Source organism: Escherichia sp. WS338 (assembly GCF_046486405.1).
GTDB lineage: Bacteria > Pseudomonadota > Gammaproteobacteria > Enterobacterales > Enterobacteriaceae > Escherichia > Escherichia coli.
Window position 1 is genome coordinate 1 of sequence record NZ_JBJQLL010000023.1, and the last position, 57,671, is coordinate 57,671.

The following is a 57,671-nucleotide window of genomic DNA, read 5'->3' on the forward strand; positions in this document are numbered from 1 at the left end:
GATGTCGATACCGGTGTCGGCCTGGAATTTATCCAGCGCATCGTGCAGCGGCTGCGGGAACTCATAGTTACCGGTGTAGGTCACGCCGAAAGTCGGCACCACGCCGATGGTGTTTTCGTCGCAGGCTTCAATCATGCGTTTCGGGTCCATAAACAACTGACCGGGGCGCATAGGGATCTCACGCAGCTCCACATCCCAGTAGCGGGCGAATTTATGCCAGCAGATTTGCACCGGACCGCACACCAGGTTTGGTTTATCCGTTGGTTTGCCTGCAGCTTCCATACGCTTGCGCCAACGCCATTTCATCGCCATCCCGCCGAGCATACAGGCCTCGGAAGAACCAATGGTGTTGGTGCCAACGGCCTGACCATTTTTCGGCGCAGGCGCATGCCACAGATCTGCAACCATGTTTACGCAACGCAGGTCGATGGCTGCAGATTGCGGATATTCTTCTTTGTCGATCCAGTTTTTGTTAATGGATAAATCCATCAACTTATGGACATTTTCGTCGTCCCAGGTCTGGCAGAAAGTGGCCAGGTTCTGACGAGCGTTGCCATCAAGATATAATTCGTCATTGATAATCTGGAATGCGACATCATCGCGCATTTCGTGCAGCGGAAAACGTTTTGATTCTGCGATAGTGGAAATAGACTTAGCACCAAAACGTGAATCGAGTAGTTCCGACCTTAAATCCGTTACTTGCTTCTTATCCATTTTAAACTCCTTAAAATGATTGGATCGCATTAAAAAAGTAGGATTTATCGATAAAGTAAGCAAGTGCAAAGGACTCGTGTTTAAATAACAAAATCCTAATGTTATTTATCGTGAGATATTATGCGAATAATATTTTATCATTGAAAATCAATATATTATTGAATTCTTGGGTGGTGGCAAGGTGTTTTATGCTGTTATTTTTATGCACTTTCTACGCCTCCTGAATTATCACGTAAAAATCAGACCTTAAAATATCACTATTAGTACTTGGTTATTATTTTGAACGCATTTATAAAATTATTACATAAAAATAGCGAATATTGATAAAATCCCCGCCAACGAGGTGTTGACGGGGCTGTTATTATTTTGGCAATAATACTCCGGTATAAGTATTTACCGGATGAGAAAGATATTGTTTAACGGTAGTGTTAACATTCTCTACCGTCATTTGTTTCAACAATTGCTCCTGCTCAGTCCATGCTGCAGGATCGTCATATTGAATAAGACTATTTACAATGGTGTTCGCTAATTGTTGAACGCTACGCTGTTGGATATCGAGGCTGCGCTGAACGTTTTGCTGGTATTCGTTCAGTTCTTGCTCACTGATCCCTTTAGCCAGACGCTTAACCATCACTTCATTCGCTAACGTTAACAGTTCATCATGTCGTTCTGGTTGACAAGTAAAAGCCAGCAAATGACTGATATCTTTGGCCTGAGGATCAACCGAGAGGCGAGAAGAAACGCTGTATGCCCCAGAGGCCTGTTCACGAATATTAATGCGTAGATCTTTTGCCAGTGCGACGTTAAAAGCATCGAGCGCCATACGCGTCGCCAGATTAACCGGTGTCCGGGAATCATAACGCTTCCACTGTGAAACCTGTGCCACAGGTTCATTTTGTTCTTTTACCGTAACCGATGCATTGTCCGTCGCGCGAGTTAATGGTTTACCTGCGGCTAATGGCGAATCAGAGTGTTTGATTGATCCTAAGTAACGCGTAATTAACGCCACGAGTTTGTCTTCTGCGACATCACCGACAATGACAAACGTGATATCCGCTGGAGATGAAAACAACTGGCGATCGGCAGCCAGCGCATCTGCGGCAGTAAACTGTGCAATCTGATTTTCTTGCAGTAATTTCGTGCGGTCATCAGCATAACGCGTCTCATACATCTGCTGGGCGAATTTCTCCGCTGGACGCTGGTCGAGCGTTTTCAACGCCTGAATTTGAGCATTTTGTAGCGATGCCCAAATATTGTCGTTAATCTTGCTGTGGGTGATTCGCTGGTTAATCAACTGGAAACCAGGTTCAGGGTTATTAGTCCGCGCGCTAACAGAGAGCAATGTATTCATGCCACTGACTTTACTGCTCATGGTTACCGAGTTTTCCGCACTCCAGCGTTTCAGGCTGGAAGAGGAGAGTTCACCAACGCCGCTTCCGCTTACTGCTTTATTTGCCAGCGCGATAAGTGATTTTTGCTGCGCAGGGAAACTTAAATCGCCTTTATTCGATACGGCAGTAATTTGTAGCTTTTGCTCTTCACCCGCGGATTTTGCCAGAATAACCCTGGCACCATTAGAAAGTGTTAATGATGTCATATTCTCAGCCAGCGTTTCTTTGCTTCTAATTTCCGCCTGAGGGTCAGCGTCTACTGTTAACGATAAATTTCTGCCTGGGAAGATGTAAGCCGCCAGCTTTTTGTTGGCGTACTCTTTTTCCAGCGCCAGGATAGCCGCAGGAGACAATGCTTTTTTGGCGGCAACTTCATTGTTTACCATTTGCTCCCAAAATGCGTCCTGGTTCTTTCTTAACTGCTGCCATTTTTCCGCCAGACTTTGCACGGTAATTTGCTGCCACAGACGTTTCGAAAGTTGATATGTCTCTTCCGGCGACAAGAACGGCGTATTATTTAATGAGCTGGATGCCAGGCGACTGGTCAGCATACGTAAATCACGTTCAGCTTGCTGATCAACCGCATTTTTCAGCCAGGTGAGGCGGGTAGATTTGACATCATCGAGTTCTTCAGCAGAAAAACCATGCTGATCAATGGTTGCCAACTCTGCCATTAATGCATTCGCAGCATCCTGCATATTATCGTCTCGTGCATTTACACGGAAAAACAGCGACTGATAATCGGGTGCAATTTTGACGCTGCGCGCAGTGCCGCCAGAGATAGTCTTCAACTCGCCCGACTGTATGCGTTCCTGCAGACGTTGGTTGAACAGCTGAACCAACATGCTCCATTCAGCTTGTTCGATAAAGCTTTGCTCATCGTTCACTTGTACCATTGGCAGGCGATAATAGAGTGCGATGCCGTTCACCCGGTTTTCTTTATCATTGATGATATTAAAGCGCAGGTGGTTTTCGGCTTTTGTCGGCCAGACGCGATTTTCAGCTGCTTTGTTAGCCGGAAGCTTACTTAAATTATCCTTTATCAGCGCCAGCGCTTCTTTACTGTCGATATCGCCGACCACAATAAAGGTCATATTATTTGGTTGATACCAGCGTTGATAAAATTGGCGCAATTGTGCCGGTGTGACCGTGGCGACGGTATCCATCAGGCCGATAGGTTCACGGTCTAAATTACGGGTATTTGCCAGCAGGAAAGGGCGGCGCGCCTGAGAGGTGCGCCATTTCGCATCCTGATGGGCACGCCATTCCTCAGTAATTACGCCGCGTTCAGCGTCTACTTCGAGTTTTTCAAAGGTTGCGGCATTACTCCATTCACTGAAGATTGCCATCACTTGTTGCAGATTTTGTTTCTGCGTAGTCGGCAAACTCACCTGATACACTGTTTCGTCATAGCTGGTATAGGCATTAACATCGCGACCAAAACGCAGGCCCATTGACTCAAATGTTTCGATGACTTTATTACCCGGCCATGTTTTTGTGCCGTTAAACATCATATGTTCTACAAAATGAGCCACGCCGCGCTCATTGTCTTCTTCCTGCAATGAACCGGTATGAATTTGCAGCCATAAATTTACCTGATCCTTTGGTTGAGCATGCGGATAAATCATATATCGCAAGCCATTGTCCAGTTGCCCGGTAATTAACTTTTCATCCTGCGGTAAGGCGGCGGCAATCAGTCGCCCGGGGAGCAACAGAGTTGCCACTAACGTCAGTAAGAAACAGAGGTTTCTCATAATTATCTCCATGCGAAAACCGGGCAAATTTACCCGGTTAAGTAAAATCCGAACTATTAAAATTTCATGCTGACATCAAGCCAGAAAGTACGGCCACTGGCGTAGGTCGCCACACCGGTATTCGTTGTATCAACCGCGGTTTTGCTATCCAGTACATTGAGAATATCGGCACTGATCGTCAGGTTTTGTTGTTTCAGAAATTGTGGCGTCCAGGACAAGCGGGTGTCCCAGGTCAAGCTGCTATCCAGTTTTTCGTCAACATACTGCTTGTAATCTGAATATTCGCTGATGTATTGCGCATTCGTCTTACCCAGGATAATGCGAGCTTTACGCGCTTCTTGCCAGGCCAGCGTATTCGCCCACACCAACCCGCTCGGTTGATGCGTGAAATCCATGTTTAAGGAGATCTTTAATGGGTTATTAAAATCTGCCACTGGAACGCTATCGTAAGAGACCAGATTACCGTTATAAACCACCTGGTTATCACCGGTATTGCTTTCCTCATAACCATTGTTTAACGACAAGTTGCCCTTGCTCTTGATATAGCTAAAGACAATTTGCGGGTTAATATCTACCTGGCTGATATGCAGGGGTTCGGCCAGTTCAAAACTGAGGTTGAACGAATGCGTTTTAGTTTTGCCGTCGTTGTTATATTCAGTAATGGTGGTTTTAGTCGCGCTGTCGGTACGACTGCTTTTACTGATTTGATCATGCGCTTCACGATAAACATAGTTTGCACGCGCAATAACGTTCTTACCGATTTTCTGCTGCAACCCCATTGCCAGTTCATCGTTATAAGGCGTTTTCAAATCCTGATAACGCGTCAGGGTTTTATTGCCTGATACCGATTCCGTCCAGCTATTGCGGATATCACGTAATCCCATATCAAGAATATTCCCGCCATAGTAACGGTTATAACCGGCGGTAATCATTGAGGTTTGATCAGCAAAAATATCCCATTCCGTCATAAATCGCGGGGAGATATTGTGGTTTGACAGATAGTTGTCATAGTCATACCGCACACCGGGCATTAACGACACATTCCGCCAGCTAATGCGATCCGCCATATACAGCGTGTAGTTGTCAATTCCCAGACTGCCTTTACCTTTATGGTAAATGGTATGGTTAGTTTTCTTTCCTGCAGCATTAATCACATAGGATTCAGACTGGTTATGGCGTTCAGTCCATGCATCGGAATAGATGTATTCCGCGCCGAAGTAGGGTTGATGCGAAACATCACCCACGGCGAATTTTTGCCAGTCCAGGCGTGTTTTGAAGGTGTAATTATCTACAGCCTGGGAAATGTGTCCTAATCCACCACGGGTGCAACGACCTGAAATATCACCATATGTACATGAAAGTTCGGTGTACCAGATGTCATGATCGTGACGGGTATAATCACTAATATGATCCCAACCAACGGTAGTACGTAGTTTGGCCCATGCGAGCTGCGTATCCATATCCCATGCCAGACCGTAGGATTTATTACCCATTTCGCGATCAGACTGCGGGAAGGTGCTGGTATTATAATCACGACTGGAGCCGGTATATTTTAAGGTAAAATCGTGGGTAAAGCGGTCGCTGGCAAACCAAGTAAATTTGCTCAATGCGGTATCGATAACGTTTTTATACTGTGCCCGACCGGCGACAATGCCGTCATTCGAAACATAATCCGCGCGGGTGATATCAGACTGGCGGCGCGATAAACCGGCGGTAACGCCAAAGTTATCAGCGAGTTCCTGATTAAACGACAAGGTATAAAAGTTCTTTTTAAAATCTGGAGAGTAATAAGTACTTCCTGAAGAACCTTGATTAAATGCGCTCTTGTTATTCTCATCGATATGCGATGTTAACCAGTCCGAACGCGTAGTGCGATAACCCAGTTTCACGCTGCTATCATCAGCGTTGAAGCGTTTGATCTTTGCATCAATTACCCCGCCATTGAAGCGACCGAATTCAACCGGCACAAAACTGTCATAAAGCGTCACATTGTCCAGTAAGCTGACATCAAGATAATAGCCCTGTGACATCCCGCTAATATTGGTTGCACTACTGGCATCGGACTCATTCGCTGGGTTCAGGTTATTAGTTGCACTAATACCATCAATCAAATAGGCATTCTGGTAGGGCGACGCACCGTGAATAGAGATTTTCTCCGGGCGAATATCTCCCTGGTTCAATGAGGTACTTTGCGTTGAATCCATGCGCACCGCAGGGTTGGTTCTCAGCAGATCGCTGATATTGCCATTCCCGGTCGGTAAACGCTCGATGCTTTCACTGGTGTAATGCGTGTTGCCGTTTACGGGTACAGGGACAGGAGCATAGACCGTCATCTCTTCAAAAACATGCATGTACATGTTTTTGTCATCGACGGCCTGCGCTACATCAGCGCCACATAAAATGACGCCAGGAATAAGAACTCGCTTCATTTATTTATATCTCCGTACAGCAGGGCTTTTATTGTTTTTATATAACCGCGCTAATGTCACAAATATCATCAGCCAGGTTCCAGACACCGGGTTGATGTGTAACCATAATGACGCCGCTTGTGGGTAGTTTTTCACGCACTAAACGCAGTAAGCGGATAGCCTCTTGTTCCTCAAGATGAGAGGTAGTTTCGTCAAGAAATATCCATTTCGGACGTCGTAAAATTAATCGTGCCAGGGCGATACGTTGTTTTTCGCCGCTGGAAAGAATATCGCCCCAGCGATCGTGGTCATGAATACGCGCAGCCAATTTCCCCAGACCAACCTGATGCAGTACTTCGCTCAACGATTTATCGTCTACGGACAGGGGAAGTGCTTTACAAATTATCTCTTTCAGTAAGCCGGTTTTGATTAACGGTGTTTGTGACACATACCAACTGTCAGCAGGAGAAGAAATATCACCTTTAAACCACGGCCAGCAGTGGGATAATGTTTTAAGCAGTGTGGTTTTTCCCGCACCAGAGTAACCTTTCAGTAATAGCCATTTGCCTGGCGAAACATGAAAGTTCAGGTTCTCTAATATGATCTTATTATCAGGAGTACGAATACTCGCGTCAGCCACTTGTACCGCATGTTGGCAATTTTTAGGCTTATTCGTAGGGCGCTGTTCGGTGAGTTGATGGAACTCATACAAACGATCGATAACCGCAGCCAGTTCAGCAAGTTCGTCATATTTATAAATAAACCAGCTTAAATTGTTCGATACCAGCATAAATGCCTGGCGCGATTTCATCAGTCCGCCCAGATTGATCTGTCCGCTAATAAACTGCGGCAATAACAGAAAGTAGGGAAGAACGCTAAGCGAGCGCGAATAAATATTCTGCCAGTAATCAAGCCACCGCTGACGATTCATTAAACGATGCCAGTTCTCTTTAATGGTATGAAAATTGTCGCTTAACTCCTGGCGTTGTAGAGACTCAGCATTGCTTAGCGCAATCAGTTCTGCCTGCTTATTATGCTGCACAAGATTAGTTCGAAATGTCGCTTCGCTACGTTGTTTTTCCACATTAAGCGGACGAATACGTTTACCAACCTTATGGGTAAATAAAGTTCCACCGATCACAATGAGCACAACGGTATAGACCATATACCCCTGGATATTCCATTCTGTTCCACCAACAGTGAATGAGAGCGTACCCGCGCTTTGCCAAAGAATAACGGTAAAGGTGATCAACATGCTAAGTGACTGGATGAAGCCAAATGAAAGGCTGAGCGTTTTACTGATCAGTAAGAGAATGTCCTCAGCGATACGTTGGTCAGGGTTATCTGTATTTTTATGCTCACCGTAGATCTGCGTGAAGTAGTAGTTTTTATCTGCAAACCAGCGATTAAGGTAGTAATCTGTTAACCATTCGCGCCAGCGAATAGTCAGTAGTTTAATTAGCCATGTTTTGTTTACGGATATTAATACAAAGATCCCCAGCAGGGCAGGGAACCAAAGGACAAGCTGCCAAAGCTTATCGGTTTCTTTCTGGCTTAGCGCATTGAAAAAATCATTATTCCAGTCGTTTAACCAGACCTGAATTTTAACCACGCCAAGGATCATGGCGAGGATAATAATGATTAACAACACTGAAGTTTTATTATTCTTACGCAGCCAAAATGGCTTCAGCAGACAGAGATACTTTGCTATCAACATACAAAACGTAATGGGAATGGTTATCATTAGCGAAAATTGATTGTGCCATCCAATGATTATCTATGGCAATGATTTACTGATGAAATTTATTTAAGTATCATTTAACAATATGAAATATAAAGAAATATTTCATTTTCAGTGGTTATGGTTATGCTATTGATAATCAAGGGTATTGCTAATGCCCTGACGCATGCCGCGTAAGCCAGAATTTTCGCAAGGGAAGATGATGATGACGAAACACCCAACAGGAATTTATGTCGGGTGCTTTGTTAAGGTCATAAGACGGAGGCTAAGACTGGAGCAAAGAAGGAGCGTTATTAATTATTCTCCATTTGTTTTGCAACATCCATAATGTGGTAAAGCGGTACTCTGTTCTTGGCTAACTCCACCATGGCGTTCATATAAGGTACCATGGTTGAAAAAAGGATTTTATAACCTTCGCAAAAATAGGAAATAGTCTCATTGTTTACTTTAGTAATACGATGCTTAGGGCAACCACCATTGCAGATAGGTTTATATACACATTGCTGACATTTCGCTGAAATCCGTTTTTTTTGCGCTGTCAGTTGTACACTGTTCATCGTTTTGAGTTCCGATTTATTAATGTTTCCAATTTTGTACTGTGGATAGACAAAATGGTCGCATTCGTAAATGTCTCCATTACTTTCAACAACCAGATTATCCTTGCAGGACTCCTGGAAAATACAACTGGTATGCCCATTCCCCAAAAAACGGCTGACAAAGCTTTCAAACTGACGGATGAAAATTTCACCCACATCGTTTTTAACCCATTGCATAAAAATGGTTGACATAAACTTGCCATAAGCCGTGGGAGGCACAGAAAAATCAATGATACGGAATGTATTCTCAGTATGACCACTGAAATCAATATTCGGCGTCCCGGTTTCGAGCAATTCGATAAATTGCATATGTTTACTGCCGATAGATTTTAAAAAATGATAAACCTCAAGAGGGTAATGGACATTAATGTTATTAATAACGGTTAACGTATTAAACTCTATTTGATATGATTTCAGACGCTCGATGGCTGCTATCACTTTTGCAAAAGTACCGTTACCTGAATTACTGCGTCTGTAACGGTCATGTAGCTCTTGGGGGCCATCGATCGAGATACCAACCAGAAACTCATGTTCTTTGAGAAAGGCACACCATTCATTATTCAATAAAATGCCATTCGTTTGTAATGCATTAAAAATACGTTTTTGGCCTGCATAGCGTTGTTGATAGTGAATAACTTTACGGAAAAAATCCAGGCCAGCCAGAGTGGGTTCACCCCCTTGCCAGGTAAAATAGACCTGATTGCCAGACGCTGCGATATATTGTTTGATGAACTCTTTCAGAGTGCTGTCATCCATCCATTTTTCATGAGTAAACTGCGACTCTTTTTCAAGGTAAAAACAGTAATCACATTTGAGATTACATTGAAAACTGGAGGGCTTGGCTGTAACGTGCATCGCTATCTCGCTCAATAAGGCGGCGGAAAAATCCGCCGCATGAAGGTTTAGTTATTTCGCTTCGCTTAGTGCTTTCTTGATATTGTTAAACTTCTCCTGATTTACCTCGCTAAGCGGTGGCTGGCTGCTGTCGATAAACTCTCTTACCACGCCTTGCATCTCTTTAACGACCTGCGGATTGGCGGCGGCAATGTTATCTTTTTGCTGTAGATCCGTCAGTTTGTAGAGACCTAACTGATTGTTTTCTACTGTATAGACAAGCGAATAATCGTTATTTCTCACCGTATAAGAGAATTGGCTTAAGTCCTCGGTGTTGGGGTTATGCGGGTAATCGTCTGACTGATGGCGGACAAATTTGTGGTAATTATCCCAGAAGGGAATATTTTCTTCATCAAACCAGTGAGAATAAGAGGTTATCCAGGTCAGATTTTTATGTGGCTCGCCTTGTTTCTTATCCTGCAACCACGGCAGCAAGGAAACGCCATCCAGCTTTAGGTCTTTTGGAATGCTGATATCGGCTGCATCAAGAGCTGTCGGGTAGAAATCCATTGCGGAAATCAGCTTGTCATAATTACCGGGTTGAAGTTTTCCTTTCCACCACATAAACATTGGGGTGTGAGTACCGCCAGGATAGGTCTGACTCTTATAGCCTTTTTGCGCCCCGTTCAGCGGCAGAGGACCATCGATAACCGCACCATTATCGGAGGTAAAGAGAATAATAGTATTGTCATACTGTCCGTTTTTCTTCAGTTGTTCGAGAATGCGTTTTACACCCTGATCAACAGAATAAACGGAAGCGTAGTAGTTATCTGCTGTTTGACTACCGGTATTAAATTGCTTCTGATATTGCTCCGGTGCAGGATTATCATTTGGCAGATGCGGAGCATTATAAGCCAGGTAAAGCATAAAAGGCTGGTCAAGTGTTTTGGCACGATCAACAACGCCAATTGCCTCATCGGTTAACTGATCGCTGATATAACCTTTTGCGGGGACGCGTTCACGGTTTTTGAACAGTGAAGGGGAGTTGTAATATGCCGTTCCTGCAGCGTGGAATCCCATAAAGTAATCAAAGCCACGGTTTTGCGGTTGCCATTCTTCCGCAGAATAGGTGGTGAAGTTGTCATGATAGTCACGCGTTTGTTTATCTTCCGGTACCGGCACATTACTGATTTTTGACAAGTGCCATTTACCTACTGCTGCAGTGTAATAACCATGATTCTGGAATAATTCAGGCAGGAAAGTTTCTGTTAGCGGAATACCATCCTGAGCATCGGTATTGGAATAGACACCAAAGCGGGCGGGCGCTCGACCGGTCATTATTGCGGCGCGGGAGGGGCCGGAAACACCGTGCGCCACATAGCCGTTAGTAAAACGTACGCCTTCATCCATTAATGACAGGAGCGTCGGCGTTGATTTTTGCGCAGCTTCAATGGCTTTATCTATCCCTATTTTGTAGGTATCGACAACTTCACGATTTTCCATTGTTTTTGGGTCAAAAGATCCCTTATCAAAAGGAAGTTGTCCATAACCAAGATCATCCATAGTCAGTACGATAATATTTGGCTTTCCCTTGGTACTGTATTCAGTCGGCGTAAAGTCTGAGAAAGCAACGTTTGTTTTGGTTGCTTTCAGCTTTACATCATCTGCCGCATGAGCAGCAAATGCAGCCATACCAGATGCCAGTATCAAAGATATCGAGGTACTTACGACACTTTTCTTTAATGCAGACTTCATAAATGTTCCTCTTCTTATTGTACTTAATTCCAAAGTAATTTTACGAAGAGAAATAAGTGGATGTAAGTGAAGTTAGTCACATAAAGAGATAGCAGATTAAGCTAAAAAAAGAGAAATAACAGTCCATAAACTGTTGACATTACTTTCTATTCTACTAAGTAATTTCTCGCAGATAAACAACTAATCTATTGATATTTAATAAATTATTGTATTTTACTGACAAAATTCCGAATTGAGATCATAAATAATCATGCAACAGGTTATGCAAATGCATAAATATGTGATGAATGTCACTTATTTATTTCAATAATATATCGCCTAAAAACAACGCGGGGCAGGGAATGGCTGCCCCATTTTAATTTCTACGTAACGTGCGTGGTTGACTACTCGTTAGCAAATAATCAAATAGCTAAAGCACTCATCGTGTTATCCGTGTTCATACCCGTGTGCCTTTGACAACGGTACTCCTTAGAAACTCTCTTCGGACTGTTGCCGAAATGTTTGCGGAACGCATAAATAAAATAAGATGTACTCGCATAACCACATTGTTCGGCAATTTTATTGACTGAACCTTCTACGCGTATCAAATTTTTTGCGTGCTGCATTCTGGCATCTAAAAGAATCTGTGAGAATGTCGTTTGCTCTTGCTTTAGTTTTTTCTTCAACAGGCTTTCACTAATGTACAGGCAGTCACAAATATCTTTCAGCTTCCATGGGTGCGCCAGCTTCATGTTGACAATATTTCTCACTTTCCCGGAAACGGATAGCACACCGTTAGTTAATAGTGTAATGAAACCTTTGCATGTGGCAAAAATAGACAGGCAAGAAAAAAGCAAAAGTTCTGAAAAGTTATGATGATTGCGTTCTTCCGAGTTGAGATAAGCAATCATTTCATTAAGCAATCCAGTCGGTACATTTGAAGCACGTAAAAACTTCGCAGGAACAGGCATCGTCACTGTCTGGATGTTAGTGCATTGTAGATATTTTTTAATGGTGTTTTCATTAAATCCGATTTCTTTGAAATGCCGCTCATAAGGTTCAAAATGCGTACGAACAGCGTTATCTACCATCAGGATCTCGCCGTCAGAGAAGGCGTAATCTTTATCTAAAATGTTAGCGTTGAAGGCATGATGAATAAATATAACAGAACAAACGAGCGACATTTTATCTCCTTAAAATAATAAAGTTTTTATCGATAATTTTTTAACATTTCATATTTATAATTTGCTGTTTATTTTCAGTCTTGCAAACTATTGATAATGAAATGTGTAAGATCTCTTGCAATGCGACCCATTTCTGAAATACCCAGCTGATCAATTGCCGAAAAAATGGCTATCAACGTAAGTGTCAGTAATAAGACAACCACAATTACAGACATGATTTCTTTATAGTTGTCTCTTTGCGTGATTTTGTTTTTCACTGTGGTCGCATGCATTTCAAATATGTTAATTTAGCGGATAACGTTAAAAATCGTTAATCAGTATGCTTAATATAACAGGCTGGAGAAAAGAGGAAATAGGACTGGCACTTCAGTACTGAGCGGAGTTTCTTACAGCTGTAGGCAGAAGTTTATATCTTATAGGATGTGGTTTAATTTAATCCATGTGAGCAAATTGCGCGATAATAGTCAATGAGGAATTCTTCTGCTGTGCGGATGACAGCAGAAGAAATGAGAAGAGGCATTAATTTGATGGTTCTAATTCAACCGGAATACTTTTATAGCCTGGAATGCCACTTAATGGATCGTGGTTATCAAGTGTTAGCATGTGATTCGATTCTGGAAAATAGGTCACCAGTGAGCGGTCAGCCATAGGGTAAATGACCACTTTTAATCTATCCATGCGGCGTGAGCTTCGCTTACCGTCTGGCGTAAGCGCAATAAGATTAACTCTTTCGCCGTTTTTTACACGGCAAATTTTAGCTTGTTTAGCACTCATAAAGACCACATCTCGTTGACCGAATACCCCTCGATAGCGATCATCCATACCATAAATCGTCGTGTTGTACTGATCGTGACTGCGTACTGTCGCCATGACTAGCTTACTGTTAAACGCTGAAGAGGGATCTTCTAACAGCCCTTTACTGGTAATGAAATTAGCCTTACCTGACGACGTCCTCCAGCGCCTTTCAGCAGCTGCGTTTATCAGGTGAAAACCTCCAGGATGTCGGATGCGCTGGTTATAGTCGGCGAACTCTGGCAGTACAGCTTCAATGTCATTGCGAATGCGATCATAATCTTCCACCAGATACTCCCAGGCTACCACGCTCTGGGGGAGTGCTGCCTGCGCGATTCCCGCAACCACTGCACACTCTGATTTCAGCATTACACCGGCGGGTTTTAACACGCCACGCGAGGCATGAATCATCGACATTGAATCCTCAACGGTTACCGCCTGCGCACCGCTTTTTTGCATGTCAATCTCGCTGCGTCCCAGAACCGGCAGAATATAGCTATGCCGTGCGGTCAGCAGATGAGAGCGGTTAAGCTTAGTGGCAACGTGTACCGCCAGATCTAATTGCGTTAACGGTACAGCGCTCGCTTCCCGATCTGGCATTGCCAGTGCAAAGTTGCCCCCCATGCAGATCAATGCGCGAGCCTGCCCCGTACATATTGCTTGCATGCTGGCAATTGCAGCATGTCCAGGTGCATGAGGTGGGGTGAAACCATAGCGCTCACCCAGGCGAGCCAGAAACTCTGCAGACGGTTTCTCGGTGATACCGACGGTTCGGTCGCCCTGTACATTAGAGTGACCTCGTAGTGGGCAGATACCCGCACCAGGCTTGCCAATGTTACCTTTCATCAACAGCAGATTGACCAGTTGCTGTACATTCTGGGTACCATGTTCGTGCTGAGTGATCCCCATTCCGTAACAGATAATGGTTCGTTCGGCAGCGGCATATGCATCAGCCAGTTCGGCGATTTGAGTCTGACTTAATCCAGAAATACGTTCGATATCTTTCCACTCGGAATTGAGCACGTCACGGCGTAGCTCGTCAAAGCCGACGGTATGCGTTTGAATAAATTCGTCATCCAGCAATGAGGGCCGACCTGCGGCGCTTGCAGCATCATCGCGCTCAATTAACAGGCGCATCATCCCCTTGAGCAACGCCATATCACCACCAATGCGCACGTTGTAGTAGGCACTGGCCAACGGAGTCTCAGAGTTCGTCAGCATTTCAAACGGGTTTTGCGGTGCGGTAAATCGCTCCAGGCCACGTTCCTGTAGAGGATTGATGGCGATCATTTTCGCTCCCCGTTTCACTAAAGCGCGCAACGAAGTCAACATGCGAGGGTGGTTTGTACCAGGGTTATGCCCAATGCAAATGACTAAATCGCATTTCTCAAAGTCTTCCAGCAACACGGTCCCTTTACCTACACCGATACTCGCTGCCAAACCCACACTGGTCGGTTCATGGCACATGTTGGAGCAGTCGGGGAAGTTATTGCTCCCGTATTCACGGGCAAAAAGCTGATAAAGAAAGGCAGCTTCATTGGAAGTGCGGCCCGAAGTATAGAATTCAACCTGATTGGGATCACTATAGCTTTGAAGGCGTGCGCCAATTTCGTCGAAAGCTTGTTGCCAGCTTAATGGCTTGTAACAGTCGCTGACGGCATCATATTTCAAAGGCTGGGTGAGACGCCCCGCAGCCTCAAGCTCGTGATCTCCCCAGGTAAGTAATGATTGAACCGTATTCTCAGCAAAGAAAGAGGCATTTACCTGCTTATCCGTGACTTCCCAGGCGATTGCTTTTGCGCCGTTTTCACAAATGTCGAATGACGCACTGTGCTTAGGATCTGGCCATGCACAACCCGGACAGTCAAAGCCCTCTGGCTTATTCATGTCAAACATGGCAATAACATCCTGGCGTATATCCATCTGCTTACGTACTGCATTCGCTACGGATTTAACAGCACCCCAACCACCGGCAGCTCCCTGGTAGGATTCAATTTTTTTCTTCATCTGCTTATCCTGTGTGGAAATGAATTATTAGGATTTGTAATAGCGATGATGCACAGTATATATAATAGGTTTATCATCAACCTGGATATATAAGAGTAGGGGACTACTCTCTTTCTATTTTTAATCTATTATCGTTAAATAATGGAATGGTATAAATACGATAAGTTAAGCATCATCTCTCATAGTGTTTAAATTAACATGTTTTTCAATATAAAAAATAAGACTCTGGCTTCAATTGTGCGCGGATTTTCTTACAAGTGTAGGATAATAGCCTTCACAAAATAATTATCCGCACAATTTTCGTGAATGGAACGCATAGACTAATGTCAAAATCACAATTATTCATAGATAAAAGTGACACCAATGACTGACTGGACGGTTCCGGCTGAAACTTTGTTTCCTGTTTGTCCATAGGTTGCGCTTAAACCCAGAGGTACTTTGCTCTTATTTACTGTTCCGAGGGAAACATTTTCTCCCGTAGCCAGTATTTTTCCATTACGCATCAGAGAGACACCCACTCCCGATGCTTTTGTTGCATCTGGTGCTGTGTTAGCAAACACTTGTCTGGCACTGTCAGTGGTAGCACCCGAAAGATAAAATGAGAGCTTTTGTTCACTTGAGCAATATACGCCAAGGGGGATTTCTGCGCTTCCAGGAAAGTCCGGGAGATTCACGTTGACATTACGACTATCAACGGTGCAACCGCCTGTTGGCATAACAACACTGTTATTTGAAATAATATTCCACGTAAAATTACGTGGATTTCCGCTTCCTAACGTGGCAATTTTGTACATATGAATACGGGCAATAACTTCCCCTGCTTTTATGACAACTCCACCGGCCGCTCCGACTGGGGTAATATAGAGTTTTAACGGTAATGGCATCGGTGTCTTATCACCAATATCCAATACGTTGGTATTTGTCGTCAACGGGAAGGGGTAGGTCACATTATTCCAGTACAGTGATCCTTTATATGACTGTAGGGAGCCTGCGAAAGCTGAGCCTTGTACCAGGTTTATATGATCGGTGTCGTACCAGCCGCCGTAATCATTCCAGCAACTTATATGCTGAGACAAGTCTACAACCAGATTCTGGCCCGGTTGTATTACAGGGTCGAGATTAACATAAACAGAGGTTGTACCTGCTCCAATACTTGACCCGCCATCGACATTACAACTGAAGGCAAAAACTTTGCCTGCCATTAATAGAAGATAAATACCGAACAGAAGCTTCATACTTATTGTTTTACCCATGATATATCCTAAGGTTAAAAAATTGATTTAAAAAGGAGGCTAAGAAAATCGAATCGACGTTATTGCCAGGTGTAGATCACATTGATTAGCGCCTCGATCGTTCCCTGGTTTGCGTTTCCATTCACCGTGATAGCTCTTGCCTTAAGTGGAAACTGTGCATTACGAGTGATCTCATCAACAATAACCGTTTTGCTATCGCCATTTTTTAACGTCGCATCCTGGTCATCCCTTAGCTCTATCTGAATATTTTCGGCAGTACCTTCATTTTTGTAATAACCCGTATTGTCAGTTGAACCTGTCACGATTGCCGTCACTGCACTTGTTTCAACCGGACAATCGGTTAATGACAAAGTAATATTGTGCCAGCCTGATGCAGAACCAGGTTGTTGCAGATTGCGTGTATAAAGATCCCCGAGATTAACGTTAGCTTCTTTGGTTTGAATAGTGCAGGGTTTAGCGACTACCCGACCATTAACAGTGATAGTGACATCGGCGGCCTGGAGAGTTGCTGTGAATAACGCGCAAAACGTAGCTAACAGGAACCTCTTGTGAAGTCTTTTCATATCTGACTCTGATTATTGAAATTCAAGGGTAAAGGTTGCCGAAGCCCTCACCAGTCCCGGATTGACGGACTTCTGAGTTGACTTCAGACGAGCGGAGTAAGGCAAAATATTGTTCTGTTCTGGTACCAGTGGGATCCACTGCATCCCGGCATGAAGGTCATTCAATTTCACCGGACGCATATTTCCGTCCAGTATTTCTATACCCAAACCGGAGGCCGTATTGCTTCCTTCATCCAGTTTCAACAGAGTATTATTTTCTGCATCCTCAATACCGTTAAATGCAACCCGAACCCCCGTTGTCCCTTTACTGCATTCACTTAACGTAATCTGAAAAGGGACGGCTGGACTTGTGCTACCGGTCGTTGGAAATTGTCTGGCACTGTTTTTTTGGAGATCTACGGTAAAATTAAGCGAATCCGATGAGACTGTGCAGCCATAATCGAGGACGCGCCCGCTAATTTTAATAACGCTATCTGCGGATAAAGCAGAATAGGTGGTTAATCCCAGACATAAACCGAGGAAAATAATGTTATTGTATTTCATAATCTATTGTTCCTTAGCGACAGATTGCTGTCTGCTGGTTCAGTAAGGTACCAGGAGAAACTTCAGGAAGCTTGTACTCGACAATACAGTTTGAGTTTTTATCTTTGCCCCATGAAACCTGTAATTTCCCTGACTGTGGAAGTCCAGTCAGATAAACCTGACCGTTTTCCGCGACAATGCTGCCATTTTTATTCTCTCCGTGTGTGACAATTGCACCGAATGGAACGCTCTTATTACCGTACTTCAACGTCATTAATACTTTCCCGCCGATTTGTGCATTAAATGTTGCTCTGGCAATAGCACCGTGAGTTGGGATGACAGTGACAACGGTTTCATCCAGTTCAACATTATCTGCAAGGGAATTCGCGTTAAGAGCGACACGATTTTCTCTATATTCTGTCGCAAATGGTAATATGGCATAGCCACGCCAGTCGGTATGAATACCGGTCTGGTTCTCTATTTTGACATTATCAGCGCCAGGAGCCTTAACCAGAACCATTGTGTCGCCCAGCGGCTGTCCAAAGGTGATGCCATCAGCATGAGCAATAATGCCACCACTCATTCCGTAATAAATCTGGCTGCTGTCACCACTCCGACTGTAACCGATATTCGTATTACCGTAAGCCCCACGATAATTAAGAGAACTGTAACCACTGGTGCCAGACGATGTATTACCCCCGTGGGTGTTACCGACCTGAACACTATAATTCAGGTTATTATCCGGCAGCAGAGTGCCATAAACTCCCGATAGATTGGTCATGCCGCCTTTCAAATCGTTTGACATACTGTAACTGGCGTTTGAATTACGAAATGCCGACTGACTGTCTGTACGCATCCAATGACTGAAGGGAACATTAAGCGTAAAAGCAAGTAAATGATCCCGATCGTTTTGCCATATATTATTGGAATAGCTGTAATTCAGCGAAGTCGTAATATCACTAAACGGCACATTTAATCCAAATGATATTTGCTGGTCGCTGCGTGACGTGTTCCAGTAACTTTGGCGACTGGCACTGAAAAATGTCGTACCGTAATTTCCAAGCTGCTGAGAGATGCTTATTTGTTCCTGACCACGCTTACTGTAGAACAGATTAAAATAATCAATAAATTGTGTCTTCTCATTGCTGTCTCCGGTAGGAGGCTTGACGGTGTAACCACTCATTCGACTGTAGGCACTGTCGGATAAGTTATAAAAACCTTGCGTAGAATAGCGATATCCTGCGACCTGGATATTGGTTCCCGTCTGGTAGAAGGATTTGCTGTAGACGGATTTAATCGATTGCCCGCTGTGACGGGTGCCATCTGCAAGTGTCGTATTGGCCTGCGTGATATCGAAAGAAAAGGCACCAAAAAGTCCTAAATCTTTACCAATACCAAGGTTGAAGGCCTGATAATCTTCTGCAATTTGCATTCCGCCATAAGGTGTCCAGTTTCCTTCCAGTCCATGCATCAAGCTACCTTGTATGAACTTGGGGGAGCTTTGCAGGTTATTTCCACTACGATATTCCCCCATGGCAAGCGCATAACGCGTATATCCAGCACGTTGGAGAACCGGAACAGACGAATAAGGAACATATAATGTCTGAATACTGCCGTCTGCCTCTTTTATGGTTACTTGCAGATCACCACCATTGGCCGCAGAGTTGATATCATCAATAGTAAAAGGGCCGGGTGGGACAGTAGTCTGATAAACATCGTATCCATTCTGTTTTACACTCACTTGTGCGGTGCCGCGGGCAATACCATGAATCACCGGAGCGAAACCATGTTGGCTATCGGGCAACATCGCTTCTGTTGAATTTATTTTGAGGCCACGAAAGTTTACACTATCAAAAATATCGCCATCGGTATAACTATCACCTACCGTTAAGCGTGAGCGTAAGGGAATAATGTCACGTTCAGCCGACGTATTGATATGCTGCCATTTATTGCTGTCAGATGAATTGCTACTCCCACTGTTATAACTCCACGTTGAGTTATCGCGCAGTCGCCAACTACCAATGTTGATGCCACTCTGTAAATTCAAATATGCATAGTTGGATTTTCCTGCATTATGGTTACTACGATTATTAATAGAATTACCATTAAAACTATAGTTTAGTAGCCCAGCATTTATTCCTTCTTCCCACAGATCCGGAGAAACATAGCCGCGAGCCATTCTGCCAACATAAATTTGCGGAACGGAGAGTGATAGATGTTGCTGACCAACATTAAACTCAGATGATGCGTCAGCCAAACGATCCCGAAGTGGTGTGCATGCGCTGTTGTCCGACACATGTTTTTCTGCCGAATGTTCCTTATTGTCTAATAATGCAGATTTTTTTATGCCAAGACTGACAAGAAGATCTGTACTCAGGCATGGGATGAGATCTGCGTTATTATCATCTGCAATAAAAGTAATATCCCGACTAGTCATAAATTCGTCGTTCAAATAAATGTCGACCCGATATGTACCAGGTGGTGCCTCGCGTCCCTTAGTAAAGGCGGATAAATCGACAGATTCAGCAAGATCATTGCTTAAAAACCGTGGATTAAAATAATACTCTGCGTCAACGGGAAATACCGCAGTTGCTAAGCCAAGGGCAATGGTAAGCCGTGCATCCGCGAATATTCCCGACTGAAATGGGATAAGCTTTCGTAACCGACAGCATAGGCTGCAGTGGTGACATCGTAATGTTCATTCAGCATCAGTCGCCTGGCTTCATTGAGGCTTAGCCATTTCCGATACCGGAGTGGACTCATTCCCGCAAGCTGTCTGAAATGTTGATGGAAAGAGGGGGTGTTCATTTGCACGCGGTTTGCCAGCCTGACTCTTCAACGCTGAGAAGATGCGGCAAACGGCAAACCTGCATACCAGCCAGCCTATATCCGGTATGCACAGGCCAATTATGAAAGAGGAGAGGCTTTATGTTCTGGAACCTTGAAGTAATAACGTCGACCGGAAAATCACTCTGCATCATCACTCAGATTCAATTTAACATAATATACATTATGCGCACCAACATAAACCAAGGGAGAATCCAGCCGTTGGCGGTCATGATTGTCCTGCTCATTAACAACGGCCACACCCCATATCTTACTTAATACCATTCTCGGCTTAACCGACGGTGCAACCTCAACACATTGGTTTCAACTGCCGTCACCACGTTCTCCGGAAAGTTTGAGATCGCTGATGTGTATTCCTGCACCACCCAATACCGGAAATGCTGAAATGATGTCGTAAAATGGCGTGAGTCGATAACTGCCGCCAGCCTGAATAAATACGGAGAAGTTTTTTGCATGGCCATCCGTTGCGCCAATCAACCACTGGAACACCTGAAACTTCATAAAATCATAGCGATCTTTCAGCGCCTCGCTGGACCCCATCAAAAAAGCCATGATCCGCGCGATGCCTGGGCCTCCATCTGATTCATATTTCACCGATGAAGGTAAACCGAATGTCTGACACATATCCTCCTGTGGCAAGCGAAGTAAAACCGTTCGCTCAGCATTCCAACGCCTGTCAAAACGTTCGACCGCTAACGCGCGCACATTTCCCGCTTTAATGATTTCTGCGTCCGGCACATTCAACCCAAGTTCTTTCGCCAGCAGCAGACAGTAATACTCATTATCAACGCTTTGGCTGAGATCGAGCGTCGCATTGGGCTGCCTGATTTCGCCAATCGGTAATTTAATGATGTGCGTCGTCGGCGTTATTCCTTTCGGAATGCACCAGTCATTGCCTATTCTGAGCAGCGCTGTCTTCTCCTGCGCGCCAGCAACCGAGATGCGAAAGTCATTTTCTTCTCTAATCATGCCCAGAGGGATATCTGCTTTATAAGCCGTTAATACTTCTTCAAGCCTGGCTTCAGTGAGCTGTTCCCATGCCATTATCGGGCGCGTTATGGTTTCATTTTCGGGTAATAACGTTACGGCACCAACGCTGTCTCGCCCTATTTCTGACAATAAATCAAACGGTTGTCTGGATTTAGCATGATAACGTTTAACGATCCGATCACGTACAATCGGGCTATCGGGTAACAGGTTATCGAAGAAGTTAAATACGGCATCAGAGGTGATATTCCCCCTCTGCAATGGCAGCGAAAGTGACAACGGTCTGGCATAACGGCTGGCTAACCACTCCGGTGCATACTTAAAGGTGTGCGCGCCATTGGCTAACTTCGTTAACTCGCCTACCCGCTGGTTGTTCATCCAAGTGACAAGTTTAGGCATTACCACTCCAGATCTTGCTGTTCTGTTGATTCTGGCGAGGCATTTTTCGTGTCGCATAGCGTCATTGAGAGTTCAAGCGACTGTAAAATCTTAAAAAAGGTCGTCAGCGTGGTATTGTCAGGGTTGTTTTCGAAATTGGAAATCGTCGCCTGCTTAATACCAATTTTTTTCGCCAGCTCGCTCTGCGTCCAGCCATTTTGCTGGCGAACCAGTTTCATTGCATTCGCCAATTGCGTTGGGCTATAGATCTTCTGAAAGCTCATCATGTCATACGTCCACAGCAAATTTATCCGCTTAAGGGGATATTATCAGTTTTATCCTTTAGTGAGGATAAGTCAATCTGGAAACACATCTTATCCGCTCTACGGGATAAACACTGTGATATCCGCGATCGCGGATAAAAAGGAGGATTTAAAAGTCGTTTGAAGTCGGCAATATTAAGCCGCATGCATCTTCGACATGCGGCTATTCCCTTGGGTATCGCCTTTTACGTTCATCTTATCGGTGGGCGAATTATCGCCGCCCAGCGTCGCGTTGAACGTCATCAGGCCATTGTTTCCGGTATAGTTACCGTTAACGGTCAGTACATTCCCCGGTTTCCCCCCTTCGCTGTTCATTTGAACCGTGCCACCATTCTCCAGGTTACCGCCGACAGTGGTTTTAGCGACACGCAGTGTCCCCCCTGGCATAACGTTCACATCACCTGCAGTGGTGACATTTCCCGACATCACACCGCTGTTATGGATATTAATGTGCTGACTTGCCATATTAATGGCAGAGTCGGAACCGAAAGCAATTTCACCACCCACGATATCCGTCGTACCCTTATACGCCGCGGAATCTTTGTTAAGCGTCAGGATCCCGGTACCCAGTTTTGTCACATCACCGCTACCGCTGATACTGTGCGTCATCACCCAGCTACGCTCAGTGGAGATGGTGAGCAGGCCATTATTGATAACGGAAGCATCACCCAGGTTTTTCTGCTCGTTGACGCTAAGCGCGCTGCCTGTATCAATGTTGAATTGCCCCACAAAGCGGCTATTATCGCCATCCAGCTCTACGTCTGTCCTGGCGGTTGCGCTCACGATACCCTTCCCGCTTATGCTATTACGCAGTTCGCCGGTCACGTTTTTTAGCGTTAACAGACCGTCATTGGCAATATTTCCTCTGCCTAACCCCTGCGTATTATCGAGGCTGACTTCCGCATTTGGGCTAATGCTGGTTAACGCATTGTAGCGTGCATTAAGCCCCTCGATAGCCAGTGTTCCCCCTGTAACATTCAGGTTTCCGCCACCTGTCAGTTCGCCCTGACTGATCCCACCTTTATTCACCGTCAGCGACCCCTCTTTAAACAAAACAGTCGAACCCATTTGCCCGGTGAATGTCTCTACCGTCTGGGTCGATCCATTAAGATCGACGATGGCCGCGTTGCTGATGTTCAGTTCCCGGGTGTTGCCCAGCGCGCCATCCGCATCGGTACGTAATGTCCCCATCTGAACGTAGGTTGCCCCCTGATAGTCGTTCTGACCGTTGGAAAGCGAAACCTGTCGTACCGTATTGATTGCCAGATCCCCTTCGCCACCGATTTTTGCCGACATATCGGCCGTTGCGCCATAAGCTCCGCCATGTTCGGCTAACGTCAGCTTTTGCCCACCATGGATGTTCAGCGCTTTCAGCCCATAGTTAACATACAAACCATCACCAGGTGCGGTCGTGAGGCGGAATCCATAATCACCCTCGGCGACCACTGTTCCGTTTTGTGCAATGTGTAACGTTTTGTCCGCTTTCACCTCGTCGCCCTGTAAATCACGTAACGTTAATGAGCCACCCGACCCAATAACCGTTTGCGCCTTCACCAGTTGAACGCCGACATGACTATCATCGTGTTCCAGCAAATTGAGCGTCGTCAGAGGGTTATTCGCCATGGGATCATTCCACGGTTTAGGCACGTCGATAAGCACGTCGCCCGTCCCGTTTACCTGATAGTTACGGCCTTTCCAGGTGTAGTCACCCGCGCCGACAACCAGCGTATCGACGCTGATATATCCCTCCGCAAGCGTCGCAGCAGGTATATCCGTATCGAACGTGAGCGTACCGCCATTCATGGCTAGTCCACCAATGGATTGCTCTCCCACTTTTACCGATGTGGTATTTTCACTGTCAGACTGCAGCATCGCGTCAGTAAGCGCAGCGGTGTTGTCGCGTTCCAGTGCGAAGGTACTGGCTTTCAGTTGGGCAACACCGGCGAATTCAGTCCCTGCTGCATGGGTAAAGCCAAACATTTTGTCGGAGGATGACAGCTGCACTCGCATCAAGCCATCGCCTTTGAGCGCATTGATCAGCGTGAATAGCAATTTCCCCTTGAATATAGTACTGGTGATGGAACGATGAATCTGCAAGCTGGCATTTAACAAGCCAGCTCTAAAAGAAGGGAAATGAGAATACCAATACTCAAAAACTAACAGCCACGGTCATCATGGTGTGGCTGTCAATGAAACTATAACCCAGGCGCTTTCCATAACGACGTCGTCAGTCCATGATCAACCAGCCCCAGCTGATCCTGATAAACTGCCTGCCACTTATCGCGTGAATCCTGATAAAGTTCATGCTTTTCCGGGTCTGGTGTGTGCGTCCGTTCCCAGCGAACCAGGCGTTCTCCGGTTTCTGCCATTGATGAAAAAATTCCGGCACCGACGCCAGCTGCAATGGCACATCCTAATGCGGTGGCTTCTTTGACTACCGGAATATTGACGGGTAATCCCGAGACATCAGCGAGAATTTGACTCCATAATTTCCCTTTTGAACCTCCGCCAGCAAAAACCAGCGAGGTGGGATGAATATTCGAGAAATCAGCAATTTGCTGTAAGTTACACGCTGATACAATCGCCGCATTTTCTTCCAGCGCACGGAACAATGTCGCTTTGTTACATTTATCCGGGTCAATGGACAAGTTAATAAAGGAAGGCGCAGCGTGATACCAGGTTTTAAAGCGCATTCTGTCGGAGAATATCGGCATTACGCCCCACGACCCAGGCGGCACCCGACTGGCCATCTCTTCCAGCAGCGTATAGGTGTCGATGCCTAAACGTTCGGCAATCAGTTTTTCTTCGGCACAGAAAGCATCGCGGAACCAGCGCATGGTTAGTCCGGTAAAAAAGCTTATAGATTCAGCTTGTACCATGCCAGGAATAACATGGGGATTAACGCGCACGTTCATTTCTGGGTCTGTCACCGGCGCGGCTAAGTTTACAACTTGCTGCCAGAATGTGCCGCCAAGAACCGCGGTTTGTGCCGGACGTACAACGCCTAACCCCAGGCAACCAAGCTGCACGTCACCTCCTCCAACGACCACCGGAGTGCCCGCCTTCAGACCGCAGAGTTCTGCCGCGTGTGAACTTACCACGCCCAGCAATGTGCCGGTTTCTTTGACAGGAGAAAGAATATCGGCCCGCAGTCCGGCCATATCCAGCAATGCAGGTTTCCAGTCACGGGTGGTTAGATCAAGAAGTCCCGTGGTGCCAGCGTTAGAGGGATCCACCGCCAGTTCGCCGCTGAGCATATAGGCCAGCCAGTCGCTGATCATGGTGATGGTTGATGCCTGACGGTAGATATCAGAACGATGGTGCGCCAGCCAAAGTAATCTGGGGATGGCGCTTAAAGCCAGCGTTTGCCCGGTCGTTCGATAAACTTTGTTTTCAAAGGTATTGTTGTGCAGTTCTTTAAGTTCGCTAACTTCGCGCGCCGCTCTGGCATCCACATTGGCGCAGGCCCAGATCGGTGTTCCCTCATTGTTATATAAAACAATACCTTCGCGCATCGAACATGCCGAAACGGCAGCGATATACTCCGGGGCTATGCCGGCGTTGTGCAGCGCCTGGCGCATACACTCACACGCCAGTTGCCAGTTTTTGTTGAGATCAAATTCCATAGAACCAGGAACGTCCGGTACTGCCAGGTGCCGCCACTCCGCCTGTCCCACGGCTATTTGATTGCCTTCCAGGTCGAATATCACAGCCCGAATACTTCCGGTACCTGCATCCAGCGCCATCAGGTAGTACTTTGATTCAGAAGGGGTAAAGAGTCGAGCCATTAGATTATCCTCGGCTTATGCGTTCTGTCTGTTCCTCTGTACGTTCTCCATCATTCCCGGTAATAAGGTCATGCAAATTTAACTACGTAAAATCGCCGCTGCTGTATCCTGATCGGTAACCAGTGCGTTGATATAACCGCCTTTCATTGCAGCGGCAATGGCTTCGGCTTTATTTTCTCCCCCTGCCACGCCAACCCGGACGGGTATGGTCTTCAGCGCGCTTAAAGGTAAGCCAATCAGTTCGTTATGTATTTTGATATCCGTGACAACGTCACCTTTTGCATCAAAAAAGTAGCCTAAAATGTCGCCAACCGCCCCTTTTCGACCAATCATTAACTGTTCGCCCTGGCTGATATAGCCGGAGCGAATGATTGTTGCGTCGTCTTGTTGACTCACAGCCCCAATGCCGACAATCGCCACATCCGCTGCTTGCGCGGCTAGCAGAACATCTTTGACGCAATTTTCATTTTTTAGCGTACGGGCAATGTCAGCGGAGGATGCCCGCAACGGAGCCGGAATAATATTCACGCTGCACTCCGCGTTAAGCTGCCCGATACCCGTCATATAAGAACCGACTCCACCGGAGAGCGTGACCAGGCGAATTTGCTGTGACGAAATAAAACCACTTAAGCGTTGCAGCGTATTCATGGTTGCCTCGCCAAAACCAATCGCCAGCATCTGTTGTGGTTGAAGTAAACTCATCAACATATGCGCCGCGCCTATCCCCAGTCGCCCGCCGACATCAGCATCCGCAAGCCCTGGGATCACCCGGACATGTTGCAGCGAAAACTGACGACGTAATTGTGTTTCATATTCCAGACAGCCTTCAAAGCGTGAATTAATCTGTACGCGAATAATGCCGGATTGATGCCCTTTCTCCAGTAATCGCGACACTTTCAAACGGGTCAGGCCGAGACGATCGCTGATCTCACTCTGGGTCAGCCCGTCGTGGTAGTAAAACCACGCAATCCGCGCGACCTGTTCTTCTTCACACATTCCCTGTTCTGAAATTACCGAATCGTTGATTGTCATAATTCATTCTTCACTTTGAACATACTTAAATCTTTAATGCAATTGTTCAGTTCTTGCGCATTTATATCTGTGATGGCAACCACAGTTTGACTCTATGAGCATGAACAAACGCAACCGTGAAAATCAAAATAGCATAAATTGTGATCTATTCGTCGGAAATATGTGCAATGTCCACCTAAGGTTATGAACAAATTAAAAGCAGAAATACATTTGTTCAAAACTCACCTGCAAAACTGAACGGGGGAAATATGCAAACGAGTGATACCCGCGCGTTACCGCTACTTTGCGCCCGCTCGGTTTATAAACAGTATTCAGGGGTTAATGTCCTGAAAGGCATCGATTTTACGTTGCATCAGGGGGAGGTCCACGCACTGCTCGGCGGCAATGGTGCCGGTAAATCGACGTTAATGAAGATTATTGCCGGTATTACCCCTGCTGATAGCGGTACGCTGGAGATTGGGGGCAACAACTACACCAGATTAACGCCAGTTCATGCTCATCAGCTGGGCATTTATCTCGTTCCCCAGGAACCGCTGCTTTTTCCAAGCCTGTCGATAAAAGAAAACATCCTGTTTGGTCTGGCAAAAAACAACTCTCCATACAGAAAATGAATAACTTGCTGGTGGCGCTGGGCTGCCAGTTTGATCTGCATAGTCTGGCAGGATCGCTGGATGTCGCCGATCGCCAAATGGTGGAAATCCTCCGTGGGCTGATGCGCGACTCGCAGATTCTGATCCTCGATGAACCTACCGCCTCGCTTACCCCTGCGGAAACCGAACGCTTGTTTAGTCGCTTGCAAGAGCTGCTTGCTACTGGCGTGGGTATTGTTTTTATCTCGCATAAGCTGCCGGAAATTCGCCAGATTGCCGATCGGATTAGCGTGATGCGCGACGGAACCATCGCCTTAAGCGGCAAAACCAGCGAACTGTCTACCGACGACATTATTCAGGCCATCACGCCAGCGCTACGGGAAAAATCGCTCTCTGCCAGCCAAAAATTATGGCTGGAATTACCTGGCAACCGCCCACAACATGCCGCCGGAACGCCGGTGCTGACACTGGAAAATCTGACCGGCGAAGGTTTCAGGAATGTCAGCCTGACGCTCAATGCCGGAGAAATTCTGGGCCTGGCTGGACTGGTGGGAGCCGGACGCACAGAACTGGCCGAGACGCTCTATGGTCTGCGTACTTTGCGTGGCGGACGCATTATGCTGAATGGTAAAGATATCAATAGATTATCCACCGGAGAACGTTTACTGCGCGGTCTGGTTTATCTGCCGGAAGATCGCCAGTCATCCGGACTTAATCTCGATGCTTCACTGGCGTGGAACGTCTGCGTCCTTACTCATAACCTTCGTGGATTCTGGGCGAAAACCGCGAAAGATAATGCCACCCTGGAACGATATCGCCGGGCGCTGAATATTAAATTTAACCAACCGGAACAAGCTGCGCGGACCTTATCCGGCGGCAACCAGCAAAAAATCCTGATTGCCAAATGTCTGGAAGCTTCGCCGCAAGTTTTGATTGTCGATGAGCCGACGCGCGGCGTGGATGTCTCGGCGCGTAATGATATCTACCAACTGTTGCGCAGCATCGCCGCACAAAATGTGGCTGTGCTGCTTATCTCCTCTGATCTGGAAGAGATCGAACTGATGGCAGATCGCGTGTATGTGATGCATCAGGGCGAAATTGCCCACTCTGCACTGACCGGACGCGATATTAATGTCGAGACCATTATGCGCGTTGCCTTCGGAGATAGTCAGCGTCAGGAGGCGTCATGCTGAAATTTATTCAGAACAACCGTGAAATCACGGCACTGCTGGCGGTGGTGCTGCTGTTTGTATTACCCGGTTTTCTCGACCGTCAGTATTTAAGTGTGCAAACGCTGACCATGGTTTATAGCAGCGCGCAAATCCTGATCCTGCTGGCAATGGGCGCGACGCTGGTAATGCTTACGCGCAATATTGATGTTTCAGTGGGTTCGATTACCGGAATGTGCGCGGTGCTGTTGGGGATGTTACTGAACGCGGGGTATTCACTACCTGTTGCTTGTGTCGCGACTTTACTGCTTGGTTTGCTCGCGGGATTTTTCAACGGTGTCCTGGTCGCGTGGCTAAAGATCCCTGCCATTGTTGCCACCCTTGGCACGTTAGGGTTGTACAGAGGCATCATGTTGCTGTGGACTGGCGGTAAATGGATTGAGGGATTACCCGCCGAACTGAAACAACTCTCCGCCCCGCTGCTGTTTGGCGTTTCCGCGATTGGTTGGTTGACGATAATTCTGGTGGCATTTATGGCCTGGCTGCTGGCAAAGACGGCGTTTGGACGCAGTTTTTATGTCACGGGCGATAATTTACAGGGCGCTCGTCAACTGGGCGTTCGTACGGAAGCCATTCGCATTGTGGCATTTTCGTTGAACGGCTGCATGGCGGCACTGGCGGGAATTGTGTTTGCTTCGCAGATTGGTTTTATCCCCAACCAGACCGGTACCGGGCTGGAGATGAAAGCAATTGCAGCCTGCGTGCTGGGCGGCATTAGTTTGCTCGGCGGTTCCGGCGCGATCATCGGTGCGGTACTCGGCGCATGGTTCCTGACGCAGATCGATAGTGTACTGGTGCTGTTGCGCATTCCGGCATGGTGGAATGATTTTATCGCGGGCATGGTTCTGCTGGCGGTGCTGGTGTTTGATGGACGCCTGCGTTGTGCGCTGGAACGTAATCTGCGGCGGCAAAAATATGCCCGCTTTATGATGCCACCGCCATCCGTTAAACCCGCTTCGTCAGGTAAAAAACGGGAGGCCGCGTAATGCGTATTCGCTACGGTTGGGAACTGGCTCTTGCCGCACTGCTCGTTATTGAGATTGTTGCATTTGGTGCAATTAACCCGCGGATGTTAGATCTCAATATGTTGCTGTTCAGCACCAGTGACTTTATCTGCATTGGCATTGTCGCCCTACCGCTGACGATGGTGATTGTCAGTGGCGGGATCGATATTTCGTTTGGTTCGACCATCGGCCTCTGCGCCATTGCATTGGGCGTACTGTTTCAAAGTGGTGTGCCGATGCCGCTGGCGATTCTTCTGACCTTACTGCTCGGCGCATTGTGCGGGCTGATCAACGCCGGATTAATTATCTATACCAAAGTTAACCCGCTGGTGATTACGCTTGGCACGCTGTATCTGTTTGCCGGAAGCGCCCTGCTGCTTTCCGGGATGGCCGGAGCGACGGGGTACGAAGGTATTGGTGGATTCCCGATGGCGTTTACAGATTTCGCTAACCTGGATGTGCTGGGGCTCCCCGTTCCGCTGATTATCTTCCTGATATGTCTCCTCGTTTTCTGGCTCTGGCTGCATAAAACCCATGCCGGACGTAACGTGTTTTTAATTGGGCAAAGCCCGCGTGTGGCGGTTTATAGCGCGATTCCAGTTAACCGCACCTTGTGTGCGCTCTATGCCATGACGGGGCTGGCGTCTGCGGTCGCCGCTGTGCTGCTGGTATCGTATTTTGGTTCAGCACGTTCCGATCTCGGTGCGTCGTTTCTGATGCCCGCCATCACCGCCGTAGTGCTCGGCGGTGCCAATATTTATGGTGGTTCTGGTTCCATTATCGGCACCGCCATAGCGGTTTTATTAGTGGGATATTTGCAACAAGGTTTGCAAATGGCAGGAGTGCCAAATCAGGTGTCCAGCGCCCTTTCCGGTGCGCTACTTATCGTCGTTGTCGTAGGTCGTTCCGTTAGCCTGCATCGCCAGCAAATTAAAGAGTGGCTGGCGCGTCGGGCCAATAACCCATTGCCATAAAGGATATCTTCATGACACTTCATCGCTTTAAGAAAATCGCCTTACTTAGCGCGCTTGGCATTGCCGTAATCTCTATGAATGTGCAGGCGGCAGAGCGTATTGCATTTATTCCCAAACTGGTTGGCGTGGGATTTTTTACCAGCGGTGGCAACGGCGCACAACAAGCGGGTAAAGAGTTGGGCGTTGATGTGACCTACGACGGGCCGACAGAACCCAGTGTTTCTGGTCAGGTACAGTTGATTAATAACTTCGTCAATCAGGGGTATAACGCCATTATCGTTTCTGCGGTTTCGCCTGATGGCTTGTGTCCGGCACTGAAACGCGCCATGCAACGTGGTGTGAGAGTGCTGACCTGGGACTCTGATACTAAACCGGAGTGCCGCTCTTACTACATTAATCAGGGAACGCCCGCCCAGTTGGGAGGTATGTTGGTGGATATGGCGGCGCGTCAGGTGAATAAAGACAAAGCCAAAGTCGCGTTTTTCTACTCAAGCCCCACCGTTACGGACCAAAACCAGTGGGTGAAAGAAGCGAAAGCGAAAATCGCCAAAGAGCATCCAGGCTGGGAAATTGTCACTACGCAGTTTGGCTATAACGATGCCACTAAATCGTTACAAACCGCAGAAGGAATATTAAAAGCCTATAGCGATCTCGACGCCATTATCGCCCCCGATGCCAATGCCCTGCCCGCTGCCGCACAAGCCGCAGAAAACCTGAAAAATGACAAAGTTGCGATTGTCGGATTCAGTACGCCAAACGTGATGCGTCCATATGTGGAACGCGGCACGGTGAAAGAATTTGGCCTGTGGGATGTGGTTCAGCAAGGCAAAATATCAGTTTATGTCGCGGATGCATTATTGAAAAAAGGATCAATGAAAACGGGCGACAAGCTGGATATCCAGGGCGTAGGTCAGGTGGAAGTCTCGCCAAACAGCGTTCAGGGCTATGACTACGAAGCTGATGGTAATGGCATCGTACTGTTACCGGAGCGCGTGATATTCAACAAAGAGAATATCGGCAAATACGATTTCTGATGTGCATTACTTAACCGGAGTACGTTATGGCAGATTTAGATGATATTAAAGATGGTAAAGATTTTCGTACCGATCAACCGCAACAAAATATCCCTTTTACCCTGAAAGGTTGCGGTGCACTGGATTGGGGAATGCAGTCACGCTTATCGCGGATATTTAATCCGAAAACGGGTAAAACCGTGATGCTGGCCTTTGATCATGGTTATTTTCAGGGGCCGACTACCGGACTTGAACGCATTGATATAAATATCGCCCCGCTGTTTGAACATGCCGATGTATTAATGTGTACGCGCGGCATTTTGCGCAGCGTAGTCCCCCCTGCGACCAATAAGCCGGTGGTACTGCGGGCGTCAGGTGCGAACTCTATTCTGGCGGAGTTAAGTAATGAAGCCGTGGCGTTATCGATGGATGATGCCGTGCGCCTGAACAGTTGCGCGGTGGCGGCGCAGGTTTATATCGGCAGCGAATATGAACATCAGTCGATCAAAAATATTATTCAGCTGGTCGATGCCGGAATGAAAGCGGGAATACCGACCATGGCCGTGACTGGTGTGGGCAAAGATATGGTGCGCGATCAGCGTTATTTCTCGCTCGCGACTCGAATCGCCGCTGAAATGGGGGCGCAGATTATCAAAACTTATTATGTCGATAAAGGTTTTGAACGGATTGTTGCCGGATGTCCGGTACCCATTGTTATTGCTGGCGGTAAAAAGTTACCGGAGCGCGAGGCGCTTGAAATGTGCTGGCAGGCTATCGATCAGGGCGCTTCTGGTGTGGATATGGGGCGTAATATTTTCCAGTCTGACCATCCGGTGGCGATGATGAAAGCCGTACAGGCGGTGGTACACCATAACGAAACGGCTGATCGGGCATATGAACTCTATCTGAGTGAAAAACAGTAACTGCGGATTTAAGGAGAAGAATTATGCACGTCACACTGGTTGAAATTAACGTTCATGAAGACAAGGTTGACGAGTTTATCGAAGTTTTTCGCCAGAACCACCTGGGCTCTGTACAGGAAGAAGGCAATTTGCGCTTCGATGTCTTACAGGACCCGGAAGTGAATTCGCGCTTTTATATCTACGAAGCCTATAAAGATGAAGACGCAGTGGCATTCCATAAAACCACGCCCCACTACAAAACCTGTGTCGCGAAACTGGAATCTTTAATGACCGGGCCGCGTAAAAAACGTCTGTTCAATGGGTTGATGCCGTGAGGCGAATTTATCAGTTTTATCTACAATTGGGGTAACGCGCTGACGGGAGTAAATAAATGTCTGACTGGAACCCCTCTTTATATCTGCACTTTGCCGCTGAACGATCGCGTCCGGCGGTGGAGCTGCTTGCCAGAGTGCCGCTGGAGAATATCAAATACGTTGCCGATCTTGGCTGTGGCCCAGGTAACAGCACCACCCTGCTGCATCAACGTTGGCCTGCGGCCAGGATAACAGGCATCGACTCGTCTCCGGCGATGATTGCTGAAGCGCGCAGTACTTTGCCAGACTGCCAGTTCGTGGAAGCAGACATCCGCAACTGGCAACCGGAACAGGCACTCGATCTGATTTTTGCTAATGCCTCACTGCAATGGCTGCCCGACCACTACGAATTGTTCCCTCATCTGGTTTCTTTACTTAATTCGCATGGTGTGTTGGCAGTACAGATGCCAGATAACTGGCTAGAGCCAACCCATGTGCTCATGCGCGAAGTCGCCTGGGAACAAAATTATCCGGATCGCGGGCGTGAGCCGCTGGCTGGCGTTCATGCTTACTACGATATTCTGAGTGAAGCCGGATGTGAGGTCGATATCTGGCGAACCACTTACTATCACCAGATGCCGTCGCACCAGTCGATTATCGATTGGGTGACCGCCACTGGATTACGTCCGTGGTTACAGGATCTGACCGAGAGCGAACAGCAGCATTTTCTTACGCGCTACCATCAGATGCTGGAAGAGCAATATCCCCTCCAGGAGAACGGACAGATATTGCTGGCATTTCCGCGTCTGTTTATTGTTGCCCGCCGTACGGAGTAATTATCACGTCAGCTGGTAATGGCGATCGGGAAGAATTTTCGCTGGAATTTCTGCTTCATCGTTCATCTGTAACAGGTCAATTTCAATAGCGTTGCAGATGGCATCCAGCGGTAAGTCATTGTTTTCAGTACCGAAGGGATCTTCCAGTTCTTCCGCCAGACAATCCAGCGAAATAAAAGTGTAGGAAATCAGCACAGAGATAAAAGGCGTCATGTAATGCAGGTCCACGACCAGCGCAAACGGCAGCATGATACAAAACAGATACACGGTGCGATGCAAAATCAGGGTGTAGGCAAAGGGAATTGGCGTATAGGCAATGCGCTCGCATCCTGCCAGGACCACTGAAATATCATTAAGCCGATCGTTGAGGCTAATAAACAGGATATCTGAAAGTTGTCCATTGCGTCGCTGAACCGCCAACCACTCCCCCATTATTAACAAGATGCGGTTAGCTGGAGAGTTAGAAGCCAGTACACGCTGAAGATCTTCAGTCTTGAGATAATGAGCCAGCACTTCCGCCTGTGGCTGTTTGCGTAATGTCATGCGTAAACAGTGGGCGAAGGCGATTTGCAGCCGGGCAAACTCCCTTACACTTGCCGAATCCGGCAATGTCGTTTTTACCTCGCGCAGTAACGACCGCGAGGCAATCATCAACTGCCCCCAAAGTTTTCGCGCTTCAACGTAACGGGCGTAACCGGCATTATTACGAAAACCAAGAAAAATGGCGATGGCGACACCGAGAATGCTGAACGGTGCGAGGGTGAATTTAATGCCCAAATGCGTGTACCAGGGCAGCATGAAAATAACAGCGATAGAAAAGAGAAAATTGAGTAGTAAGCGCGAGGATATCTTGGATAATACTGAACCGTGCCAGACAAAAATACGGCGCAGCCAGTGTTGTTGTGGACGAACAATCATGGTTATCTTCAGGCGTGGAAAAGTCGCCCTATTAAACGTGATTACGATCACATTCTCAAGACACTACTTACAAATTACCTACAAGCTTACAACATTAACAGGTGCTGCATGTGGCACCTGTTAATGATAAAGGCGCATAGGATGTTGTAACTAATATAGTGAAATAAGAAACCCGGTCGAAACCGGGTTCAGAGTATTAGCACAACGGACGTACAGCTTCGCGCATTCCTTTTTTGAGAATCGCATCCAGGTCATTAGCCACCTGCTCGACCAGACCAGGCACTTGCGTCAGGTCCTGCTCCCAGTGGTCTTTTTCTGCCAACACAATCGCTACCAGTTCCTGGATACCGATAACACGGTCACGATGCTGGCTCCAGAGTTGCTGATAACGTTCCAGCCAGTGTGCATCGTCCTGTACCGGATATGTTTCTCCATTACGCTCACCGCGATAAAACGCAATCAATGCCGCTAATGCGAAAGTCAGGCGCGCCGGAAGTGTGCCGTTTGCCTTCTGCCCTGCCAGCAGCTGCGGCAGGATGCGTGTGCGGAACTTGGTCATACCGTTGAGCGCGATAGACAGCAGTTGATGCTTGATGTACGGGTTACGGAAACGTCCGGTGACTGCACTGGCGAAAGACTCCAGCTCATCGCGTGGCAAATCCAGTACCGGAATAATCTCTTCGTAGATGGCTTTTTCAACGAATGCGCAAATTTCAGCATCGTTCATCGCTTCACCTACGGTATCCAGCCCTGCCTGGAACGCCACCGGCACCAGCGCGGTGTGCGCACCGTTGAGGATTGCCACTTTGCGCTCTTTATACGGTTTAATATCGTCAACAATCAGCACGTTGAGTGGATATTTGTCCAGACGCAGCTCGGTCGCTAAGGATTTCGGCCCCTGAATCACAAACAGGTAAAAGTGTTCAGCGGTGTCGAGGAAACCATCGTGATAACCCAGTTCTTCTTCCAGTTTAGCCACTTCATCGCGCGGATAACCGGTAACGATACGGTCCACCAGCGTAGAACAGAAGCTGTTAGCCTGATCCAGCCATTGAATAAATGCTTCTGGCAGTGCCCACTCTTGCGCATAGCGCAGCACCAGTTCACGCAACGCGTCGCCATTGTAGTCGATCAACTCACACGGGATGATGATCCAACCTTTATCCAGCGCACCGTTGAAATGGCTAAAACGTTCGAACAGCAGACGGGTCAGTTTTGCCGGATAACTTACCGCTGGCGCGTCATCGAATTTATCGCCCGCATGGTAGCTGATACCCGCTTCGGTGGTGTTAGAGAAAACAAAGCGCATTTCCGGGTTGTGCGCCAGTTTCAGGAATTCATCGTATTCACTGTAGACGCTGATTTCACGATTAACCGAGCGAATCAGACGCGCGTCGCTGACCGCTTCACCCTTCTCATTCAGGCCACGGATAATGGTGGTGTACAGACCATCCTGTGTGCTCAGTGACGGTGGGAATGAAGTTTCAATCGGACGAACAACGACCACGCCAGAATTCAGATCGGTGTGCTCATTCAGGAGATCGATTTGCCAGTCAACAAAGGCGCGCAGGAAGTTACCTTCACCAAACTGAATGATACGTTCTGGATACTGTGCACCGGGAAAATCGCGACGATTTAGTGTTTTCACAATGGGTTCCCTTCTGATTAGTCATACAACCTGTTTGAATTGGTACGACAGGTTAGCAAACTTTAATACACCGAACCCCTGTTTTGATCAACTCCTGATGATTAATGAGCAGTTTTATGAGAAAAGTGTGGCGCGGATCATGGTTTTATCGAGGAACTACGCCTTTTATTCGCTCAATAAAGTGGTAGAACACATTCCGTTAAAATCGCTGTGAATGAATAAAGATGTCAGACAACTTCCTCACCGTAACGCATAGTGCTGGTACGGTTGCGCCCATCTTTCTTCGAGCGATACAGACATGTATCGGCTTCGACCATCAATTTATTAAAGTCATCGGTCAGCGTTCGGTACGATGCGCAACCACTACCGACGCCAATACTTACCGTGAGATAAAGCGTTTTTTGTTGCCAGGTGAACGGTTGCAGTTCAACGCCTTTACGGATTTTTTCCGCCATTAGCAGACCATCGACAGGATTCACCGATGGCACTGCAACAGCAAATTCTTCGCCGCCCATTCGCGCCACCAGCCCCTTATCACCGACAATCTTCTGAATATGCTGGGCAAACACGCTTAACACTTTATCGCCACATTCATGTCCATAGTTATCGTTAATGCTTTTGAAATAGTCGATATCAAGCAGCATGACAGTCAGATGTTGTGTCTGTTTCAGCGATGGACTTTTCAGCGCCTCATAAAGACCGGACCGTGAGTAAACCTGAGTCAGAAAATCAAAGTCGGCTCGCAGCGCAACTTGCTTCATTAGCGAATTGATCGCTGCCACGCTAAAAGAAACCATAATTGGGCATATCGCCATCGTAGCAATACCGAGACGTGCGGAGAACATTTGCGGAATGGAGAACGGCGAACCGACCGAGATATCAATCACCGAATTTGCCACCAGTACGATTTCCACCGCACCGGTGACAAAGGTCAACAGACATGTTACCTGCGGCGTATAGCGCACGGCACACCAGATTAATGCAGGCAGCGGGAACGCCAGACTCCCCGCTCCGCCAATGACTACCGAGGCAATAACCGACACAATACGCGATGGCGGGCATCATCTGTTCTGCTTTAAAGCGCGGCAGCACTCCCGGAATAGCCAACGTCAGCATACAAGGCACGATCAACACGCCCGTTGAGAATTGCTCACTGAACCAGTCCGCAAGCAAAGGCCAGAAATCCAGACTATCAATACTGACCGAACCAATCGCCCCGACAATAGCGCATAATAATGCGGCAATCAGACAGTAATTAAATAGCCGTAAGGCACTTACTGGCTCATACTTATTTTTTCCCAGACGCTTATCCCGCGCGACCAGTAAGGCGACGGTAACAATAAACATCATATTGGAGAAATTGATAGCCAGTGAAACCAGCCCCCATTCGGTGGTTATGGCATCATAAACCAGCATCGCCACATAACTGATCGCATAGTAATGCAGTCGATTAAGCCAGACATAGCGGGCAAACACCCCCGCCATTACGCCATTCAGCGGCCAGAAAAGAGAAAGTTCGTGAACCAGCCGTAACTCTGCACCAATAAAATAGAACAGCGTGGTTAGCACAAAAATAGCGATGCTATTACGTAGCAGATGACCTTCCTGGAACAAACGGAAAGTTGAAATGGGCTGTACATGCATTAATTATCTGTCCATACAATTGCGGGTGGCAATTATCTCAACGCAATAAGTAAATTCTTAGAAAGGATAGCATGTTCGCTGACAACGGCGGCAACTAAAGATATCCTGGGAATGCTATTTTATCGATTTCCGTAATTATCATGGCTGATTCATCTGTATAACCAGCCAGTGGTAGATTACCGTCACAATATAACGTTGTTGCTCCTCACTTAACGCTTCCCCCTGAGGAATGTTATGCCACTTAGCCAGACAACCGCGACAACAGGTCGCGGTGGCGTGTTGAGCGATAAAAACCGGATGCCCGCGCATGGGGGTTTGCTTACCGTCGTTAGCCGGTAATGCCGGAGCAAGACGTTTAGCGACAAAATCCGCCGCATGTTGTTCAATGACTGGCGCGCCTTTCTCCAGACAATACTGACGCTCTTTCACACCCAAACGAAAGCGAGAGCGAAATTTTGAACGGGATAAACGCACGAAGAGTGGATCGAGAGACTGCATTAATAAACTGAACGCCCTAATTGTTTCGTCAATTGTTCAAGGACGGCAATGCCCGCAAGCGAGTTACCGGCATCATCCAGTTCCGGACTCCAGACTGCGATGGCCATTTCATGCGGAACAATCGCCACAATACCGCCACCAACGCCAGATTTTGCCGGTAGTCCCACCCGCCAGGCAAACTCCCCCGCGTTCTGGTACATACCGCTGGTCGCCATCAGCGCGTTAATTTGCCGCGCCTGCATTGGCGTCACCACAGGTTCATCAATATGAATAGCTTTCCCCTGATTCGCCAGAAAGACAAACGTCCGGGCCAGCTCTACACAGCTCATTTTCAGAGCGCAGTAATGAAAGTAGTTTTGCAGAACGGTTGTCACGTCATGATGGAAATTGCCAAACGACTTCATCAGCCAGGCGATAGCCGCATTTCGCGCGGAATGTTCAAATTCGGAACGCGCTACCACCGTATCGTAGGAAATATCAGACACACCACTTAAGCCGCGCACGACTTCCAGCATACGTTGCCGAGGTGCGCTTAATCGCCCTTGCAACATATCGCAGACCACCAGCGCACCGGCATTAATAAACGGATTACGCGGAATACCCTGCTCCATTTCCAGTTGCACTAAAGAATTGAATGGTGATCCAGACGGATCTTTGCCGACGCGTTGCCAGATTTCCTCTTCGGAGTAATGACGCATGGCGACAACGAGACTCAGCACTTTGGAAATAGACTGAATGGAAAAACGTTCTTGCGCGTCTCCGGCCTGAAAAAGCTGTCCGTCAACGGTACAGATAGCAATCCCCAATCGGGAACCGTCTACCGTAGCCAGCGCCGGAATATAATCCGCGACTTTACCCTGACCAATGAGCGGCCGCACTTGCCGCAAGATGTTTTCTAAAATTGCATTATCCATGGCGACTGCCACTTTCTACTCCTGGACCGCAGGTCTGAAAAGACCTGCGAGTATATCAGAGCTGAATATATAGCGTCAGACCCGGTCTTTCCACACCGTCTGGATATTACAGAATTCGTGTAAGCCAAAATGGGAAAGCTCACGCCCAAAGCCACTCTTCTTCACGCCACCAAAGGCGACTCGCGCATCGCTGGCACAATAACCATTGATAAACACCCCACCGCATTCCAGACGTGCCGCCATCTGTCTGGCCTGTGTTTCGTCGGTGGTGAAAATGGTCGCTGAAAGGCCGAACTCACTATCATTAGCCAGTTCCAGCGCATGTTCTGCATCTTTCGCAATGGTGATTGCCGCAACGGGGCCAAACATTTCTTCCCGAAACGCGGTCATTTCTGGGGTAACATTCGCCAGAACCGTTGGCGGATAGTAGTTACCTGCCCCAGCAATCTTTTCCCCTCCCAGTAACAAACGCGCACCCTGCGCCAGTGTTTTTTCCACCTGATGATGCAGCTCATCACGTAAATCAAAACGAGCCATTGGTCCGAGAGCGTTCTCTTCATCACGGGGATCGCCCATTTTCAAGGCTGCCGCAGCTGCCACAAAACGTTCGGTAAATGCCGAAGCAATTCCCTCTTCGATGATAAAGCGTTTTGCCGCTGCACAAACCTGTCCGGTATTCTGATAACGTCCGGCTACCGCCGCTTTCACCGCCAGTTCCAGATCGGCATCGTTAAGCACAATAAACGGATCCGAACCACCCAGTTCCAGTACGCATTTTTTCAGTGCCGCTCCAGCCTGTGCGCCAATAGCCGCTCCAGCACGAACACTTCCGGTCACTGTGACAGCAGCAATGCGCGAGTCTTTAATCATCAGACTGACACCGTCGTTGTCGGCATTCAGCCAGCCATATACGCCTTGTGGGATACCCGCATCTTTAAACACCTGGGCAATGAGCTGTGCACAGCCCATCACATTCGGCGCATGTTTAAGTAAGTAGCCGTTACCAGCAAGAATGATGGGAACAGCGCCACGCATCACCTGCCATAACGGAAAATTCCACGGCATAATCGCCAGAATCGTCCCCAACGGTCGATACTCAATAACCGCCTGCTGATTTTCCACCAGCGTAGGTTCCGCCTTCAGCATTGCCGGCCCATGTTCTGCATACCAGTCACACAAATTCGCCGATTTCGCCACTTCAGCGCGCGCCTGGTTGATTGGTTTGCCCATTTCACGGGTGATCATTTGCGCCATTTCTTCGCTACGGGCGCGCAGAGCCTTACCGATATCACGCAGTTTTTCAGCACGATAATCTATATTTGTCTCGCGCCAGTCGCGAAAGCCTGCTGCCGCCAGCTGAAGTGCGTTTTCGATATCGTCAACACCAGCCCACGGCAGCACAGAAAGTTGTTCACCGGTGGCAGGATTTATCGAAATTGCATGAGTTGCCGGAGTAATGGTCATCGGGGTATCTCCTTTATGAGTCATGGTATGAAGATACGCAGATTTACTCTTGCTTTAAAATGAATAATATTAAGCCACTTATTCACGAATCGAGAATGTTATGGATCTGACCCAACTGGAGATGTTCAACGCGGTTGCCGAAGCTGGCAGCATTACCCAGGCTGCAGCAAAAGTGCATCGCGTGCCGTCGAATCTCACTACCCGTCTACGTCAGCTGGAAACAGAACTGGGGGTTGATCTGTTTATTCGCGAGAATCAGCGTTTACGTCTCTCGCCTGCCGGGCATAACTTTTTACGCTATAGCCAACAAATTCTCGCATTAGTGGATGAAGCGCGGAGCATTGTCGCTGGCGATGAGCCGCAAGGTTTATTTTCTCTTGGTTCGCTGGAAAGCACCGCTGCAGTGCGCATTCCGGCCATGCTGGCGGAATTTAACCGTCGTTATCCCAAAATTCAGTTTTCACTTTCCACCGGCCCTTCCGGCACTATGCTGGAAGGGGTGCTGGAGGGAAAACTGAATGCGGCGTTTATTGATGGGCCCATTAACCATACTGCCATTGACGGGATACCGGTGTACCGCGAGGAGCTGATGATTGTCACGCCACAAGGACATGCGCCAGTAACCCGTGCCAGTCAGGTTAATGGCAGTAACATTTATGCCTTCCGCGCCAATTGTTCGTATCGTCGCCACTTCGAGAGCTGGTTTCATGCTGACGGTGCCGCTCCGGGAACTATTCACGAGATGGAGTCGTATCACGGGATGTTGGCCTGTGTGGTCGCAGGAGCAGGCATTGCGCTTATTCCACGCTCAATGCTGGAAAGTATGCCGGGGCATCACCAGGTTGAAGCGTGGCCGTTAGCTGAGCAATGGCGTTGGTTAACAACCTGGCTGGTCTGGCGTCGCGGTGCGAAAACGCGTCCGCTTGAGGCATTTATTCAACTACTGGATGTGTCTGACTCGGCAAAACAGAGTTAGTAATGAGCTATTTTTGATAGTTCTTGCGGCTAATATGCTCTATATAGTGATGCTCCGATGACTTATGACTATATGGGGCAAATATGGTTACGCCAGTAAGCATCAGCAATTTCATCTCACTTCCTGATGATTTTCCCGTTCGTAATATTGCACCTCAGGTAAAAGAAGAACAGGCCCCCTTCCTGATCGTCATTAAAATGTGATGTTAACAACTCTCTGATGCGTGACAGAACAACCGTCAGAGAGATGGAAATGCGATCCAGATCACAAATGCATTGTATTCACATCATTAACCGTTTTAAGATCATTTCATCACTTTTTCGCAACTCACCCGATAATCTGTTATGACAACAAACACTGTTTCCCGCAAAGTAGCGTGGCTACGGGTCGTTACGCTGGCAGTCGCCGCCTTCATCTTCAACACCACCGAATTTGTCCCAGTTGGCCTGCTCTCTGACATTGCGCAGAGTTTTCACATGCAAACCGCTCAGGTCGGCATTATGTTGACCATTTACGCATGGGTAGTAGCGCTAATGTCATTGCCTTTTATGTTAATGACCAGCCAGGTTGAACGGCGCAAATTACTGATCTGCCTGTTTGTGGTGTTTATTGCCAGCCACGTACTGTCGTTTTTATCGTGGAGTTTTACCGTTCTGGTGATCAGTCGCATTGGTGTGGCTTTTGCACATGCGATTTTCTGGTCGATTACGGCGTCTCTGGCGATCCGTATGGCTCCGGCCGGGAAGCGAGCACAGGCATTGAGTTTAATTGCCACCGGTACTGCACTGGCGATGGTCTTAGGTTTACCTCTCGGGCGCATTGTGGGGCAGTATTTCGGTTGGCGAATGACCTTCTTCGCGATTGGTATCGGGGCGCTTATCACCCTTTTGTGCCTGATTAAGTTACTTCCCTTACTGCCCAGTGAGCATTCCGGTTCGCTGAAAAGCCTCCCGCTATTATTCCGCCGCCCGGCATTGATGAGCATTTATTTGTTAACTGTGGTGGTTGTCACCGCCCATTACACGGCATACAGCTATATCGAGCCTTTTGTGCAAAACATTGCGGGATTCAGCGCCAACTTTGCCACGGCATTACTGTTATTACTCGGTGGTGCGGGCATTATTGGCAGCGTGATTTTCGGTAAACTGGGTAATCAGTATGCGTCTGCGTTGGTGAGTACGGCGATTGCGTTGTTGCTGGTGTGCCTGGCACTGCTGCTACCTGCGGCGAACAGTGAAATACACCTCGGGGTGCTGAGTATTTTCTGGGGGATAGCGATGATGATCATCGGGCTTGGTATGCAGGTTAAAGTGCTGGCGTTGGCACCAGATGCTACCGACGTCGCGATGGCGCTATTCTCCGGGATATTTAATATTGGAATCGGCGCGGGTGCGTTGGTAGGTAATCAGGTCAGTCTGCACTGGTCAATGTCGATGATTGGTTATGTGGGCGCGGTGCCTGCCTTTGCCGCGTTAATATGGTCAATCATCATTTTCCGCCGCTGGCCAGTGACACTCGAAGAACAGACGCAATAGTTGAAAGGCCCATTTGGGCCTTTTTTAGTGGTACGTTTTAATGATTTCCAGGATGCCGTTAATAATAAACTGCACCCCCATACATACCAGCAGGAATCCCATCAGACGGGAGATCGCTTCAATGCCCCCCTTACCCACCAGCCGCATAATTGCGCCAGAGCTGCGTAGACTTCCCCACAAAATAACCGCCACCAGGAAAAAGATCAGCGGCGGCGCAACCATCAGTACCCAATCAGCAAAGGTTGAACTCTGACGCACTGTGGACGCCGAGCTAATAATCATCGCTATGGTTCCCGGACCGGCGGTACTTGGCATTGCCAGTGGTACAAAAGCAATATTGGCGCTGGGTTCATCTTCCAGCTCTTCCGACTTGCTTTTCGCTTCCGGTGAATCAATCGCTTTCTGTTGCGGAAAGAGCATCCGAAAACCGATAAACGCGACGATTAAGCCGCCTGCAATTCGCAGACCGGGAATCGAAATGCCAAATGTATCCATCACCAGTTGCCCGGCGTAATACGCCACCATCATGATGGCAAATACGTACACCGAGGCCATCAACGACTGACGATTACGTTCAGCACTGTTCATGTTGCCTGCCAGGCCAAGAAATAACGCGACAGTTGTTAATGGGTTAGCTAACGGCAGTAACACCACCAGCCCCAGGCCTATTGCTTTAAACAAATCTAACATTGGTGGTTGTTATCCTGTGTATCTGGTTTATCAGCGAAAAGTATAAGGGGTAAACAACGATAAAGTGTCACTCTTTAGCTAACCTTGCATCGCATTGACCAAAACTTGAACCGATTTAGCAAAACGTGGCATCGGTCAATTCATTCATTTGACTTATACTTGCCTGGGCAATATTATCCCTTGCAACTAATTACTTGCCAGGGCAACTAATGTGAAAAGTACCAGCGATCTGTTCAATGAAATTATTCCATTGGGTCGCTTAATCCATATGGTTAATCAGAAGAAAGATCGCCTGCTTAACGAGTATCTGTCTCCGCTGGATATTACCGCGGCACAGTTTAAGGTGCTCTGCTCTATCCGCTGCGCGGCGTGTATTACTCCGGTTGAACTGAAAAAGGTATTGTCGGTCGACCTGGGGGCGCTGACCCGTATGCTGGATCGCCTGGTCTGTAAAGGCTGGGTGGAAAGGTTGCCGAACCCGAATGACAAGCGCGGCGTACTGGTAAAACTTACCACCAGCGGCGCGGCAATATGTGAACAATGCCATCAATTAGTTGGCCAGGACCTGCATCAAGAATTAACAAAAAACCTGACGGCGGACGAAGTGGCAACACTTGAGCATTTGCTTAAGAAAGTCCTGCCGTAAACAAAAAAAGAGGTATGACGATGTCCAGACGCAATACTGACGCTATTACCATTCATAGCATTTTGGACTGGATCGAGGACAACCTGGAATCGCCACTGTCACTGGAGAAAGTGTCAGAGCGTTCGGGTTACTCTAAATGGCACCTGCAACGGATGTTTAAAAAAGAAACCGGTCATTCATTAGGCCAATACATCCGCAGCCGTAAGATGACGGAAATCGCGCAAAAGCTGAAGGAAAGTAACGAGCCGATACTCTATCTGGCAGAACGATATGGCTTCGAGTCGCAACAAACTCTGACCCGAACCTTCAAAAATTACTTTGATGTTCCGCCGCATAAATACCGGATGACCAATATGCAGGGCGAATCGCGCTTTTTACATCCATTAAATCATTACAACAGCTAGTTGATAACGTGACAACGTCACTGAGGCAATCATGAAACCACTTTTATCCGCAATAGCACCTGCGTTTATTCTCTTTTCCACGCAGGGCATTGCGGAACAAACCACGCAGCAGGTTGTTACTTCCTGTGCCAATGTCGTGGTTGTTCCCCCATCGCAGGAACAACCACCGTTTGATTTAAATCACATGGGTACTGGCAGTGATAAGTCGGATGCGCTCGGCGTGCCCTATTATAATCAACACGCTATGTAGTTTGTTCTGGCCCCGACATCTCGGGGCTTATTAACTTCCCACTTTTACCGCTTTACGCCACCGCAAGCCAAATACATTGATATACAGCCCGGTCATAATGAGCACCGCACCGAAAAATTGTAGACCCGTTAAGCGTTCATCCAACAATAGTGCCGCACTTGCCAGTCCTACTACGGGCACCAGTAACGATAACGGTGCAACCCGCCAGGTTTCATAGCGTCCCAGTAACGTCCCCCAGATCCCATAACCAACAATTGTCGCCACAAACGCCAGATACATCAGAGACAAGATGGTGGTCATATCGATAGTAACCAGACTGTGAATCATGGTTGCGGAACCATCGAGAATCAGCGAGGCAACAAAGAAGGGAATGATTGGGATTAAAGCGCTCCAGATTACCAGCGACATCACCGCCGGACGCGTTGAGTGCGACATGATCTTTTTATTGAAGATGTTGCCACACGCCCAACTAAATGCTGCCGCCAGGGTCAACATAAAGCCGAGCATCGCCACATGCTGACCGTTCAGACTATCTTCGATTAACACAAGTACGCCAAAAATCGCTAAGGCGATCCCCGCCAATTGTTTGCCATGCAGTCGCTCACCGAAAGTAAACGCGCCAAGCACGATAGTAAAAAACGCCTGTGCCTGTAACACCAGCGAAGCCAGTCCAGCAGGCATACCGAAGTTAATGGCACAAAAAAGAAAAGCAAACTGCGCAAAACTGATGGTTAATCCATACCCCAGCAGCAAATTCAGTGGTACTTTCGGTCGTGCGACAAAAAAGATAGCCGGAAAAGCAACCAGCATAAAGCGCAAACCGGCCAACATCAGCGGTGGCATGTTATGAAGCCCCACTTTGATGACCACAAAATTTAGCCCCCATACGACCACTACCAGTAGCGCCAACACCCCATCTTTTCGCGACATTCTACCGCCTCTGAATTTCATCTTTTGTAAGCAATCAACTTAGCTGAATTTACTTTTCTTTAACAGTTGATTCGTTAGTCGGCGATTACGACGGCATTAATGCGCAAATAAGTCGCTATACTTCGGATTTTTGCCATGCTATTTCTTTACATCTCTAAAACAAAACATAACGAAACGCACTGCCGGACAGACAAATGAACTTATCCCTACGACGCTCTACCAGCGCCCTTCTTGCCTCGTCGTTGTTATTAACCATCGGACGCGGCGCTACGCTGCCGTTTATGACCATTTACTTGAGTCGCCAGTACAGCCTGAGTGTCGATCTAATCGGTTATGCGATGACAATTGCGCTCACTATTGGCGTCGTTTTTAGCCTCGGTTTTGGTATCCTGGCGGATAAGTTCGACAAGAAACGCTATATGTTACTGGCAATTACCGCCTTCGCCAGCGGTTTTATTGCCATTCCTTTAGTGAATAACGTGACGCTGGTGGTGCTCTTTTTTGCCCTTATTAACTGCGCCTATTCCGTTTTTGCTACCGTGTTGAAAGCCTGGTTTGCCGACAATCTTTCCTCCACCAGCAAAACGAAAATCTTCTCAATCAACTACACCATGCTCAACATTGGGTGGACCATCGGTCCGCCGCTCGGCACGCTGTTGGTGATGCAGAGCATCAATCTGCCCTTTTGGCTGGCAGCTATCTGTTCCGCGTTTCCCATGCTTTTCATTCAAATTTGGGTAAAGCGCAGCGAGAAAATCATCGCCACGGAAACAGGCAGTGCCTGGTCGCCGAAAGTTTTATTACAAGATAAAGCACTGTTGTGGTTTACCTGCTCTGGTTTTCTGGCTTCCTTTGTTAGCGGCGCATTTGCCTCGTGCATTTCACAATATGTGATGGTGATTGCTGATGGTGATTTTGCCGAAAAGGTGGTTGCGGTTGTTCTTCCGGTTAATGCTGCCATGGTAGTTACGTTGCAATATTCCGTGGGCCGCCGACTTAACCCGGCTAACATCCGCGCGCTGATGACAGCAGGCACCCTCTGTTTCGTCATTGGGCTGGTCGGTTTTATTTTTTCCGGCAACAGCCTGCTATTGTGGGGTATGTCAGCTGCGGTATTTACTGTCGGTGAAATCATTTATGCGCCGGGCGAGTATATGTTGATTGACCATATTGCGCCGCCAGGAATGAAAGCCAGCTATTTTTCCGCTCAGTCTTTAGGCTGGCTTGGTGCGGCGATTAACCCATTAGTGAGTGGCATAGTGCTTACCAGTCTGCCGCCTTTCTCGCTGTTTATCATCTTAGCGTTGGTGATCATTGCTGCGTGGGTGCTTATGTTAAAAGGAATTCGTGCAAGACCGTGGGGGCAGCCCGCGCTTTGTTGATTTAAGTCGAACACAATAAAAATTTAATTCAGCCTTCGTTTAGGTTACCTCTGCTAATATCTTTCTCATTGAGATGAAAATTAAGGTAAGCGAGGAAACACACCACACCATAAACGGAGGCAAATAATGCTGGGTAATATGAATGTTTTTATGGCCGTACTGGGAATAATTTTATTTTCTGGTTTTCTGGCCGCGTATTTCAGCCACAAATGGGATGACTAATGAACGGAGATAATCCCTCACCTAACCGGCCCCTTGTTACAACTGTGTACAAGGGGCCTGATTTTTATGACGGCGAAAAAAAACCGCCAGTAAACCGGCGGTGAATGCTTGCATGGATAGATTTGTGTTTTGCTTTTACGCTAACAGGCATTTTCCTGCACTGATAACGGATCGTTGACACAGTAGCATCAGTTTTCTCAATGAATGTTAAACGGAGCTTAAACTCGGTTAATCACGTTTTGTTCGTCAATAAACATACAGCGATTTCTTCCGGTTTGCTTACCCTCATACATTGCCCGGTCCGCTCTTCCAATGACCACATCCAGAGGCTCTTCAGGAAATGCGCGACTCACACCTGCAGTCACGGTAATGTTGATATGCCCTTCAGAATGTTTGATGGCATGGTTATCGACTAACTGGCAAATTCTGATACCTGCACGACATGCTTCTTCATCATTAGCCGCTTTGACAATAATGATAAATTCTTCGCCACCGTAGCGATAAACCGTTTCGTAATCGCGCGTCCAACTGGCTAAGTAAGTTGCCAGGGTGCGTAATACTACATCGCCGATTAAATGCCCGTAGGTATCATTAACCAATTTAAATCGGTCAATATCCAACAACATTAAATAAAGATTCAGAGGCTCAGCGTTGCGTAACTGATGATCAAAGGATTCATCAAGAACCCGACGACCCGGCAATCCCGTCAAAACATCCATATTGCTACGGATCGTCAGCAAATAAATTTTGTAATCGGTTAATGCCGCAGTAAAAGAAAGCAACCCTTCCTGAAAGGCGTCGAAATGCGCGTCCTGCCAGTGATTTTCAACAATAGCCAGCATTAATTCCCGACCACAGTTATGCATATGTTGATGGGCAGAATCCATTAGCCGAACGTAAGGTAATTCATCGTTATCGAGTGGTCCCAGATGATCAATCCACCGACCAAACTGGCACAGTTCATAAGAATGGTTATCCGTTATTTCTGGCTTACTGGCATCTCTCGCGACCACGCTGTGAAACATACTTACCAGCCACTGGTAGTGGGCATCGATAGCCTTATTGAGATTTAACAAGATGGCATCAATTTCCGTTGTCTTCTTGATCATTGCCACTCCTTTTTCACAGTTCCTTGTGCGCGCTATTCTAACGAGAGAAAAGCAAAATTACGTCAATATTTTCATAGAAATCCGAAGTTATGAGTCATCTCTGAGATAACATTGTGATTTAAAACAAAATCAGCGGATAAAAAAGTGTTTAATTCTGTAAATTACCTCTGCATTATCGTAAATAAAAGGATGACAAATAGCATAACCCAATACCCTAATGGCCCAGTAGTTCAGGCCATCAGGCTAATTTATTTTTATTTCTGCAAATGAGTGACCCGAACGACGGCCGGCGCGCTTTTCTTATCCAGACTGCCGCTAATGTTGATCATCTGGTCCGGCTGAACTTCTCGTCCATCAAAGACTGCCGCAGGAATAACAACATTAATTTCACCACTCTTATCGCGAAAAACGTAACGGTCCTCTCCTTTGTGAGAAATCAAATTACCGCGTAGTGAAACCGAAGCGCCATCGTGCATGTTTTTTGCGAAATCAACGGTCATTTTTTTTGCATCATCGGTTCCGCGATAGCCATCTTCTATTGCATGAGGCGGCGGTGGCGCTGCATCCTGTTTTAATCCGCCCTGGTCATCTGCCAACGCATAAGGCATGACAAGAAAACTTGCTAATACAATGGCCTGAAATTTCATACTGACTCCTTAATTGCGTTTGGTTTGACTTATTAAGTCTGGTTGCTATTTTTATAATTGACAAATAAGAATACTGCCAATTGTTATAAGGCATTTAAAATCAGGCAACTAGCTGTCAAATATTCAGAGAATTTTACTCACTAAAGTAAGAAGAAGATTAAAGAGTCTTAAACATATTTCAGAACAATCAGATTTATAAATTTGAAAATTATTATAACGGAAGGGTATACAAAAAAAGTAATTTTGCTGGCGACTGCGAAACGGCATTCGCATTAGCGGTGAAGTTTGCCCTCACCCAGCTGCTGCAATTACTGCTATAACGAGGCTGGTCTGGCGATAAATCCAGGCCAGCCATTGGTGGTGTTTATACGTTCAAGCCACGATGTTGCAGCATCGGCATAATCTGAGGTGCCTTACCGCGCCATTGTCGATACAGGCGTTCCAGATCTTCGCTGTTACCTCTGGAAAGAATCGCCTCGCGAAAACGCCGCCCATTTTCACGCGTTAATCCGCCCTGCTCAACAAACCACTGGTAACCATCATCGGCCAACATTTGCGTCCACAGATAAGCGTAATAACCTGCGGCATATCCGCCACCAAAAATATGGGCGAAATAACTGCTGCGATAGCGTGGCGGTATAGCAGGAAGATCCATATTTTCCGCCACCAGCGCCCGCAATTCAAAATCATCGACATCCTGCATTGCTTCGTTTTCTTCCAGGCAATGCCAGCGCATATCGAGAAGTGCGGCGCTAAGCAGTTCGCTCATCTCATACCCTTTATTGAACAGGCTGGCATTACGCATTTTCTGTTGCAGTTCATCAGGCATTGCTGCCCCGCTCTGATAATGCCGGGCGTAGCGAGCGAATACCTGCGGATGCGTTGCCCAGTGTTCGTTGATTTGCGACGGAAATTCGACAAAATCACGCGGCGTGTTGGTGCCGGAAAGCGTGGCATAACGCTGGCGGGCAAAAAGGCCGTGCAGCGTATGACCAAATTCATGGAATAAGGTTATGACATCATCCCAGAGTAACAACGCAGGCTCCCCAGCGGCGGGTTTCTGATAATTGCAGACGTTATAAATTACCGGATGCGTTTCATTCAGCGTTGATTGCTCAACAAAATTGCCCATCCATGCACCGCCGCTTTTTGAATCACGGGCGAAGAAATCACCGTAAAATAACGCCAGCCCCACGCCATTATGATCAAAAATTTCCCACACACGAACGTCAGGATGGTAGACAGGAATATCAAAACGTTCGACAAACTTAATACCGAAGAGCTGATTCGCGGTCCAGAATACACCTTCATTCAACACCGTGTTTAATTCAAAATATGGCTTGAGCTGCGATTCATCGAGATCGAATTTCTCACGTCTTACCTGCTCGGCATAAAATGCCCAGTCCCACGGCTGCGCGCTAAACCCGCCCTGCTGCTTATCAATAACCGCCTGTATGGAGACTAATTCATCGCTCGCACGTTGACGCGCCGCTGGAACAATTTCCCGCATAAAGTTGAGTGCTGCTTCTGGCGTTTTTGCCATCTGATCGGCGATTTTCCATGCGGCATAATGAGGGAAACCAAGCAGTTTCGCCTGCTGCGCGCGGATCTCCACCAGACGTTGAATGATAGCGCGGGTATCATTGGCATCATTTTTTTCCGCTCGCGTCCAGCCCGCAGTGAACAGTTTTTCACGCGTCGCGCGATCGCGCAGTTCAGCAAGCGCTGGTTGCTGGGTGGTATTCAGCAACGGAATCAGCCATTTGTTATCCAGACCTTTCTCGCGAGCCGCCTCTGCCGCCAGCGCAATCTCTTGCTCACTCATTCCTGCCAGCTGCGCGAAATCGTTCACAACCAGACCGCCGGATTTATTTGCTGCCAGTAACCGCTGGTTAAACTGGCTGGTCAGGGTCGCAGCTTCTGTATTCAGTACTTTTAATTTTGCTTTATCAGCTTGTGCAAGTTTGGCTCCGGCAAGGACAAAACGTTGATGAATGACCTCCACCAGGCGGATGGATTCACTATCAAGTCCCAGGGATTCACGGCGTTGCCAGACAGCATCTACCCGCGCGAATAATTCACCGTTCAGATAGATATCATTAGCCAGTTCCGCCAGTTCAGCGGAAAACTGTTCATCAAGACGCTGTAATTCATCATTAGTATGCGCCGCAGTCATCGCAAAAAAGACGCTGGTAACGCGGGTAAGTAATTCTCCGCTTTGTTCCAGTGCCAGAATAGTATTGTTGAAATCAGGCGCTTGCGGGTTAAGCGCGATGGCAGCAATTTCAGCCCGCTTTTGCTGCATTCCCTCATCGAATGCCGGGCGATAGTGATGATTGGCAATTTGATCAAAATGGGGAGCCAGATACGGCAGTGTGCTTTGCACAAGGAAAGGATTCATTGTTGTCATTTTCTTCTCCTGAACGCGAGGTGTTCCATAGCGTAGGCTTACTGATAACGGAGTGCAATCTTGCAAACCAGTATTACCCGCTCTTAAGCATCACGTGCTATGTTATTGACACACAAAAGCGTTGAGGAACAGTGAGATGATCGTTTTAGTAACTGGAGCAACGGCAGGTTTTGGTGAATGCATTACTCGTCGTTTTATTCAACAAGGGCATAAAGTTATCGCCACTGGCCGTCGCCAGGAGCGGTTGCAGGAGTTAAAAGACGAACTGGGAGATAATCTGTATATCGCCCAACTGGACGTTCGCAACCGCGCCGCTATTGAAGAGATGCTGGCATCGCTTCCTGCCGAGTGGTGCAATATTGATATCCTGGTAAATAATGCCGGCCTGGCGTTGGGCATGGAACCTGCGCATAAAGCCAGCGTTGAAGACTGGGAAACGATGATTGATACCAACAACAAAGGCCTGGTATATATGACGCGCGCCGTCTTACCGGGTATGGTTGAACGTAATCATGGTCATATTATTAACATTGGCTCAACGGCAGGCAGCTGGCCGTATGCCGGTGGTAACGTTTACGGTGCGACGAAAGCGTTTGTTCGTCAGTTTAGCCTGAATCTGCGTACGGACCTGCATGGTACGGCGGTGCGCGTCACCGACATCGAACCGGGTCTGGTGGGTGGCACCGAGTTTTCCAATGTCCGCTTTAAAGGCGATGACAGTAAAGCGGAAAAAACCTATCAAAATACCGTTGCATTGACGCCGGAAGATGTCAGCGAAGCCGTCTGGTGGGTGTCAACGCTGCCTGCTCACGTCAATATCAATACCCTGGAAATGATGCCGGTTACCCAAAGCTATGCCGGACTGAATGTCCACCGTCAGTAATTTTTATACCCGGCGTAACTGCCGGGTTATTGCTTGTCACAAAAAAGTGGTAGACTCATGCAGTTAACTCACTCACAAGCAAGAACGAATGACCGTCGAAACGCAACTTAATCCCACACAGCCTGTCAATCAGCAGATTTATCGTATTCTTCGTCGCGACATTGTCCATTGCCTGATTGCACCAGGCACACCGTTGTCGGAAAAAGAAGTTTCTGTTCGTTTCAATGTGTCACGCCAGCCGGTTCGTGAAGCCTTTATTAAACTGGCGGAAAACGGCCTGATTCAAATTCGTCCGCAGCGTGGCAGCTACGTCAACAAAATTTCCATGGCCCAGGTGCGCAACGGCAGTTTTATCCGTCAGGCCATTGAGTGCGCGGTGGCGCGTCGGGCGGCGAGCATGATTACCGAAAGCCAGTGCTACCAACTGGAACAAAATCTTCACCAGCAACGCATTGCCATAGAGCGCAAGCAACTGGATGATTTTTTTGAACTTGATGACAACTTCCATCAACTCCTGACGCAGATTGCCGACTGTCAACTGGCGTGGGATACCATTGAGAACCTGAAAGCGACCGTTGATCGCGTGCGCTATATGAGTTTCGACCACGTTTCTCCACCAGAAATGCTGTTACGCCAGCATCTTGAGATTTTCTCTGCCCTGCAAAAACGTGATGGCGATGCGGTAGAACGTGCAATGACGCACCATTTGCAGGAAATCAGCGAATCCGTGCGCCAGATCCGTCAGGAAAACAGCGACTGGTTTAGCGAAGAGTAATTCATTTCCTCTCATCCCATCCGGGGTGAGAGTTTTTCCCTCCGTCATATGGCTCATGCATGCATCAAAAAAGATGTGAGCTTGATCAAAAACAAAAAATATTTCACTCGACAGGAGTATTTATAGTGCGCCCGTTACGTGGGCTTCGACTGTAAATCAGAAAGGAGAAAACACCTATGACGACCTACGATCGTAACCGTAACGCAATCACCACTGGCAGCCGTGTTATGGTTAGCGGCACCGGTCACACTGGCAAGATCCTGTCGATTGATACTGAAGGTCTGACCGCTGAGCAAATCCGCCGCGGAAAAACCGTAGTTGTTGAAGGTTGTGAAGAGAAACTGGCACCTCTGGACCTGATTCGTCTCGGCATGAACTAAGCGTGTGAATGCCGCCGATGGCGGCATTGCTTTTTTTACTTCACGGAATATTTCGCCACGGTCGCTTTCGCACCATGCGCTAATAAAGACAAGTACGCTTCCGTCACTTTTGCAGTAAACAAGCTATTGTCTGGCAAATCATCACCAAAGATCGCCTTAATCGCCAGCAATGACTGGACGCGCGCTTTCCCTTCGGCACTACTTTGTACAGCCTTCTGAATAACAGGTAACAGTGGGTCACTGATTTCTATCGGATTTCCCTGTTCATCAACACCACCGACATAACGCATCCAACCTGCGACGCCCAGCGCCAGCAGATCGAACTTGCTGTCATGCGCCAGATGCCAGCGAACAGAATCCAACATCCGCTGTGGCAATTTCTGGCTACCATCCATCGCAATCTGCCAGGTTCGATGACGTAGCGCCGGGTTGCTATAGCGTTCAATTAATCGGTTAGCGTAATCTTGCAAATCAACGCCCTGCACTTTCAACGTCGGCGCTTGTTCCTGCAACATCAAGGCATACGCTGCATGACGATAATGTTCATCTTCCATGCAGTCATTAATGTGCTGATATCCGGCAAGATACCCCAGATACGCCAGGAATGAATGACTGCCGTTGAGCATGCGCAACTTCATCTCTTCATAAGGCAGCACATCACTAACCAGTTCGGCTCCCGCTTTTTCCCATTCCGGACGTCCGGCAACAAAGTTATCTTCTATTACCCACTGGCGGAAAGGTTCACAGGCAACGCCCGCAGGATCGCGCACACCGGTAAGTTGTTCGATTTTCGCCAGCGTATCCTCCGTCACTGCGGGCACAATACGGTCCACCATTGTTGATGGGAAAGTCACGTTTTCTTCGATCCATTGTGCCAGTTTTACATCAACAGCTTGCGCGTAGGAAGTGACAACGTCACGCATAACATGACCGTTTTCTGGCATGTTGTCACATGACATGACGGTAAATGCGGGAAGTCCTGCCGCTTTACGGCGAGCCAGCGCCTCGACAATCACCCCTGTTGCAGTTTTCGGCTGGTGGGGATTTTGTACGTCGGCAACGACCATCGGGTGATCGAGCATTAACTGTCCGGTCGCCGGAGAGTGGAAATACCCTTTTTCGGTGATTGTCAGAGAGACAATCGCGATTTGCGGTTCACACATCACAGCCAACACGGTTTCTAAGCCATCAATCTGTACGTGCAAGGCTTTTTTAACGACGCCAACGACGCGAGCCGTCCACGCATCGGCCGACATTTCCGCAACGGTATAAAGATTATCTTGCTGTTGTAAATCGGCAATTTGCTGTTCGCCGCCGATTAAATTGACCTCATAATATCCCCAGTCACTGAAATGTTCCGTAGCAAGAATATCGGCATACACACCCTGATGCGCACGGTGAAATGCACCAAAGCCTAAATGAACAATTCTTGGGGCCAGGTTATTACGATCATAAACAGGGAGTGTCGCTTTTGCTGATAACAAATTATTTCCCATAACAATTCCTTAAATATAAATATGGCAAGCTACATGTTTTGTTATATGAATAAAAATCCCCTCTCCGGTAAGAGAAGGGATTGAGGATTTAAAGACTTCTGGAAGGTTGCGCAGCTCTTACAACACGCGGTTGATCTTCCGCAGCGTCTTCCAGCGCACTTAAATCACGGTCTTTCACTTCTGGCATTTTCAGCGCAGAGATTAAACCAATCACTGAATATGCCATGATCATAATGGCGATCGGATACCAGGATTCCGTCATGGTGCAGAAAATACCCGCCAGGATAGGACCAAAACCGGAAGCGATAAGACCACCAATTTCTTTTGAAATAGCCATCCGGGTAAAGCGGTTTTTACAGCCGAACATTTCTGCCATGGTAATGTTTTCCAGAGCAAATAATCCCAGCACCGCACAGTTATGAATCACAATCAGTGCAACCATAATGGTGCTCGGGGCATAGCTTTTATCTACGATGATAGAAAGCATTGGCCACGCCAGCACAATCGCAGAGGTATTCATAATAATATACGGGATCCGGCGACCAATTTTATCGGATAACCAACCAAGGAACGGAATGGTCATAAAGCCGAGAATCGAACTGATCATCAATGCATCTGTTGGAATTGCTTTGTTAAACAATAACGTCTGTACTAAATAGCCTGCAAGGAAAGTCTGAATTAACCCGGAGTTACCTGCCTGACCAAAACGCAGTCCTGTTGCCAGCCAGAAGGATTTGCTCTGGAACATGCTACCAGCAGGTGCAGGTTTTGCTGTCGGTTGGTTGCTGTCGTTAACCTTCTCAAAGACCGGGCTTTCTTTCAGATTCATACGCAACCAGATAGCAAAGACCATCACGACAACGCTCGCCAGGAACGGTATACGCCATCCCCACGCCAGCAGTTCCTCTTTACTGAGAATGAAGAACATAAAGGCCCAGATTGCCGTTGCGCTTAAGGTTCCGCAGTTAGTTCCCATAGCCACAAATGAGGAGATAATTCCGCGCTTACCTTTTGGCGCATATTCCGCCAGCATCGTACCGGCACCGGAAATTTCCGCACCTGCACCCAATCCCTGAATAATACGCAGCGTCACCAGCAAGATGGGTGCAAAAACACCAATCTGTGCATAGGTCGGTAACACACCAATTAAGGTGGTACAGATCCCCATCATGGTGATGGTAATAAAGAGCACTTTTTTACGCCCTATTCTGTCGCCCATTTTGCCGAAAATAAATGCTCCGACAATACGCGCCACATAACCTGCACCGTAGGTTCCCATTGCCAGAATTAACGCCATTGCCGTTGATGATTCAGGAAAAAATATTTCATGAAACACTAACGCTGCACCGAGCGAATATAACTGGAAATCCATAATTCACAGGTGTTTTTTCCCATCCTGTGGTTTCCTTGGCGTTTTCTAGGTTTTTTCAGATAGTTGCATTTTTTAAAAAGCATCCTAAGTTCGATCTCAGTGTCTATCTGGGGCCTATTCCTGTCCCATATATGCCCCAAAAAAAACTCCCCAACAGATAAGTAGTTTTTTCATGGATTTACGCGTAAAATCAATAACGGCTGGAAATCATTCAATACTCGCACTATCGAAAAATTTACCAGCCAACCGCAGCACGTTCTTGCATAAGGCGTGTCTGCGGTTTTTCAACTATTCAGATACATCACTCCCATCACATTCATTCCTCCGCATCAAAGGCATATAGGCTATATCACCTTGATATTTTTCTTCTTCAGATAAAAACTGTTATCTATGTATACTTTTAAACCCAATCCGTGTAGAGTCTCTGCATAAGATAGTTTGCAGTTGCCACTTCAGCTTGCGCCATAAACCGCCTGATTTTTGCCGCCACCTGTTAGCATTCCTGTATACCTGAAACGACAATGTTTATCTACGAACTTTAAGAACACCCAAGATAAAAATTGTCAACTATATCATATATAACACATTACTAATTCGAGGCTATATGAACAGCATACTGATAATCACTTCGCTCCTTATCATATTCAGCATTTTTAGTCATGCTCTAATAAAATTAGGGATTGGCATATCCAATAACCCAGACAAAACCGATGTATAAGTCAACATATCCTGAATCAGACATACAATATCGCAATGAAAATCAATAAT

Annotated in this window: 46 protein-coding genes and 8 pseudogenes; 22 read left to right on the plus strand and 32 right to left on the minus strand. The window is 47.3% G+C overall.

The features are described 5' to 3' along the window. The 4 genes from ACJHWT_RS18105 to ACJHWT_RS18120 form a co-directional block, all read right to left on the minus strand. A partial coding sequence (locus tag ACJHWT_RS18105; RefSeq protein ID WP_032180546.1) for a pyridoxal-dependent decarboxylase occupies positions 1-714 on the minus strand: 714 nt, incomplete at its 3' end. Between the two features lie 361 nt (positions 715-1,075). Next, complete coding sequence (locus tag ACJHWT_RS18110; protein ID WP_001317825.1) at positions 1,076-3,859, minus strand: M16 family metallopeptidase; 2,784 nt, start codon at positions 3,857-3,859, stop codon at positions 1,076-1,078. A gap of 56 nt (positions 3,860-3,915) precedes the next feature. After that, positions 3,916-6,288, minus strand: a complete 2,373-nt coding sequence (locus ACJHWT_RS18115; RefSeq protein WP_000832481.1) for a TonB-dependent receptor plug domain-containing protein — start codon at positions 6,286-6,288, stop codon at positions 3,916-3,918. Positions 6,289-6,325: 37 nt separating this feature from the next. Further along, positions 6,326-8,011 (minus strand): ABC transporter ATP-binding protein/permease, encoded by a 1,686-nt coding sequence (locus ACJHWT_RS18120; protein WP_000628553.1) that lies wholly within the window; start codon positions 8,009-8,011, stop codon positions 6,326-6,328. 202 nt (positions 8,012-8,213) lie between these two features. On the opposite strand from ACJHWT_RS18120, the gene ACJHWT_RS18125 reads away from it, so the two are divergent. Continuing rightward, positions 8,214-8,336, plus strand: coding sequence for a hypothetical protein (locus ACJHWT_RS18125; RefSeq protein ID WP_122134692.1), 123 nt, complete (start codon positions 8,214-8,216; stop codon positions 8,334-8,336). Here ACJHWT_RS18125 and ACJHWT_RS18130 read toward each other — a convergent pair. The 15 genes and pseudogenes from ACJHWT_RS18130 to lsrR all read right to left on the minus strand — a co-directional run bounded on the left by ACJHWT_RS18130 (position 8,302) and on the right by lsrR (position 26,848). Then, complete coding sequence (locus ACJHWT_RS18130) at positions 8,302-9,459, minus strand: anaerobic sulfatase maturase (protein WP_001317828.1); 1,158 nt, start codon at positions 9,457-9,459, stop codon at positions 8,302-8,304. The two genes, ACJHWT_RS18125 and ACJHWT_RS18130, sit on opposite strands and share 35 nt — an antisense overlap. A gap of 51 nt (positions 9,460-9,510) precedes the next feature. Next, positions 9,511-11,193, minus strand: a complete 1,683-nt coding sequence (locus ACJHWT_RS18135) for a sulfatase-like hydrolase/transferase (protein ID WP_001695737.1) — start codon at positions 11,191-11,193, stop codon at positions 9,511-9,513. 401 nt (positions 11,194-11,594) lie between these two features. Further along, the gene (gene ydeO, locus ACJHWT_RS18140; protein ID WP_000060464.1) at positions 11,595-12,356 is read right to left on the minus strand and encodes an acid stress response transcriptional regulator YdeO; all 762 of its coding nucleotides are present in this window, start codon (positions 12,354-12,356) and stop codon (positions 11,595-11,597) included. A 74-nt stretch (positions 12,357-12,430) separates the two neighbouring features. Then, complete coding sequence (safA, locus tag ACJHWT_RS18145) at positions 12,431-12,628, minus strand: two-component system connector SafA (protein WP_000543389.1); 198 nt, start codon at positions 12,626-12,628, stop codon at positions 12,431-12,433. A 247-nt stretch (positions 12,629-12,875) separates the two neighbouring features. Beyond that, positions 12,876-15,155, minus strand: a complete 2,280-nt coding sequence (ydeP, locus tag ACJHWT_RS18150) for an acid resistance putative oxidoreductase YdeP (protein WP_001695739.1) — start codon at positions 15,153-15,155, stop codon at positions 12,876-12,878. Positions 15,156-15,493: 338 nt separating this feature from the next. Next, on the minus strand, positions 15,494-16,408 hold the full coding sequence (locus ACJHWT_RS18155) for a fimbrial protein (protein ID WP_000520697.1): 915 nt from the start codon (positions 16,406-16,408) through the stop codon (positions 15,494-15,496). A 59-nt stretch (positions 16,409-16,467) separates the two neighbouring features. After that, positions 16,468-16,971, minus strand: coding sequence for a fimbrial protein (locus ACJHWT_RS18160; protein WP_410232348.1), 504 nt, complete (start codon positions 16,969-16,971; stop codon positions 16,468-16,470). A 12-nt stretch (positions 16,972-16,983) separates the two neighbouring features. Further along, positions 16,984-17,514 carry a fimbrial protein gene (locus tag ACJHWT_RS18165; RefSeq protein ID WP_000876770.1) on the minus strand — a complete coding sequence of 177 codons (531 nt, stop codon included), beginning with the start codon at positions 17,512-17,514 and terminating at the stop codon, positions 16,984-16,986. A 13-nt stretch (positions 17,515-17,527) separates the two neighbouring features. Then, positions 17,528-20,143: a fimbria/pilus outer membrane usher protein gene (locus tag ACJHWT_RS18170; protein ID WP_410232349.1), complete on the minus strand. Its 2,616-nt coding sequence runs from the start codon at positions 20,141-20,143 to the stop codon at positions 17,528-17,530. Further along, positions 20,086-20,319: pseudogene (locus ACJHWT_RS18175) on the minus strand (helix-turn-helix domain-containing protein); the annotation flags it as partial. The pseudogene ACJHWT_RS18175 and the gene ACJHWT_RS18170, both read right to left, overlap by 58 nt. A 275-nt stretch (positions 20,320-20,594) precedes the next feature. Next, a pseudogene (locus ACJHWT_RS18180) lies at positions 20,595-21,726 on the minus strand (type II toxin-antitoxin system HipA family toxin). Further along, positions 21,726-21,992, minus strand: a complete 267-nt coding sequence (hipB, locus tag ACJHWT_RS18185; protein ID WP_001296726.1) for a type II toxin-antitoxin system antitoxin HipB — start codon at positions 21,990-21,992, stop codon at positions 21,726-21,728. The pseudogene ACJHWT_RS18180 and the gene hipB overlap by 1 nt, the downstream one beginning before the upstream one ends. A gap of 192 nt (positions 21,993-22,184) precedes the next feature. Then, a pseudogene (locus ACJHWT_RS18190) lies at positions 22,185-24,074 on the minus strand (autotransporter barrel domain-containing lipoprotein); the annotation flags it as partial. Between the two features lie 149 nt (positions 24,075-24,223). After that, complete coding sequence (lsrK, locus tag ACJHWT_RS18195) at positions 24,224-25,816, minus strand: autoinducer-2 kinase (protein WP_000113152.1); 1,593 nt, start codon at positions 25,814-25,816, stop codon at positions 24,224-24,226. Between the two features lie 78 nt (positions 25,817-25,894). Next, entirely contained in the window at positions 25,895-26,848 is a 954-nt protein-coding gene (gene lsrR / locus ACJHWT_RS18200) for a transcriptional regulator LsrR (RefSeq protein ID WP_000154356.1), read from the minus strand. Positions 26,849-27,096: 248 nt separating this feature from the next. Between lsrR and lsrA the strand changes: the two are divergent. The 7 genes and pseudogenes from lsrA (at position 27,097) to tam (ending at position 33,710) form a co-directional block, all read left to right on the plus strand. Continuing rightward, positions 27,097-28,631 (plus strand): annotated as a pseudogene (lsrA, locus tag ACJHWT_RS18205) (autoinducer 2 ABC transporter ATP-binding protein LsrA). Continuing rightward, positions 28,625-29,653, plus strand: coding sequence for an autoinducer 2 ABC transporter permease LsrC (lsrC, locus tag ACJHWT_RS18210; RefSeq protein ID WP_000911179.1), 1,029 nt, complete (start codon positions 28,625-28,627; stop codon positions 29,651-29,653). The pseudogene lsrA and the gene lsrC overlap by 7 nt, the downstream one beginning before the upstream one ends. Next, complete coding sequence (gene lsrD / locus ACJHWT_RS18215; RefSeq protein WP_001222725.1) at positions 29,653-30,645, plus strand: autoinducer 2 ABC transporter permease LsrD; 993 nt, start codon at positions 29,653-29,655, stop codon at positions 30,643-30,645. Before lsrC ends, lsrD begins: the two co-directional genes overlap by 1 nt. Before the next feature lie 11 nt (positions 30,646-30,656). Further along, positions 30,657-31,679 carry an autoinducer 2 ABC transporter substrate-binding protein LsrB gene (gene lsrB, locus ACJHWT_RS18220; RefSeq protein ID WP_000172485.1) on the plus strand — a complete coding sequence of 341 codons (1,023 nt, stop codon included), beginning with the start codon at positions 30,657-30,659 and terminating at the stop codon, positions 31,677-31,679. A 26-nt stretch (positions 31,680-31,705) separates the two neighbouring features. Next, entirely contained in the window at positions 31,706-32,581 is an 876-nt protein-coding gene (lsrF, locus tag ACJHWT_RS18225) for a 3-hydroxy-5-phosphonooxypentane-2,4-dione thiolase (RefSeq protein WP_000774172.1), read from the plus strand. Between the two features lie 23 nt (positions 32,582-32,604). Further along, positions 32,605-32,895, plus strand: a complete 291-nt coding sequence (gene lsrG, locus ACJHWT_RS18230; RefSeq protein ID WP_000558527.1) for a (4S)-4-hydroxy-5-phosphonooxypentane-2,3-dione isomerase — start codon at positions 32,605-32,607, stop codon at positions 32,893-32,895. Positions 32,896-32,951: 56 nt separating this feature from the next. Continuing rightward, positions 32,952-33,710: a trans-aconitate 2-methyltransferase gene (tam, locus tag ACJHWT_RS18235; RefSeq protein ID WP_001286572.1), complete on the plus strand. Its 759-nt coding sequence runs from the start codon at positions 32,952-32,954 to the stop codon at positions 33,708-33,710. A 3-nt stretch (positions 33,711-33,713) separates the two neighbouring features. Here tam and ACJHWT_RS18240 read toward each other — a convergent pair whose 3' ends face one another. The 6 genes and pseudogenes from ACJHWT_RS18240 to sad all read right to left on the minus strand — a co-directional run bounded on the left by ACJHWT_RS18240 (position 33,714) and on the right by sad (position 40,796). Then, on the minus strand, positions 33,714-34,628 hold the full coding sequence (locus ACJHWT_RS18240) for a bestrophin family protein (protein WP_001317832.1): 915 nt from the start codon (positions 34,626-34,628) through the stop codon (positions 33,714-33,716). A gap of 196 nt (positions 34,629-34,824) precedes the next feature. After that, positions 34,825-36,276 carry a tagaturonate reductase gene (gene uxaB / locus ACJHWT_RS18245; RefSeq protein ID WP_000854630.1) on the minus strand — a complete coding sequence of 484 codons (1,452 nt, stop codon included), beginning with the start codon at positions 36,274-36,276 and terminating at the stop codon, positions 34,825-34,827. A gap of 227 nt (positions 36,277-36,503) precedes the next feature. Further along, a pseudogene (locus tag ACJHWT_RS18250) lies at positions 36,504-37,920 on the minus strand (diguanylate cyclase domain-containing protein). A 138-nt stretch (positions 37,921-38,058) separates the two neighbouring features. After that, entirely contained in the window at positions 38,059-38,418 is a 360-nt protein-coding gene (locus ACJHWT_RS18255; protein WP_001191042.1) for a DUF4186 domain-containing protein, read from the minus strand. Then, on the minus strand, positions 38,418-39,344 hold the full coding sequence (glsB, locus tag ACJHWT_RS18260) for a glutaminase B (RefSeq protein WP_000257409.1): 927 nt from the start codon (positions 39,342-39,344) through the stop codon (positions 38,418-38,420). Before glsB ends, ACJHWT_RS18255 begins: the two co-directional genes overlap by 1 nt. A 63-nt stretch (positions 39,345-39,407) precedes the next feature. After that, entirely contained in the window at positions 39,408-40,796 is a 1,389-nt protein-coding gene (sad, locus tag ACJHWT_RS18265; protein ID WP_001317833.1) for a succinate-semialdehyde dehydrogenase, read from the minus strand. Positions 40,797-40,896: 100 nt separating this feature from the next. On the opposite strand from sad, the gene ptrR reads away from it, so the two are divergent. The 3 genes and pseudogenes from ptrR (at position 40,897) to ydeA (ending at position 43,307) form a co-directional block, all read left to right on the plus strand. Continuing rightward, positions 40,897-41,772 (plus strand): putrescine utilization regulator PtrR, encoded by an 876-nt coding sequence (gene ptrR, locus ACJHWT_RS18270; protein WP_000366493.1) that lies wholly within the window; start codon positions 40,897-40,899, stop codon positions 41,770-41,772. Positions 41,773-41,855: 83 nt separating this feature from the next. Continuing rightward, positions 41,856-41,957, plus strand: a pseudogene (yneK, locus tag ACJHWT_RS18275) (putative protein YneK); the annotation flags it as partial. A gap of 159 nt (positions 41,958-42,116) precedes the next feature. Further along, the gene (gene ydeA, locus ACJHWT_RS18280) at positions 42,117-43,307 is read left to right on the plus strand and encodes an L-arabinose MFS transporter (protein ID WP_000210799.1); all 1,191 of its coding nucleotides are present in this window, start codon (positions 42,117-42,119) and stop codon (positions 43,305-43,307) included. A 24-nt stretch (positions 43,308-43,331) separates the two neighbouring features. On the opposite strand, the gene marC is transcribed toward ydeA, so the two are convergent. Next, positions 43,332-43,997, minus strand: a complete 666-nt coding sequence (gene marC / locus ACJHWT_RS18285) for an NAAT family transporter MarC (RefSeq protein WP_000885033.1) — start codon at positions 43,995-43,997, stop codon at positions 43,332-43,334. 211 nt (positions 43,998-44,208) lie between these two features. On the opposite strand from marC, the gene marR reads away from it, so the two are divergent. From marR to marB, 3 genes are read left to right on the plus strand one after another with little or no spacing between them, the layout of a single operon-like run. Beyond that, entirely contained in the window at positions 44,209-44,643 is a 435-nt protein-coding gene (gene marR, locus ACJHWT_RS18290) for a multiple antibiotic resistance transcriptional regulator MarR (RefSeq protein ID WP_000843419.1), read from the plus strand. Between the two features lie 20 nt (positions 44,644-44,663). Next, complete coding sequence (marA, locus tag ACJHWT_RS18295; RefSeq protein WP_000091199.1) at positions 44,664-45,047, plus strand: MDR efflux pump AcrAB transcriptional activator MarA; 384 nt, start codon at positions 44,664-44,666, stop codon at positions 45,045-45,047. A gap of 31 nt (positions 45,048-45,078) precedes the next feature. Further along, positions 45,079-45,297, plus strand: a complete 219-nt coding sequence (marB, locus tag ACJHWT_RS18300; protein ID WP_000803533.1) for a multiple antibiotic resistance protein MarB — start codon at positions 45,079-45,081, stop codon at positions 45,295-45,297. Positions 45,298-45,327: 30 nt separating this feature from the next. Here the strand turns inward: marB and eamA are convergent, their stop codons facing one another. After that, positions 45,328-46,227 (minus strand): O-acetylserine/cysteine exporter, encoded by a 900-nt coding sequence (gene eamA / locus ACJHWT_RS18305; RefSeq protein WP_000087219.1) that lies wholly within the window; start codon positions 46,225-46,227, stop codon positions 45,328-45,330. A gap of 194 nt (positions 46,228-46,421) precedes the next feature. On the opposite strand from eamA, the gene ydeE reads away from it, so the two are divergent. From ydeE to mgtT, 3 genes are all read left to right on the plus strand, one after another. After that, positions 46,422-47,609, plus strand: a complete 1,188-nt coding sequence (ydeE, locus tag ACJHWT_RS18310; RefSeq protein WP_001054178.1) for an efflux MFS transporter YdeE — start codon at positions 46,422-46,424, stop codon at positions 47,607-47,609. A gap of 126 nt (positions 47,610-47,735) precedes the next feature. Next, a complete protein-coding gene (mgtS, locus tag ACJHWT_RS18315) occupies positions 47,736-47,831 on the plus strand; it encodes a protein MgtS (protein ID WP_000901367.1) in 96 nt (31 codons plus the stop codon). Then, positions 47,831-47,935, plus strand: a complete 105-nt coding sequence (gene mgtT, locus ACJHWT_RS18320; protein ID WP_212734532.1) for a hypothetical protein — start codon at positions 47,831-47,833, stop codon at positions 47,933-47,935. The genes mgtS and mgtT overlap by 1 nt, the downstream gene beginning before the upstream one ends. Before the next feature lie 114 nt (positions 47,936-48,049). Here mgtT and dgcZ read toward each other — a convergent pair whose 3' ends face one another. Both dgcZ and ydeI read right to left on the minus strand, forming a co-directional pair. Then, positions 48,050-48,940: a diguanylate cyclase DgcZ gene (gene dgcZ / locus ACJHWT_RS18325; RefSeq protein WP_000592798.1), complete on the minus strand. Its 891-nt coding sequence runs from the start codon at positions 48,938-48,940 to the stop codon at positions 48,050-48,052. Between the two features lie 254 nt (positions 48,941-49,194). Next, the gene (gene ydeI, locus ACJHWT_RS18330) at positions 49,195-49,587 is read right to left on the minus strand and encodes a YdeI family stress tolerance OB fold protein (RefSeq protein WP_000671731.1); all 393 of its coding nucleotides are present in this window, start codon (positions 49,585-49,587) and stop codon (positions 49,195-49,197) included. A gap of 239 nt (positions 49,588-49,826) precedes the next feature. Between ydeI and ACJHWT_RS18335 the strand changes: the two are divergent. Beyond that, positions 49,827-49,907 (plus strand): annotated as a pseudogene (locus ACJHWT_RS18335) (hypothetical protein); the annotation flags it as partial. A 44-nt stretch (positions 49,908-49,951) separates the two neighbouring features. Here the strand turns inward: ACJHWT_RS18335 and dcp are convergent. Next, positions 49,952-51,997: a peptidyl-dipeptidase Dcp gene (dcp, locus tag ACJHWT_RS18340; protein ID WP_001317836.1), complete on the minus strand. Its 2,046-nt coding sequence runs from the start codon at positions 51,995-51,997 to the stop codon at positions 49,952-49,954. 136 nt (positions 51,998-52,133) lie between these two features. Between dcp and ydfG the strand changes: the two genes are divergently transcribed. The 3 genes from ydfG to ydfZ all read left to right on the plus strand — a co-directional run bounded on the left by ydfG (position 52,134) and on the right by ydfZ (position 54,035). Next, complete coding sequence (gene ydfG / locus ACJHWT_RS18345; protein ID WP_001317837.1) at positions 52,134-52,880, plus strand: bifunctional NADP-dependent 3-hydroxy acid dehydrogenase/3-hydroxypropionate dehydrogenase YdfG; 747 nt, start codon at positions 52,134-52,136, stop codon at positions 52,878-52,880. A gap of 88 nt (positions 52,881-52,968) precedes the next feature. Beyond that, on the plus strand, positions 52,969-53,655 hold the full coding sequence (gene rspR, locus ACJHWT_RS18350; RefSeq protein ID WP_000215552.1) for a DNA-binding transcriptional regulator rspR: 687 nt from the start codon (positions 52,969-52,971) through the stop codon (positions 53,653-53,655). A gap of 176 nt (positions 53,656-53,831) precedes the next feature. Next, positions 53,832-54,035: a putative selenium delivery protein YdfZ gene (ydfZ, locus tag ACJHWT_RS18355; protein ID WP_000214712.1), complete on the plus strand. Its 204-nt coding sequence runs from the start codon at positions 53,832-53,834 to the stop codon at positions 54,033-54,035. Positions 54,036-54,070: 35 nt separating this feature from the next. Here ydfZ and ACJHWT_RS18360 read toward each other — a convergent pair whose 3' ends face one another. Both ACJHWT_RS18360 and ydfJ read right to left on the minus strand, forming a co-directional pair. Continuing rightward, a complete protein-coding gene (locus ACJHWT_RS18360; protein ID WP_000527790.1) occupies positions 54,071-55,531 on the minus strand; it encodes a mannitol dehydrogenase family protein in 1,461 nt (486 codons plus the stop codon). 88 nt (positions 55,532-55,619) lie between these two features. Further along, positions 55,620-56,903: pseudogene (gene ydfJ / locus ACJHWT_RS18365) on the minus strand (MHS family MFS transporter YdfJ); the annotation flags it as partial. Between the two features lie 604 nt (positions 56,904-57,507). On the opposite strand from ydfJ, the gene ACJHWT_RS18370 reads away from it, so the two are divergent. Beyond that, positions 57,508-57,621, plus strand: a complete 114-nt coding sequence (locus ACJHWT_RS18370; RefSeq protein ID WP_120795384.1) for a YnaM/YnfT family protein — start codon at positions 57,508-57,510, stop codon at positions 57,619-57,621. Positions 57,622-57,671: the final 50 nt, after the last annotated feature.

Excerpts from the sequence above, each read along its gene's own strand:
- lsrB (WP_000172485.1), top strand. The coding sequence starts at position 30,657 with ATGACACTTCATCGCTTTAAGAAAATCGCCTTACTTAGCGCGCTTGGC.
- marB (WP_000803533.1), top strand. The coding sequence starts at position 45,079 with ATGAAACCACTTTTATCCGCAATAGCACCTGCGTTTATTCTCTTTTCC.
- ydeO (WP_000060464.1), bottom strand. The coding sequence starts at position 12,356 with ATGTCGCTCGTTTGTTCTGTTATATTTATTCATCATGCCTTCAACGCT.
- ACJHWT_RS18125 (WP_122134692.1), top strand. The coding sequence starts at position 8,214 with ATGACGAAACACCCAACAGGAATTTATGTCGGGTGCTTTGTTAAGGTC.
- ACJHWT_RS18135 (WP_001695737.1), bottom strand. The coding sequence starts at position 11,193 with ATGAAGTCTGCATTAAAGAAAAGTGTCGTAAGTACCTCGATATCTTTG.
- lsrG (WP_000558527.1), top strand. The coding sequence starts at position 32,605 with ATGCACGTCACACTGGTTGAAATTAACGTTCATGAAGACAAGGTTGAC.
- lsrK (WP_000113152.1), bottom strand. The coding sequence starts at position 25,816 with ATGGCTCGACTCTTTACCCCTTCTGAATCAAAGTACTACCTGATGGCG.
- ydfG (WP_001317837.1), top strand. The coding sequence starts at position 52,134 with ATGATCGTTTTAGTAACTGGAGCAACGGCAGGTTTTGGTGAATGCATT.
- marA (WP_000091199.1), top strand. The coding sequence starts at position 44,664 with ATGTCCAGACGCAATACTGACGCTATTACCATTCATAGCATTTTGGAC.
- ydeE (WP_001054178.1), top strand. The coding sequence starts at position 46,422 with ATGAACTTATCCCTACGACGCTCTACCAGCGCCCTTCTTGCCTCGTCG.
- hipB (WP_001296726.1), bottom strand. The coding sequence starts at position 21,992 with ATGATGAGCTTTCAGAAGATCTATAGCCCAACGCAATTGGCGAATGCA.
- eamA (WP_000087219.1), bottom strand. The coding sequence starts at position 46,227 with ATGTCGCGAAAAGATGGGGTGTTGGCGCTACTGGTAGTGGTCGTATGG.
- ACJHWT_RS18110 (WP_001317825.1), bottom strand. The coding sequence starts at position 3,859 with ATGAGAAACCTCTGTTTCTTACTGACGTTAGTGGCAACTCTGTTGCTC.
- ACJHWT_RS18370 (WP_120795384.1), top strand. The coding sequence starts at position 57,508 with ATGAACAGCATACTGATAATCACTTCGCTCCTTATCATATTCAGCATT.
- ptrR (WP_000366493.1), top strand. The coding sequence starts at position 40,897 with ATGGATCTGACCCAACTGGAGATGTTCAACGCGGTTGCCGAAGCTGGC.
- ACJHWT_RS18165 (WP_000876770.1), bottom strand. The coding sequence starts at position 17,514 with ATGAAATACAATAACATTATTTTCCTCGGTTTATGTCTGGGATTAACC.
- dgcZ (WP_000592798.1), bottom strand. The coding sequence starts at position 48,940 with ATGATCAAGAAGACAACGGAAATTGATGCCATCTTGTTAAATCTCAAT.
- dcp (WP_001317836.1), bottom strand. The coding sequence starts at position 51,997 with ATGACAACAATGAATCCTTTCCTTGTGCAAAGCACACTGCCGTATCTG.
- ACJHWT_RS18160 (WP_410232348.1), bottom strand. The coding sequence starts at position 16,971 with ATGAAAAGACTTCACAAGAGGTTCCTGTTAGCTACGTTTTGCGCGTTA.
- ACJHWT_RS18120 (WP_000628553.1), bottom strand. The coding sequence starts at position 8,011 with ATGATAACCATTCCCATTACGTTTTGTATGTTGATAGCAAAGTATCTC.
- marC (WP_000885033.1), bottom strand. The coding sequence starts at position 43,997 with ATGTTAGATTTGTTTAAAGCAATAGGCCTGGGGCTGGTGGTGTTACTG.
- ACJHWT_RS18130 (WP_001317828.1), bottom strand. The coding sequence starts at position 9,459 with ATGCACGTTACAGCCAAGCCCTCCAGTTTTCAATGTAATCTCAAATGT.
- ACJHWT_RS18115 (WP_000832481.1), bottom strand. The coding sequence starts at position 6,288 with ATGAAGCGAGTTCTTATTCCTGGCGTCATTTTATGTGGCGCTGATGTA.
- ACJHWT_RS18255 (WP_001191042.1), bottom strand. The coding sequence starts at position 38,418 with ATGCAGTCTCTCGATCCACTCTTCGTGCGTTTATCCCGTTCAAAATTT.
- mgtT (WP_212734532.1), top strand. The coding sequence starts at position 47,831 with ATGAACGGAGATAATCCCTCACCTAACCGGCCCCTTGTTACAACTGTG.
- ACJHWT_RS18155 (WP_000520697.1), bottom strand. The coding sequence starts at position 16,408 with ATGGGTAAAACAATAAGTATGAAGCTTCTGTTCGGTATTTATCTTCTA.
- ydfZ (WP_000214712.1), top strand. The coding sequence starts at position 53,832 with ATGACGACCTACGATCGTAACCGTAACGCAATCACCACTGGCAGCCGT.
- tam (WP_001286572.1), top strand. The coding sequence starts at position 32,952 with ATGTCTGACTGGAACCCCTCTTTATATCTGCACTTTGCCGCTGAACGA.
- lsrR (WP_000154356.1), bottom strand. The coding sequence starts at position 26,848 with ATGACAATCAACGATTCGGTAATTTCAGAACAGGGAATGTGTGAAGAA.
- safA (WP_000543389.1), bottom strand. The coding sequence starts at position 12,628 with ATGCATGCGACCACAGTGAAAAACAAAATCACGCAAAGAGACAACTAT.
- lsrC (WP_000911179.1), top strand. The coding sequence starts at position 28,625 with ATGCTGAAATTTATTCAGAACAACCGTGAAATCACGGCACTGCTGGCG.
- ydeI (WP_000671731.1), bottom strand. The coding sequence starts at position 49,587 with ATGAAATTTCAGGCCATTGTATTAGCAAGTTTTCTTGTCATGCCTTAT.
- sad (WP_001317833.1), bottom strand. The coding sequence starts at position 40,796 with ATGACCATTACTCCGGCAACTCATGCAATTTCGATAAATCCTGCCACC.
- lsrD (WP_001222725.1), top strand. The coding sequence starts at position 29,653 with ATGCGTATTCGCTACGGTTGGGAACTGGCTCTTGCCGCACTGCTCGTT.
- ydeP (WP_001695739.1), bottom strand. The coding sequence starts at position 15,155 with ATGAAGAAAAAAATTGAATCCTACCAGGGAGCTGCCGGTGGTTGGGGT.
- ACJHWT_RS18240 (WP_001317832.1), bottom strand. The coding sequence starts at position 34,628 with ATGATTGTTCGTCCACAACAACACTGGCTGCGCCGTATTTTTGTCTGG.
- ACJHWT_RS18360 (WP_000527790.1), bottom strand. The coding sequence starts at position 55,531 with ATGGGAAATAATTTGTTATCAGCAAAAGCGACACTCCCTGTTTATGAT.
- lsrF (WP_000774172.1), top strand. The coding sequence starts at position 31,706 with ATGGCAGATTTAGATGATATTAAAGATGGTAAAGATTTTCGTACCGAT.
- mgtS (WP_000901367.1), top strand. The coding sequence starts at position 47,736 with ATGCTGGGTAATATGAATGTTTTTATGGCCGTACTGGGAATAATTTTA.
- ydeA (WP_000210799.1), top strand. The coding sequence starts at position 42,117 with ATGACAACAAACACTGTTTCCCGCAAAGTAGCGTGGCTACGGGTCGTT.
- rspR (WP_000215552.1), top strand. The coding sequence starts at position 52,969 with ATGACCGTCGAAACGCAACTTAATCCCACACAGCCTGTCAATCAGCAG.